Here is a 57671-nt window from a genome sequence, read left to right as displayed (position 1 = left end):
CACATCTTGTTTCGATACTAAAGCAATCGAAAAATAAATCGTGCCTATTAAGTGTAGAATGTTATCGCTATCAAAAAAGGAAACTAAATATCAACATTTAGGCAACTCATGGGAAGGTTCGGCCTCTCTATATTCTAGGTACTGAGAAGCAAAAAACTCCATCATCTGTATGTCCTGCTTTTCAAAAGGTACCGTTCTAGGTTCCAGTGATGAAAAGTTAAGCGTGCCGATGATTTTGTTTTTTACAACTAGCGGGATACCAATATAGCTTTCTAAGTGCATGGCCTGATAACAAGGGTGTAAACACATTTTGGTCATCGCTCCAACTTGTTCATAAGCGACGATTTTGCCAAGGTTTACTACATTTGCGCAATAGGTCATATCAACAGCAAACTCATCGCCCGCCTTTACTAAGTCTAAACTGGAATAAGCTTCTACAACCACATAACGATTATCATCAATATCGCTAATGATCGCTAACTGCATATTAAAGGCTTCTGCTGCTTGCTGTAACCACTGATGCAAATCCATTAGCACTCCGATTCAATTAGCCCTTGATAAAGCTTATTTTACTTAGCTCTACTTGTTGTTTCAATGCTAGCCAGTATACTCGAATGATGCACTCTCCCGATTTTTGGCGAATGATCATCTTCGTCGGCCTATTAGCAATTTTTATGCTGTTAGAGTTTTATAAACCTAAACACACACGCCGCATGGCGCGCAGCCAACGCTGGCCAGCTAATTTATCACTGATTGCCATAAATGCCGTAGTACTAAAACTAATATTTCCTGTTTCCGCAGTAACATTTGCGCTGTGGATCCAACAAATGCAATTTGGTGTATTAAATTTACTCGCGCTACCTTGGTTTATTGCGATTCCTTTAGCGGTGGTGCTGCTCGATCTTGCTATATATTGGCAACACCGACTGTTTCATCAATCTTCTTTGTTGTGGCGTGTACATAGAATGCATCACGTAGATCCTGACTATGACGTGACTTTGGGTTTACGCTTTCACCCCATAGAAATCGTTCTCTCGATGATAATAAAATTTACCGTTATTGCCCTATTAGGCGCACCAATGATGGCGGTGTTTGTGTTTGAGATAATCTTAAATGCAATGGCAATGTTTAATCACAGCAACATTCGCTTGCCAATAAAAGTAGATGCCAAGCTAAGATTACTGTTAGTAACACCAGATATGCACCGAGTTCATCACTCAACCTTAAGAGATGAACACAACGCTAATTATGGCTTCAATTTATCCTGTTGGGACCGCTGGTTTAATAGTTATGTTGCCCAGCCCAAACTTGGCCATCAAGATATCCAGTTCGGTTTGAGCTCTTGGCGCAAAGCCCAAGACAATCGCCAGCTAAAAGGTTTACTCAGCCTACCTTTTCGCTCTTCTAAGTAAGCACTTAATAACCCCTAAGCAAGCAACCATTCAGCAAGCGTCGACTTCGCTGGAGAGCGATTGTATTTACTGGTATATTTCAGCTCCGCTCAAGGAGGTGAATAGCGATGTATAGCAGTTTATTTATGATTTTAGGAGCATTAGTTATAGGTTATGCAATTCCTGTAACACATAGCACCACATTAAGCCTAGTTCGCCGACTAAGCAGCTGGATGCTTTACCTGATTTTGTTTTTGATGGGCTTTGGGCTAGCGTTTATCGACAACCTTGGTCAAAACATCGTTCAAATATTTAGCCAAGCCGTCACCCTAATTTCCTTATTACTGCTGTTCAACGTCACTGCGCTTTGGCTGATAGGCCGCCATTTGGCGATGCCCAAAGCCGAACCGATGCATAAGCAAAGTTCTAGCAAACTAGCGATGTTTAAAGAACCCTTATTACTGATCGCCCTGCTGGTAGTAGGTTTAATATCGGGCTTAACCTATCAGCAGCCACTACCTGCTCAGGAGGTGTTAGCCGAATACGCCCTGATTGTCTTAATATTTTGTATTGGTGTAGAGCTCCGCAGTGCAGGTATTAGTGTCAGGCAGCTGTTACTTAATCGACGTGGGCTGATTATTTCTCTGGTTGTAGTATTGAGCTCTCTGCCCGCTGGCGCACTGACGGCTTGGCTATTTAATTTACCGCTCAATATTGGCTTAGCCATGAGCAGTGGCTTTGGCTGGTACTCTTTGTCGGGTGCATTACTTAGTGAAGCCACTACGCCACTCATTGGTAGCACCGTTTTTTTTGCTGATTTAAGCCGAGAGCTGATCACCCTGTTATTGATACCTACACTTATGCAGCGTTCTTCGGCTGCAACCATTGGTTATGCAGGGGCCACCGCCATGGACTTTTCTCTACCAATGCTGCAACGTGCTGGCGGCAATCAATTGGTGCCAGCCGCAATTGCTAGCGGCTTTATATTAAGCCTACTCTGCCCAATCATGATTCTGGTACTAGTGAATTTATAACCAACTATATGACCTATTTTGTAGACTACATAGCCGCTTGAAGACCAGATACCTTATACATTTGAATAAACCACAGTTTAATTATGGTTATGTTGCTATGCTGATATAAGGCAATCTTCATGGAGTGCAGAGAGCGATGTATTGGTTAAAACTTTGCGCTTTACTGCTTTGGTCTATTGTTGTCAGTGAAGCGCAAGCAAAAACACAGAAAGTACTGGTTTTGCACTCTTATCATCAGGGCTTAGAGTGGACGGACAGTATTAGTGAAGGCATAAAGTCTGTCTTTTCATCCAAAAACCGTAACATAGAAGTCTATTTCGAATACCTTGATTCCAAGCGTAATACAGGGACGCTTTATACCAAAAAACAGATTGAATTGTTTAGAGCTAAAAGTGATCAAACCCCTTTTGATTTAATTATTACGTCCGATAACAACGCCCTTGAGTTTGTCCGTCAGCATAATGCTGAGTTATATCCGGATATTCCTATTGTTTTTTGTGGGGTGAATTTTTTTCAAACGGCACTCATTCAGGGCTTAGAACAAGTCACCGGCGTCGTTGAAGAAGCCGATGTCATCGGCACCATAGAATTGATGTTGAGCGTTCACCCTAAAACAAAAGAAATCATAATTGTCGTTGATAAAACCACTACAGGTTTAGCTATCAAGCAAAGCTTGTCTGGGCTGCAAGATCATTTTTCTCAACGTGTGGCTATAAGGTTTTATAGCGATTTTACCTGGCAGCAACTTCCTAAATATATCTCATCATTAAACACAAGAACGCTGATCTACTTATTGTCATTCAATCGTGATGATAACAATGAATTTGTTTCTTATCTTGATGGTATTGATATCGTTAATGGTGCGGCTAAAGTGCCCTTATATGGCTCGTGGGATTTTTTTCTAGGAAAAGGTATCTTGGGTGGCGTCATTACCTCCGGTAAAGAACAGGGTCAGAAAGCCGCTGAATTAGCGTTAGCGATCCTATCGGGTACCCCTGCAAATCAAATTGAGATTGTTCAGAACTTAGTTTATCAAACAGTGTTTGATTATAACTTAATGCAGCGATTTGCTGTGAGACCAGCAACGCTCCCCGACAACGTGCATATTATTAATCAGCCCGCAGGGCTACTGGAGCAAATAGCAAACATCCCACTATGGCTTAAGCTCAGTATGCTGATGACACTAGGTTTAATGCTACTGCTAATGGCGATGTTAAAGCTTAGGCAATCGCTGATCTTAAAGTCAAACCTACTACTAGATAAAAAAGTAAAAGTTAAAACCGCTGAGCTTGAACGGGCAAACAGTCAGCTCAAGGAAATAACGAATACCGATGAGCTAACCGGTATTTTTAATCGTAGGTTTGTATTTGAACAGCTATCCCAAGAGTTACATGTCAGTAATATCAGGAATTCGCCGTTGTCAGTTGTGATGGTTGATATCGATTATTTTAAGCGAATCAATGATCAATATGGGCACCTATTTGGTGATGAAGTTCTGCACTGCATCGCTAATTGCATAGCGGGCTCTCTTCGCCAATGCGATACGGTAGGCCGCTATGGCGGGGAGGAATTTTTGGTGATATTGCCTAGCACCCCTTACTCAGCGGCATTTGCTTTAGCAGAGCGAATCCGTTGCAACGTGGCAGATATACAATGGAAAAAGGGAGAACTAAAAGTCACCTTAAGTTGTGGGGTAGCCACCGCTGAAAAGCATAGCGAAACCGAGTTATTAAAACTGGCTGATGAGTGTTTATATCAAGCCAAAGCTGAGGGTAGAAACAGAGTCAGATGACAAGCGCTGGTTGACCCAAGACATCTCACGCCCCCTTATTCAGCAGTCTGACACTGACAGACACTTCCACAATAAAGCGGCTGTCAGCTCAGAGCCTCTATCCATAGTTAGTACTGTTCAATACTCAAGTCATCAATCATTTTGTCTAAAAGTTTTAAGTCTTCAGGGTAGTCATGGCTCAATTGATGGATCCAATCTTCAACATTATCCCACCACGCAGGTAACTCAGGAGACTGTATCTTGTTGGCTAAACGCTGAATTCTGGCTAAACCAATAGAGCCTGCGGCACCCTTGATTTTGTGAGCTTCAGAAGCGATTCCGTCTTGATCCTTAGCATACAGATTGGTTTCCAAAACCTGTAGGTAGTCAGGCATGACTTGCCTAAACAAGGCAATGCTGTCGGTGAGCACCTTCTCGCCGATTTGATGACAAAACTGCTCAATTAAATCTAAGTCTAAAATGGGTTGAGAACTTCGGCTCAAGGCCTGTTTAGGGCTGGAGTCTGGCTCGGTAGATAGCGTTTCACCAATAGCAAACACACCATTAAAACAATGTACAACGGCATTTCGATTGATCGGCTTATGAATAACATCAAGCATACCGGCATCGATAAATTCTTGACGGCTACTGACTGCGTTAGCGGTGAGTGCGACTAACGGCGGCAAGTCAGCCTTGTCGTATTGCTGCAGCAAATGCTTGGCAATATCAAACCCCGTCATGTCGGGCAACTGGATATCGAGTAACACCAAATCAAATTGGTCGGGGTCAAAGGCTTCGATAGCCTCAGCTCCGGTCATTGCCACCACCACGTAATGGCCTAGCTTTTCTAATAGAGCTTTAGCAATGGTGACATTTAATTCAACATCCTCGACCAATAGGATGTCTAAAGGAGGGTGGTCTATTTGCTCTGCTTCATCAGGAATTTCATCTAATTTCACAGCTAAACTTATGGTGAAACAAGCGCCCTTACCTTCTTCACTGGTGACCGTTATATCCCCGCCCATGGCGCGGATCAACTGCCTTGATACCGATAAACCAATACCCGTTCCGGTGGCCGACTTACTGCTTTCTACTTGATAATACATGGCAAATATTTGTTCAAACTGATCCTCAGGTATACCCGGTCCAGTATCCTTGATGCTAATGTCTAGCTGAACTTCTTGCTCAGACAGATTTTGCGCTTTGACAAGTAAATCTACCCCACCCACTTCGGTAAACTTCACCGCGTTATGGGTTAAATTCCAAAGCACTTGGCGCAAACGTGTAGGATCAGCCACAATACTACGCGGTATAGGCCCAATTTGTTCAAAATTGAATGCTAAGCCTTTATTTTGCAACTGCATTTCAGTCAAGGTTTCAATGTCTGTAAGCAAGGCGTTAAAATCCATGGGTTCCATTGCTACCGAAAAGCGACGGCGATCCAGTTTATCTAAATCGATAATATCATTGAAAATATTACCTAAGGTGGTAGCACTCAACAATATGGTATTTACCTGTTTGCGCTGCGCGTCATTTAGCGGTGTATCTAACAGCATTTGACTCAAGCCAACCACTCCATTTAGCGGAGTGCGTAGCTCATGACTAAGCGTAGAGATAAACTGAGTTTTATCACGATTAGCCTTTTCAATATTAGCTTGGTGGCGCATTCGCTCGGTAATATCGCGGCCAAAACCCAGCAGTCCGAGACGGTTGCCGTTGCGCCCATAAAACGGTACTTTTCGCAGTTCAAAAAAGGCTTTTCGTCCGTCTGGGTACTCCAACCATTGCTCGTAAGTTAACGGTTCGTCGTTATCAAATACTTGATGATCTGTTTCTACAATTTTATCGGCAATATCTTCTGGATAAACATCATAAGGGGTTAAGCCAATCAGCTTTTTTTCGGAACGGCCAACCAGCTGTTCCAAGGCCAAATTACATCCTGAAAACTGCCCTTGTTCATTTCGGTAATAGACTAAATCGGGCGAACTATCGATGAAGCTACGCAACAATGCCGAATGCTCTTCGAGTTCTTGTTGAGCTTGCTGCCGTTGCTTGACTTCTTGCTCGAGTTTGACGATGGCCTGACGGCGCGCAGTTTCGGCTTTTTCACGCTCATCCATCTCAGTATTCAATTGGTTTATGTTAGCTTTCAATTTGTTAGTTAACTGCAAATCACGCGAACGCATTTTCTCCAATTTTCGAATCATTTTACTTAGCCGTTGCCGAGAGTCTTCGATCTGCTCAACCACCACCGACATAAAATATACCGCCCAAGGTGTAATGATGAGGCCAAAAAACACCGAGCGAATTAAATCTACGGCTGACACCTGCCCGGTAAGCGCAAAGGTAACGCTCATTTGTATTGCTAAGGCCACAAAAATAATGGCGGCGGCTAAACTAATACTGAATTTAACCAAGCCTAATCGGGACAACAGGTGCACGTAATAGGTCGCTAAATTTTTTAATGGCGTCATTAAAGACATTCCTTCTATTTGCAATGTTGAAAGAGGAGCAGGCCCTCAGATCAATATCCATACAACAATGGTGGTTAATAATAATCAAGGTTTTGTGGTATAACTTGCCATCTTTTAAGCCCATTCAATGTTGCGTGTGTTATACCGCACATTACCGCCTGTGGAGTACTAAGTGCATGTCTACTGTAATGCCTGACATCGCAAATTCAAGCCAAGCCCAAACTGAAGGGAAACTAGATTGGGTAGGCATGAGCGAAATTGAAATGCCCATTTTGTTAGCTTTTGAAAATCAGGCCCCAGCTCGTGTTAGTGCTCGTATCGAAGCCTTTGTTAGCTTGGATGACCCCAAAGCTAAAGGCATTCATATGTCTCGCTTATATTTATTGCTAGACCAACTATCTAATGAAGATGTTTTAGATTATGCCGTATTAAACACTCTTCTGGATAAGTTTATTAAAAGCCATCAAGAATTAAGTGAACACGCGCAAGTTAGCTTCAGTTTTGATTACCATCTGCGCCGTCAATCTCTGGTTTCAGGGAAAACCGGTTGGAAGGCTTACCCTATGCAGATCAAAGCCAGCCGATTGCAGCAACGCACTCATATAGAGTTGAGTATCAAGGTACCTTATTCTTCTACCTGCCCTTGCTCAGCGGCACTAGCCCGCCAACTCATTCAAAAGGCATTCAGTAAGCAGTTTAATCGAGATCAGGTCGACAAAGCAGAAGTTGAACGCTGGTTAGGTAGCACTGAAGGTATTATTGCTACACCTCATAGCCAGCGAAGTATTGCTCAGATAAAAGTAAAGCTTGCCGATAATGCTAATGATTTCCCCTTTATAAGCTTGATAGACAGGGTAGAACAGAGTCTCCAAACGCCTGTGCAAGCGGCGGTAAAACGAGAAGACGAACAGGAGTTTGCGCGTTTAAATGGACAAAACTTAATGTTCTGCGAAGACGCAGCTAGGCGCTTACAACATAGCTTTAACCTAGCCGATCAGGTGAGTGACTTTTGGATACGGGTGAATCATTATGAAAGCTTACATGCCCACGATGCTGTGAGCATTGTGACCAAGGGCTTAGCTGATGGTTACACCGCTTATTAAGTGTTGAGGGCTCAAGCCGAGCCCTATTTGAGGGTATTATTCACTATCGCCTGCAGCACAATAACGCGCCTTGCCTTGGTGTTTAGCTCGATACAACTGTAAGTCAGCAATCCGCACCATTTCCCCATAATCCATCCCTTGCTCGGGAACAATGGTCGCCAAACCAATACTCACCGAAACATAGTCTTCTACATCTGAATATTGATGGGAGATCTGGGCTTCGGCAATATTATTAAGCACGTTTTCAGCGATTCGCTTAGCCCCTTCTTTACCAGTATTGGGCAACAAAATAGCAAACTCTTCGCCACCATAGCGGGCGACGAGATCTGAGCCGCGCTTAACCGAACGGCTAATCAGCTTGGCCACCTGACGCAGGGCGTCATCGCCTTTTTGATGGCCATAGTTATCGTTATATTGCTTAAAGCAGTCTATATCTAACAACAATAAGCTTAGCTCTACATTCTCTCTTCGATGAGTTAACCATAACTGCTGCAGCTTTTCATCAAAGCTACGACGGTTAGCAACTTGCGTTAAACTATCAATGAAGCTTAATTCTTGTAACTGCATAATTGCATCTGCCAGCTGTTGCTCGGTGGCTTTGCGCTCTGTTACATCACGAGTAATAAAAATAATGCCTCGTTCACCACTAGTATCATCTTGGTAAGGCCCTTTAATGACTTCATACCAAATCTGATGACCATCATCTAGATAAACCAGTTCTTCATAACGCAAAGGTTTACCCGTTGTGAGGATTTCATTATTTTGCTGCTGATGCTGCTCTAACTGTTCTTCACTAAGTACTTCAGTTAAATGCTTGCCTAATAAGTCATCACTGGTGTACCCAAACATCTTGGCAAAGGGCTCGTTGCCCCCGATGAAATGCCCTTTATCATCAATAAAGCCCAAGGGGTCGGGAGAAGAATGAAAAACCGTGCGAATAAGGTTATTTTGCCGACCGAGTTTCTTTTCTGAACTAATGCGGTTTTGGTTTTCTTGCTCAAGTTTACGGTTTAGCTCATGCCATTTGGTGACGTCATAGGACACATTTAGCACCCCCGTGACTTCATTTTTTTGGTTTTTGAGCGGATAAATATTGTTTTGTAGCAGAATTTGTCTGCTATCTGGCGCACTAAACCACTCGGTATGTTGGCAAGGTTCACCCGACAGAACTTGTTTATCGTAATGTTGGCTGCGCTCTAGTTCTTTGCGAGTTAAAAAATCGCTTAAGCGTTTACCGGCCAGCTCACCGGGCTTCAAACCATGAAACCCTGCCCAAGCCTGATTACATCCTAACAGGCGGTCGCTAGAGTCTTTAAAGTAAATAAACTCTGGTATCGAATTAAGCACGTTAGCGAACAGTTTTTGCTCTTGCTCTATACGATTAAGATAAGAAAAGCCTTGTGAGTTTTCGTAGGCATTGATAAACCATAACTCGCGGCCATTGTGTTCGGTTAAATTGGCATAAACCAGAAAGGCTTGAGACTTCTCTTCGAAAGAGACCTGCCAATGCAGGGCCTCAATATGGCCAACTTGTTGGTAGGGAGCTAATAGTTCAACCAGCTGACCTAAGTGTGCTTTATCTGAAAATAACCACCGCTTACCATTATTAGATAGCTGTAACAAATCACAAAAGCGAGGATTAGCAAACACCACTTGTTGATCATTGGCGTCTAGCATTAATTGTGCAGCAGGCGATTTTCGCATAGCAGCTCGCTGAGCTTTATAGCGCCTAAATGTTACTATCCACAGCGAAATTACTATCACTAACAGTGCACTAAGCACCGCAATGGTAAATTGCATCCACATTGCTGGGTAAAAACCTTGTTGCATCCATAGTCCAAATATTCAACACCCGCAACTACTTTACCTGATATAGCGATATATGAAAATAAGTGTTTAGTAAACAAGTAATTAACTTCGCACTGATCACTAAATATCAGTTTAATGCGGAGCCTTGACCACCACTAGCGGCCAATTTTTTAGCGATATCGGTTAATGATAACCATTTGTTTTCACACCAATTAGGAGCCAATAGTATTGGCGGACGAGAGTGAGCACTCACTCGATGATAAACAATGTTTTGCGGGGTATGTTGAATCAGTTTTACCGCCTGATTTACGTATTCATCTAGGTCCAAGGTGGGTAATCGTCCCGCTCGCCAAGCCTTGGCCATGGTACTTCCTTCAACCACATGCAACGGATGTAACTTAATACCCGCAATATTCAAAGCCAATACGGCTTGTAAAGACTGCATGTAATGGCTTGCATCCTCGCCAGGCAAACCTAGAATCAAGTGGGCACATACTTTAATATTGTGTCGGTGTGCTCGCTCTACCGCATCCCTAAAAGCCGCAAAATCATGGCCGCGGTTAATTCTCTTTAAGGTCATATCATGCGCGGTTTGCACCCCCAACTCCAACCATACTTCTTTGCCTTGCTGTTGATACTCAGCCAACATTTCAAGCACAGCGTCTGGTACACAATCAGGGCGAGTGCCAATGCATAAACCCACCACAGAATCATCATCTAACGCTTGCTGATACATACCCTGAAGATAGGTAATTTCAGCGTAAGTACTGGTATAAGCCTGAAAGTAGGCTAAATAACGAATATCTTTATGTTTAAGTTCAGCTTTGCGCTCTGTTAATTGCTCGGTGATTGATAAGCTCTGCTGTTGCGGCTTGACAAATGAATCCACATTACAAAAAGTACAACCACCTTTGCCAATACTGCCATCACGGTTTGGGCAAGTGAAATCACCATCAACGCTGAGTTTGCGTACCCGCCCACCAAAATGCTGTTTAAGGTGACGACCAAGGGTATTTACATATAAATCTAATTGCACAACAACTACTTAATCTAGAGGGCTAAACCTAGCCTAAAAAAACAGCCGCTAGTCTACCGCTAAGCATCCGCTGCTGCGTAGGCATAGATCAATAGAGCTGATGATTTCCCCCTATTCTGTTTGCCCTGAGCTGTTATACTACGCGCCGCCAATTAGTAGCTAGGATTGACCATGAGTAATGAATCACTGATAGAACAAAGCAACCGTCTTACCACCAAACAGCGCTACCAGCAGTTTATCGAGCAAGCCCGTAAAACTCAGCAGGTATGGACCTTAAGTGATGAGCAAGGCTGTTTAATCATCGAAACCGGTGAAGAAAAAGTATTGTTATTGTGGAGCGACCAAGCCCTCGCAGAACATTGGGCTAGCAAAGATCACGTAGGCTTCAAAGCCTTAGCCATCAATTTAACCGAGCTAATCGACAAATGGTTGCCCGGCATGACCAACGATGGTTTTGATTTAGCGGTAGCACCTAGTTTTTCTGGTGAAGGCACTATTGTTGCGCCTTTAGACTTAAGCGAAGAGCTAAGCAGTGGAAAAATCAAATAAGCCGAGCAATTAAAAGCGCTTAGTGCTACTAAGCAGTTTTTTTAGCTACTACTTAGGTGTAGAATCTTCGGCTGGAAATTTGTTCATCGCCCCTATTGGGTACAGAAATACATACAGGTTAAATTATGACGACAACGGTTAATCCATTAATAGAAGATCTTAAGGCGCGCGGCTTAGTAGCTCAATGCACTGCCGATGAAGAACTGGCCGAACACCTTTCTAGTGGAGCCCGCACCCTGTATTGTGGTTTCGACCCTACAGCCGATAGTTTGCACATTGGTAGCCTAGTGCCACTGCTGATGCTTAAACGCTTTCAACAAGCTGGCCACAAGCCATTAGCACTGGTAGGCGGCGCGACAGGCCTAATTGGCGATCCAAGCTTTAAAGCCGCCGAACGAAAACTTAACAGTGACGACATCGTGACGGGTTGGGTAGGCAAACTACAAAAACAAGTGAGCCAATTTATTGAGTTTGGCGAGCAAGCAAATGCCGCCAAAGTGATCAATAATCTGGATTGGATTGGCAAGGTTAACGTTATCGACTTTATGCGTAACGTGGGCAAACACTTCAGTGTTAACGCCATGATCAAAAAAGAATCGGTAAAACAGCGTATCGACCGCGATGAGTCGGGCATCTCGTTTACAGAGTTTAGCTACATGCTGCTGCAATCTTACGACTTTGCAGAACTTAGCGATAAAGAAGAAACGACCCTACAAATTGGTGGTTCTGACCAGTGGGGGAACATCACTGGTGGTATCGACCTAGCGCGCCGCATGTACGGCAACAAGGTGTACGGTTTAACCATGCCTTTGGTTACTAAATCAGATGGTACTAAGTTCGGTAAAACCGAAACCGGCACCATTTGGTTAGACCCAAAACGTACTTCGCCTTACGCCTTCTTCCAGTTTTGGATTAACACTGCCGATGCCGACGTATACTCGTTCCTACGTTACTTCACCTTCATTGACGTTGCTGACATTGCCACCATCGAAGAAAATGATAAAGCGGTTCAAGGTCGTCCTGCCGCACAAGGTATTTTAGCCAAAGAAGTCACCCGCTTAGTTCACGGTGAAGAAGGTTTAGCCTCTGCCGAACGCATTACCCAAGCACTGTTCTCTGGTGACTTAGCCTCGCTAAGCGAATCAGACTTAGAGCAATTAGCGCAAGATGGCTTGCCTACCACTCGCTTAGAGCAAAACGAGTTAAGCTTAGTTGAGTTACTTACTACCACCGAGCTAGCTAAATCTAACAAGATGGCTCGCGAGTTTATTGGTAATGGCGCTGTATCAGTAAACGGTGAAAAACTTACCGACCCACAACTTACTCTGCTAGCTAGTGACGCCCTTTACGGCAAGTACTCAGTAGTTAAGCGCGGTAAAAAACTGTTTAGCTTAGTGGTTTGGCCTAACTAAGCGAGTTAGCGATAACAAATATAAAGGCTACTAACGAATAGTTAGTGGCCTTTTTAATACCCACGCCTTACCAAACAGATCTTCACAGCCTTGCTGCAATAGCAACTAACTATAAACCTGATGAAACCAAACCACGCTTTAAATCATTAATTCGAGTGACAGTTCAAGCTTTCTCAATCATCAAACTCATCGCTTTGGCGTAGAATAAACCAGCAGTGCAGCGCAGTTCTTTTAAGACGCTGATTGTTTAGAGGCCGATGGTCTTTAACAGTAAGCTAGCTAACCGCCCACCGTTTGAAGGATTAAATAATGGCCCCCACACGTTTACTGCCGCTCATATCCATCGCTTTATTCATCACCGCTTGTGGCGGTGGTTCTTCAGGGTCAAACCCCAATAGTGAAATAGGTAAAATGCCCGCGACCCCTGAAGCAGAAAATTGGCTACTGGTGTGGTCTGATGAATTTGATAGCGACGGCCTACCCGATCCTACCAAGTGGGACTACGACGTAGGTGGTCACGGATGGGGCAACCAAGAAGAACAGTATTATACAGACAGCGAAACAAAAAACGCGCGCGTTGAAAATGGCCAGCTAATGATTACAGCGATTAAAGAAACTCAAGCTGGCAACGCCTATACCTCGGCGCGTTTAGTATCGCGCAACCAAGGCGACTGGTTATACGGCCGCTTGGAAATTCGTGCCAAGCTGCCTACTGGACGCGGTACTTGGCCAGCGATTTGGATGTTACCCACTGATTGGGTTTATGGCGATTGGCCCGCTAGCGGTGAAATAGACATTATGGAACATGTTGGTTATGACCAAGATAAAGTGCATAACTCTATTCACAGCTCTGACTTTAATCATACTAAAGGCACGCAGATCACCACCTCTTTCATGGTTGATGACGCATCTAACGAATTTCACGATTATGCTGTTGAATGGCGCGAAAACCGCTTAGATTTTTACCTTGACGATGTACACACCTTCACCACTGCCAATAGCCAATCCCACCCTGAAAATGGATCATCTGCTTGGCCATTTGATGCTCGCTTTCACTTACTGTTAAACATTGCAGTGGGTGGTACTTGGGGAGGAAACAATGGTATCGACTCGAATATTTGGCCGCAAACAATGATCGTGGATTACGTTAGGGTCTATCAAGCGAATTAACATTGCGCTTAATGTTAGGCTTCGAATTGCATATTTGTCTTGTCGTCGTAACGAATACTAGGTTGCCTTTTGTCTTAAAAAAGTCATAAATCTCACCTAAGCTGCTTGCAGTTCACTGCTTAAGTCGGTAACTATGGTATTACAAAACCAGCTCTTGGTTTACGAGAATAAAAGGAATGCTATGCAAATTCGCCCGATAAAAGAAGAAGACGCGCTAGATATCGCAATGTTAGCTAAACAACTAGGCTACCATCCAAGCGCGCAAAGCGTTTTACCCAATATCCACGCTATTTTAGAAAACCCCGCTCATCAGGCTTTTGTCTATGTGAATGAACACGATCAAATGGTGGGGTGGGTACATGTCTATATTGCTCTACGCTTAGGCTCACTACCTTTTGCTGAAATCAGTGGAATGGTGGTTGATCAGGCGTTTTCCAAGCAAGGCATTGGCCGGGCTTTAGTCAAGCAATGTCGCCACTGGGCGGCTAGCCGAGGTGTTGGTGAAATACGGGTTCGTTGCGATACTACCCGTGAAGAGGCCAACCAGTTTTATCAACATATAGGTTTTAAACAGCGTAAGTCACAACGCGTATTTGTGCGCGATCTGTAGCTGTTCCTCACATCGGCTTGTGGTAATATTCCGCTGATTTTTCTATTTATTAAAGAGACGGTTATGACTACTGCAATTATCGGTGCTATGGAACAAGAAGTGGTGGCACTTCGTGATTTAATCGACAACTGTGATACCTATAGTTTTGCTGGTTGCGAATTCTACAGTGGTGAAATAAACAATCACCCAGTGGTAGTAACACGTTCAGGCATTGGTAAAGTAGCGGCGGCGATTGCTACTACGGTGTTATTACAGCGCTACCAACCCACCCAAGTGATTAATACTGGCTCTGCTGGCGGCTTTGACCCTGCATTAAAAGTGGGGGATGTAGTTATTTCTAACGAGCTACGTTACCACGATGTTGACCTTACCGCTTTCAGCTACGAAATGGGCCAGCTTCCGGCTAATCCGGCAGCTTACAAAGCTGACACAACGTTAATTAATATTGCTGAACAAGCCGCCACGCAGTTTTCAGGTCATCAAACGGTTCGCGGGCTAATTTGTACTGGCGATATTTTTATGGCAGATCCCGAACGCGTGGCTAAAGCCCGTGCAGACTTTCCCACTATGGCAGCCGTAGAAATGGAAGGTGCAGCTATTGCCCAAGTCTGTCATTTAGCAGAGGTACCATTTGTAGTTATACGGTCGCTATCTGATATTGCCGGTAAAGAATCCCCATCATCATTTGATGAGTTTTTAGAAACCGCGGCCAAGCATTCAACGGCTTTGGTACTGGCAATGCTTGAGAAACTGACTAAATAATGGACGAAAGCTCCTGGCTATGGCTAAGCCTTAGTTTACCTTTGCTAGGTATTGCCATAGAGCGGCTATTACCGGGGCGGGGGTTAGGAAAAGTCATGCTGCTGATCCGCTGGTTTGCCGAGCAACTCGCCGCAAAGGTTAATCGGGGCAGTAACGGGCCTCGTCAGCAACGCCTGGCGGGGCGTATCGCGCTGCTGGCAATATTGTTGCCTCTAACCCTAGGCTTAGCACTATTTAACCAACTCATCCCCTTGAGTAGCTTGCTTGATGCACTATTGCTCGTCTGTTTATTACAATGGCAAGCACCAATGCATAGCTACCACCGCATCACCTTGTTATTAAACAAGCAGCAACACCAGCAAGCGCGCAGCATCCTGCGCCCTTGGGTATTGCGCGATTGTGACAACTTATCTGCTGTGGGTGTAGCCAAAGCTTCAGCGGAAATGTTATTGCTACGCTTGGCGGCCAATTGGTTTGGGGTTATTTTTTGGTTTATGCTCGGCGGTATAATACCGGCGTTAATCTACCGAGTAGTCAGCGAGCTACATTTCGCCTGGAACCCTAAACTGTCCCAATATCGCCAATTTGGTATCAGCGCGAGCCATTTCTATCAGCTAATTAGCTGGCTCCCCTTTCAATTGTTAGCTTTGATTTTTTGTTGTTACGGAAAAGTCGCGCGCAATAAAGCCGCCCTCAGCCAAGGTTTTCGCTGGCCTTATGCGGCGAGCGGCAAACTGATTAGCGTTAGCGCCAGTAGTTTACACAGTGAGCTAGGTGGACCTCGCCACTATCAACAACAAAAAGCAGAACAAGCGCGCTTTGGTCCAGCGAAGCAATATCCAGAAGCCGCCGAATTAGACCGATTAGCGCTTAAACTAAACATGAGTGCGCTGTTATATTTACTTTTACTTAGCCCTATCTACCTTGTTCGTGCCGTTTATTTATAAACCCTTCCAAGCTATTTATCTAAGGCTACTGCTTGGCCTATGCGCGCTATTGATTAGCTTTACGCTGTCAGCTAAGCCACAACGCATTATCTCACTTGCGCCGCATTTAACTGAGCAGGTTTATGCCCTTGGAGCGGGTGATAAGTTAATTGCCACAGTAGATTACGCCGACTATCCAGAAGCGGCAAAGGCTTTGCCCCGCATTGGTAATTATCAATATATTAGCTTAGAAAGTGTGATTGCTTTGAAACCCGATTTAGTACTCATTTGGCAGCAAGGTAATCAACAACACTTAGCAGACAAGTTAAGCGCTTTAAACATTGCCGTGTATGTCTCTAAACCAAAACAACTAGCCGCATTATCTGAGCAATTTGTACAACTCGGTAAGGTGCTCGGAGAACCAGAGCAGGGCTTAGCTCTTAGCCAATATACACAGCAACAACTCAACCACTTAGCCCAGCAATATCAGCAGCAGCGCAAGGTGAGTGTGTTTTATCAAATGTGGCATACTCCGCTGCGCAGCATTTCGGCTAAAAGTTGGATTAATGATGGCATCACTTTATGTGGTGGCGAGAATATAATGGCCGAGGCTTTAGCCCCCTACCCTTTGTTATCAGAAGAATGGGTATTAGCGGCTGACCCGCAAGCCATTATTGTGGCGCAATGGGAATTTAGCCACCATTGGGATAACTGGCCGCAACTGCAGGCGGTAAAATACAACAATATCTACCACATAGATCCAGACAAAGCCCACCGCTTAACTCTGCGCACTTTGGATAATCTAAAGCAGCTTTGTAGCATGCTCGATAAAAGCCGAAAAAAAACCCACTCAGAAAACTGAGTGGGACGAGAGCATATACGAGTGAAGAAAACTCTTCACTATTACTAATGGAATAGTTGTGCCAGTTTTTAGCGAACCACGCGTCTAATATAAACTTCAATACACTTCACCACCTCTAAAGAGGTATTTGGTTTTTTATATCGTTAACCTGCTCTTGGTTTTGCTAAATACCTAAATTATTCTTTATCTGGTTAAACTTATAAATTGCAGGGATTTATCTCGCACAGCACCCCTTGCACCATACTTAATCACTATGCGCTAATTTGGCTAGCATTTACTGTGTAAGCTGTTTAGCTCACGGCCAGACAAGCTGAATCTGGCATTCTAGCGCTCATCTGGCTACAATCGCGATAATCTCTGGTTTGTATGTTGGAAGTAGATTGCAAAGCTTATTACCGAAACGCCACCGCCGACTGTTAATTATTCTCGCCCTTGTGGTGGCTGCCGCTGTTCTTTTCCCTAGCGAACAAAACTCGCCCAATGCCAGTCAACGTCAAACGATCGATCTTTCGGCTAAAGCCAATAATAAGTTAACCCTTGACCCACTAACGGAGATGACCAGCGCAAAAACCGAACCTTCGTTAGCTAACATCCAACAGCGAGAAAAACAGCCTCAACTTAACACTACTACTGAGCCTAAGCCTGCAAACAGTGAGGTTAATGGGTCTCAGATAAAGCAGGCCACGCTTAAACCAGAGCTCGTTGACGCAACCTCAACGACATTACAGCCACTAAAAATTAGCGAAGCCGCTAAGCCCGCTGAATCAGCAGAGGCTGAACCTATCGCGACAAAAATCAGTGAACAACTTAGCGATAGTGATGCTCTTGGTACCCTCGAGTCACTAAAACAAGGTGGAGAACTGCATTTAGGTGTCCGTTATCCACTAGCGCTAAGTATCCCATTATCAGAGATGCCTTCCGAGCCAGAGCATTTTTATACCCTTAAACGGCAAACCGTTAAATCAGGCGATAGCATGGCGCTGATCTTTTCTCGAGTAGGCTTAAGTGCCAGAACCTTATATAACATCGACCAATTGGGCGGCGAAGCCAAAAAGCTGCGCACGGTTCACCCCGGCGATACCTTAGACTTTTATCTTGATGACCAAGATCGTTTAGTAAAACTTAATTACCCACAATCTAAGTTTGAAACCTTGGTTATCGAACGGGACCAACAACAAAAATTTACCGCCCGTATCGACACTCAAGAGCTGGAAGTAAGAACCAGCTTCGCCCAAGGCACCATTAGCTCAAGTTTTTGGAATGCGGGTATCAGCGCCGGCTTAGGCCAAGGACAAATTATGGCGCTAGCGGCTGTATTTGGCTGGGATATCGACTTTGCCTTAGACATCCGTAAAAACGATAGCTTTATGGTGTTATTTGAAGAGCACTATATCGATGGTCAATATGCTGGAAATGGCGATATTATTGCTGCCGAATTTATCAACCAGGGTGACATTTTCCGAGCAGTTCGCCACGATGATGGCAACTATTACACACCTGAAGGCCGGCCAATGCGCAAAGCTTTTTTGCGTGCACCAGTAAACTTTAAATATATTAGCTCTAGCTTTAACCCACGCCGCTTACACCCAGTAACAGGTAAAGTGCGCGCTCATAATGGCATAGACTACGCTGCTAAAGTCGGCACTCCGATATTAGCAGCGGGTGATGGCCGAGTCACCAAATCTGGCTATAGCAAATACAACGGTAACTATGTATTTATTCAGCACAGTAGCGCTTATATGACGAAATACCTACACCTACAAAAACGCTATGTAAAAACTGGGCAACGGGTAAAACAAGGTAAAACCATTGGTACATTAGGAGCGACTGGCCGAGTAACAGGCCCCCACCTACATTATGAATTTTTAGTGCACGGAGTTCATAAAAACCCACGTACTGTTAAGTTACCGACCTCTACGCCATTAAAAGGCGAGAAAAAGCAACGCTTTATGCCTATTGCTAAAGCCCGTATTGAACAGCTTGATAATACCAAACGGGTATTATTGGCAATGAACTAGGCCAAGCGATGAGCGACATGTATTTAGGCTTAATGTCTGGCACCAGCATGGATGGTGTCGATGCAGTAGTGGCTGATTTTTCCCAGCTACCACCGAGAATATTAGCCCACCACCAACAAGCTATTCCCAGCCCTTTGTTGGCTAAGTTACACCGCTTATGTAAGCCTGGAGAGGATGAATTGACGGTGATGGCAGAAGCCAGCGTAGAGGTAGCGGCACTGTTTGCTCAAACCGCCATACAAGCAATCAATCATGCTCAGTTGCAAGCCAGTGATATTGTAGCAATAGGTAGCCATGGCCAAACTGTTCGCCACTTTCCTGAGCTAGGTTTTAGCCTGCAAATTGGTAGCCCTAGCCATATAGCTGTCGCCACCAATACTGATGTGGTAGCCGATTTTAGAAATAAAGACATGGCCTTAGGTGGCCAAGGCGCCCCTTTGGTACCGGCCTTTCATCAAGCGGTATTTAGTCACCCCCAGCAAGCTCGCTTTATACTTAACATTGGTGGCATAGCCAACATTACCCGCTTAATCACCGGTCAGGACTTATTGGGCTACGACACGGGCCCGGGCAATACCCTGCTAGACCAACATTTCAAGCGCCATCATCCCAACGGGACTGATTACGATGATAACGGTCAATGGGGCCGCAGCGGCCAGCTGATCCCAGCGTTATTGGCACAACTACTGGCTGATAACTACTTTGCTTTAAGCGCACCTAAAAGCACGGGGCGTGAATACTTTCACTTAGCGTGGTTAGACAAGCACCTACAACAACCCGCATTTATCAAGGTTCAGCCAGCAGACATTCAATGCACTCTGCACCACCTCACCGTGCAAAGCATCGCCGAACAATTACAAGGCTTTGAGCAAGGCACGGTATATTTATGCGGCGGTGGTGATAACAACGGCTTGTTACTTGAGCTACTGGCTAAAGCCTTACCTAAGCTAAGCTTAAGCAGAACCTCAGAGCTGGGCATTCCTGAACAAGCCTTAGAAGCACTTGCTTTTGCTTGGCTAGCTAGGTGTTTTGTACAACAAAAAAATGGTAACGTCGGATCCGTTACTGGTGCTAACCGCGCAGCGATCTTAGGTGGGTTTTATCCATCTAAATAGCCCCAAGTGTACCTCGCCATCTTAGCAAGCGCTGCTGTTGCTAAAGTGAGCAGCAACCTCCTAAAAGCCCGTGTTTGTTAGTATTGATGCTTAAACCGGGTATTTAAACCAGTTGCAGCTTATAAAAACACCAACAACAATGTTCTACGAATATAGAGTCGATTAACGAGCCCTATCTTTTAACCTTCTCTACACAGCACCTAGCGGAGCAGGCTAGCGCCGAGAACGTTAACATCGGTTTGGAAGGTGGTGAGTTATTTCCGTGCGGAAAAAGATAATAGAGACTGCTTTTCAATGTGACCACCTTAAGCTTTGTCAGCGCAAAGCTTAAGGTGGTCGTGGTCAAGACGAAACGGCTACCTTCCGTAAGCATTAAGGCTTAAAGATTGGCGGCTAATGCTCGCGTTAAGCATTAAGCCCCTAATAACTCTTGTTCTTTCGCTTCAACCAATTCAGCTTGCTTATCCTTACGGCTAAACTTTGCCCCTAACATTAACAAACAAGGGGTTAGAATCAGCGTAAGTAAGGTAGCAAAGCTCAATCCGCCCGCTACAGCTGTCGCCAATTGCGACCACCACTGCGAAGACGGCGCGCCTATTTCTATGGTTCGCTCAAACATATCTATATTCAGCTGCAATACCATCGGCATTAAACCTAAAATAGTGGTGATGGTAGTGAGCATTACCGGCCGCAAACGCTGGGCACCAGTGCGCATAATCGCTTCTTGGGCGGCAATGCCCTGCTTCCGCAAGACGTTGTAGGTATCAATAAGTACAATATTATTGTTCACCACAATACCGGCTAAAGTTATCACCCCTAGTCCACTCATAATGATGCCGAAAGCTTGGCCCGCTAACAGCAAACCGAGTAATACCCCAATGGTAGAAAACAGCACCGCCGAGAGGATCAACAAGGCTTGATAAAAACTATTAAACTGGGTGACCAAGATCAAGCCCATGACAAACAGGGCCACCATAAAGGCCTTGCCTAAAAAGGCCATCGTTTCCTCTTGGTCTTCGTTTTGCCCACGTAGCTTAATATCAACCAGTGGATCTAACGCTAATTGCTTGATCTGCTCTTGTAATTTAGGCAGCTCTAAACTGAGATTTTGCCCTTCAGCCATGTCGGCACTCACCGTGAGTACTTGGCGGCCATCCACTTTGTTTATCACATCTTGCTTGGGCTTAGCTTCTAAACTTACAAAATTGGTAATCGGCACTAAGCCATGGGAAGTTTTAACCCGCAGTTCACTTAAGCGGCTAATACTGCGGCTTTCTTCCGGAAAGCGAACGCGAATCTCTAACTCGTCATCAACATCATCGGGACGATAGTCACCAATGTTAAGACCGTTGGTGACAAACTGAACGGTATTCCCCAACAACGTCACATCGGCGCCAAAGCGCGCCGCTTTGCTTCGATCAACCTTTAACTGCCACTCTATACCCGGTTTGGTCGTGGAATCTTCGGCATTCACGAGATGCTCATTATCATCAATCAACTGGCGGATTTTTTTGGCCATCGGCTGTAAGCGTTCAGGGAAACGCGAGCTTAACTCTAACTGAATATCTTTGCCCGCTGGCGGGCCGGCTTTATCTTGGCGAAACTCAATTTCTAAGCCCGCAATAGGCGCTAACCGAGAACGTAAGTCAGCAATCACTTCATCGGCTGGACGGCGCTGATTCCAGTCTTTAAGGTTAACCCGAACATTACCCAGTTGTTCGCCACCCACTTTATTGTATAGCGTGTCGTAGTCTTCAAGATCAATGATTCTACGCTCAACTTCTTGCATGATGGCTAACTTTTCATCAGTAGAATAATCGCCATGCGAACGTACAATGATGTTAAAGCCTACCGGTTCAACTTTCGGGAAAAACTCGACGCCTTTACCGGCACTGCTATAGGCCATAATTACCGCCACTGCGATAACAATACCGATACCCAATACCCTTAATGGCGCGTTTACGGCTTTATCTAATACGCGTAGATACACGCCAGTGAAGCCTTTTAGATCTTGCCATTCACCACGGTCAGCCTTGACTAAAGCGGTTTGCTGAGCAGCCGTTAATTTGCGTGGGCGACCAAAAATATTACCTAATGAGGGGACAAAAATAAGCGCCATCACCAACGATGCGCTTAAGGTGGCGATAAGCGTTAGCGGTAAGTAACCCATAAACTGACCAACCATGCCAGGCCAAGCCAGCAAAGGTGCAAAAGCGGCCAAGGTGGTCGCAGTAGAAGCAATAATCGGCCAAGCCATACGTTGCGAAGCTAGCGAATATGCTTGATGCCTTGGCACCCCTTCACTCATTTGCCGATCAGCAAACTCAGTGACAACAATGGCACCATCTACTAGCATGCCAACCGCCATGATTAACGAGAAAAGCACAATCATGTTGATGGTGAGGCCACCCAGTGATAACACCAAAATACCCGCCAGAAATGACCCCGGAATAGCAATACCGACTAATAAGGAAGAGCGCACTCCCATTACCGCAATAATCACGACTACCACTAACAAAACTGCAGAGAGGATGTTGTTTTGCAGCTCTGAGAGCATGGTACGAATGTCTTTTGATTTATCGCCCGCATAATCGATGATGACGGAGTCGGGCCAAAACTGACTTTCGCTATCGATCAAGTGTTTTACCTGTTCGATGGTTTCTATTAGATTTTCTCCAGGGCGCTTACTCACTTCTAAGGAAATAGTCGGTTTACCATTAACTCGAGCATAAGTACTGGCGTCTTTAAAGGCACGACGCGCGCTCGCCACATCACCAAAAGTAACAATTCGGTCGCCATCCACTTTGATAGGCAGGTCGATAACGTCTTTCACTGTCTCAAATACAGCGGGCACTTTTACCGCAAAACGGCCATTACCAGTATCTAAGGTTCCGGCGGTGACTAAGCGGTTGTTGCGACTGACCAGATTATAGATATCGGCTTGATCTAGACCGTAAGACTCCATTAATAAAGGGTTTACGATAATCTCTAGGTAATCTTCTCGGTCACCGCCGATGTTGACCTCGAGCACTTGTTTCATCGCTTCCATTTGATCTTGCAGGTCACGTGCAATAGTCAATAAGGCACGTTGCGGTAAGTTGCCTGATAACAACACCGTTATAGCTGGCTGCTCGGTCGCCAAGGTCACTTGGTTTACCTCTGGCTCGTCTCCCCCTGCAGGTAACTTAGGTTTAGCTTGATCTACCTTGGCGCGCACATCAGCCAAGGCTTGGTCGATATCGACACCGACAATAAATTCTAGCACTACCGAACCGTGACCTTCGCTGGCGGTGGCAGTCATCTCTTTGATGCCTTCAATGCCTTGAAGCTCTTGCTCCATAGGGCGCAGTAGCAAACGTTCGGCATCTTGTGGGGAAATACCATCATGCGGAATAGACACATAAATGACCGGGATCTCGACATCGGGATCCGATTCTTTAGGAATATTAATGTAGGTAATGATGCCAGCAATGAATAAGAACACTAACAATGATAAAACGGTTCTAGTTCGCGACAGTATCGCTTCAATAAAGCTATGCATTACTCAACCCTCTCCTGCATGAGTAACTCAGCTTTAGTGACCGCTTCAACGGTATCGCCGGCCCGTACAAATCCTTGACCCAAAATAATCACCTGATTATCACCAGTGAACCCCGACAACCATGCACCATCAGGGTCTGAACGGACCAAACTGGCAGGAATGAACTGTACGATGTTATCTACAACGGTTTTAACACCTAGATTTCCCTCATCATCTAAGGCTAACACTGCAGGGCTAACCTTAATAGCTTCCACCTCACTAAGCGGAAAACGAACACTTGCGCTAACGCCTGCACGAAGTTGATTTTGTTGGTTATCAATCAGTACTTCAACTTTAAAGGTGCGCGTATTAGGGTCAGAGATAGTCGCAATAAAACTCACAACGCCTTCGACTTCTTCGCCAGTCACCATCGTGACATAGGCTTTTTCATCCAACTTAAGCTGGGGAATATCTCGCTCAGAGACATCAGTACGAACGACCAACTGTTGGGTGTCTGCAAGCGTTAATATCGGGTCACCAATGGCGAGGTAGGCACCAGCTTCCACAATATTTTCTTCGAATATCCCATCATAAGGGGCAAGAATAAGGGTATTGTCGATCGCCAAGTTAAGATTTTTCACCATGGATTCAGCATCAACTAGCGAGGCCTTAGCCTCGGCTAAGCGGGCTTTACCTTGGAAGCCTTTTTTACTTAATGCATTTACCCCAGCATATTCAATTTTTCGTTGCTCTAACAGCGCTTCAGCGCGTAATAGCTGAGAGCGACGATCTTGAATATCTAAGCGAGCTAAAGCTTGGTCCTTGGTAATGGGTCGGCCTTCTTTAACTAAAAATTCAAGCAAACGCCCTGACACTTCAGCCGAAATAGTGCTTTGGCGGCGCGCTTCAGTTTGACCATATAGGTGTATGGCTCGCTCAATGCGCTCTGCAACGTAAGTTTTCACTTGTACTCGAGTAACATGAGTCTGTTTAGTGCTGAGCTGCACTGACTCATCAGGGCTATCAGCTTTCAGTTGCCCAGAGAGCATCCACAGCACCACAATGGCAACAATAATGATCGATAGAATATACGGGCGAGCGGCGAAAAATTGTTTTAATGCAGAAGGCACAATCAAACATTCCCTGTTGACAACTTGAATAGGTCAAACAGTATACAAGGTGTTTTAAAGGAACAACATTAAATATCAAAGACTACTGACAAATTTGATACAAAAGACTATCTCAGCATCCTGAAACAACAAAGCCACCTTAAGGTGGCTTATAAATCAACATAACTGGATCCAGCTATAAGATTTAGATACTAAAAGACGAGCCACAACCGCAGGTGGTACTGGCGTTAGGGTTACTCACCAGAAAGCGAGACCCCTCTAAACCAGAGGTAAAATCTACAATACCGCCAACCAAGTATTGTAAGCTCATCGAATCGACAATCATTGATACGCCCTGCTTCTCGACTAAGGTATCACCTTCATTTACTTTTTCATCGAAAGTGAATCCATACGAGAAGCCCGAGCAACCGCCACCGGTAACATACACGCGTAGCATCAAGTCCGGATTTTCTTCTTCGGCCACCAATTCTTTTACTCGTGATGCGGCGGCATCAGTGAATTGGATTGGAAATGCGGCTTGTTCAGTTACAGCTTGCTCTGACACGGTGTATTCCTTAAAAACGTTAACTAAAGCGGATTATGTAATACCTGAGTAATTAGTTCAAGTATTACCCGGATCTGGCCAACTTTGCTGATAAACGATCTCGGCTTTTTTATTCCATTTATTGCCATCTACCTTGGCTGTTAGCTCGATACGCTCAGCCAAAAAACCTTCAGGTAGTTTAAGGTCTGTGTTCACTTCTTGGAAATAACGAAACTTAAAGCTAAGAGGAGTGGCTTGTACTTGTAACTCATCTAAACGATATTGCATAGGCTGCTGGTCTTGACTACCAATTACGACTAACTCTAACTCTCCACTTAACCAACGCTTATTACGAGCCACTTGCATCAGCAATACTTGCACTCGAAAGTAGCCTGGGCTTAACATTGCTTCGATATGAAACTGCTCTATCTTCATACCACCAGCCTGTTGCTCTGGTGCCATGATTTTTCGGTAAATCAGTAACTCTTCGGTTAGTGCCACATTTTGCTCACTAAGCTGGTCAACCTTTTGATTGAACAGCGCGAGCTCTGCAAGGCTGGTATCTTGTTCGAGTTGAACCATAGATAAACGCTGTTGCAACACCGATTGACTGTCTAGCGAGTGAGAGAGTTGCCGTTGCAATTGACTAATCATTTGGTCTTTTTCTTCTACGACCACCGACAAGCCGTATACGCCGGTTAAAGCCAATGCCCCTATCAAACTTACCACTAACAACTTTGGCTTCGCCACTTTGTACCCGCTTACTCGGAAAAACCGATAGTTTACCGAGAATTAAGGCTAGCAACAAACCAGAGATTTAGCCCAAGTTGATAGTTTGTTATAGTGAGCCCAATTTAGTGCCTCAGCGGCCAGTAACTAAGATTTAATAGGATGCTTTATGTCTCGTTCAGAACAATTATTTAGCCAAGCCCAGCAAACCATTCCCGGCGGCGTAAACTCTCCGGTTCGCGCATTTAATGGCGTTGGCGGTACACCGGTATTTATTGAACGAGCCGATGGCGCCCGCATTTTTGATGCCGATGGTAAAAGCTATATAGATTATGTGGGTTCTTGGGGACCAATGATCTTGGGACATAACCACCCCGCGGTCTACCAAGCTGTAGTGGATGCCGCCGCTAAAGGCTTAAGTTTTGGTGCGCCTACTGCGGCTGAAATAGAAATGGCTAACTTAGTGTGCGAGTTAGTGCCGTCAATGGACCAAGTTCGTATGGTGAACTCAGGCACTGAAGCCACCATGAGTGCAATTCGTTTAGCCCGAGGCTACACCGGACGCGATAAAATTTTGAAGTTTGAAGGTTGTTACCATGGCCATGCAGATTCACTGTTAGTGAAGGCAGGCTCAGGTGCGCTCACTCTTGGCCAGCCCAGCTCGCCAGGTATTCCTGCTGATTTAGCCCAACATACACTGACTGCCACGTATAATGATTTAGCTTCGGTAGAAGCCTTGTTTGCTGAATACCCTGACGATATAGCCTGTATTATCGTTGAACCAGTGGCCGGCAACATGAATTGTATCCCCCCTGTAGAAGGCTTTTTACAAGGCCTTCGCGCAATCTGTGATAAGTACCAAGCCGTGTTTATTATCGATGAAGTTATGACCGGTTTTCGTGTCTCGCTCGGCGGTGCGCAAGCGCATTACCAAGTAGAACCAGATTTAACCTGCTTGGGCAAAGTGATTGGTGGAGGTATGCCAGTTGGCGCCTTTGGCGGCAGTAAAGAAATCATGGCTTACCTCGCCCCTGTTGGCCCGGTATATCAAGCAGGAACATTATCAGGCAACCCTATTGCTATGGCGGCAGGTTTAGCAGCCTTAACCGCACTGCGCGATCCTGCTGTACATCAACACTTAAATGCCATTACCGAACGTTTAGCAAGCGGTTTGAAAGCCGCGGCTAAACGCCAAGGCATTCCGCTAACAGTAAACCAAGCAGGCGCAATGCTAGGCTTTTTCTTTACCGAGGAAGACAGTGTTAGTAACTTTGCCCAAGCGTGCGCATGTGATGCTGAGCGCTTTAAGCAATTTTTTCATATGATGTTAGAAGAAGGCATCTACTTGGCACCGTCAGCTTTTGAAGCGTCGTTTACTTCTTACGCCCATAGTGAGGCTGATATTGACGCAACCATCGCCGCTGCTGAACGCTGTTTTGCTAAATTGAAATAAGTACTTAACAGCCCATTCTTAGTCTCATATGGCTAAGAATGGGCGGTAGTTAAAGCGATAATTGCTTAGTGTAACCACTCTATTTTTGTAACTCGGCCTGTTTTTAAATAGATAACATATCGCTTGCCATCAATCGTGTAGAGCAAGCCTTCTAACTTATTATTATTATCACCACTTACCACTTCCGAGTACTCAGCCTTCCCACACGCGCTGATCAACGTTAGCTTGTCAGTTTCTGAACGGATCCAAGTACCACTGCAGTTAATGTTAGACACTTCGCTGCCATTGCCAGCCAAGACACTAATGGCGATAACTAAGAGTAATAAGCCGAGTTGGATTGAGCGCATGCCGACTCCTTGAATCGCCACTATTGATAATATTAAAACTATAGACAAAGGAGAGGATATTATCGAATATTTTCTTTGTTTGAAGGCCGACTCCACAAAAAGCACATAACTAAAAATAAACAGCTACCCGCGATGATTCGAGCAAACAACGGCACATTCATCCACATCATAAGCCCAGCCGAAATCACTACCATTAGCGTGGCACTGCATTTGGCTTTTAGACTAACAACACCATAGCGTTGCCAATTATTAATTAGGGGGCCAAATACTTTATGTTGCAGCAGCCATAATTCAAAACGCGGCGAGCTTTTAGAAAACAGCACGACTGCTAGCAATATAAACGGAGTGGTAGGTAACAGCGGCAAAAAGATACCTAAGGTACCTAACAATACCGATATCCAAGCCACCAGCATGAAAAACAGCTTTAACATCATCGAGAGCTTTTAAGTTATCCACATCCTCGAATTCTACCGATAAACGCGACAATTAATAACTAATTGTTATTATATGTGCATAAATAAATTAGACATCTAGATGGCCAAAATGGTAATTTGGTTCTACCGCCGATTTATCGCTAACTTGCGGGCGGATTAAAAATGCAGCTAAAGCGCCCTATTAAGGCGCAAACATTAAACTAGGAGTTCGTTATGTTTGAAGCAATCCAAAAAGAAACGTTTTTGAGCCAAAAGCCAACGGTTAAATCATCTGTAAAAGTACTGTCAAGTAGCCCGCGGGATTACCCACTAGCTAAACAAATAATCGTTACCAATGAGACTCAAGCTTGGTTGGTTGATGACTTTGAATGTTCTGCATTTAACGACAGCTATCGCCCAAGGGCTTAGTTAAGAATGAGTGAATGGAGTTTGACGATAATCTAGCAAGCTAAAGATAAAAAGCGATGTAAACCTACATCGCTTTTAGTGTTATCGCACTGCCTAACAAAATGGTGATTGTACTTCGCCACGCATTTTCTCTCGCTGACAGGTATGGCGATCAACACCACTGGGCCCTATTTGCAAACTATCTTGAGCACCAACTGCGGGGCTAATCGACGCTTGAGTAGCAGTACTAAACAGTAATACTGTACCGAAAATCACACTGAGTAATGTTGTAGTAAAGGCTTTCATATTGTTTCTCCTGGTAATGAGCCAAGACTGCGCAGCCATAATCTAAAAGACCTACCAGAGCGTGGTAATATTTCAGATATTTTGAGCTAATTAGAAGAAATTCTGCAGAAAGAGTAAAAGGTGAAGTTTTTCCTTCACTTAAGAGTGAGGAAGAATGAAATATTTAATTTCTATCAGGCATAGCATAGAAACGCCCACGACAATGCAGACGCTCTAGGTAAGATTAAACACGCTGTAGTTAGCTAATCGGTTTAGCCGCTTTACGCGTTTGTTGGTCTGTTGATTTACTCGGACAAAAACTGGCACCAGAAGCACCTCTAAAACTTGAAACAGCCATAATATACACCCCTACTACTTAACATTATGTCGGTATTAAGCACTACGCTTAAACTCACAATAGTAAGATTGCAATAACAAGACCAAGATCAAGCAACAGCCAACAACAGCAAAAAAAACCAAAAGGTGAAAACCAGCCCGTCGCATTTAGATAAATAATTCATTAATTATCATTCAGCAACACTTTCATCTTTACCGGTAAATGCTCTATAAATGCAAGCTGCTGGCTAATTGTCGGCTTTGTACCAATTGGGCGCAACAACACACCAACTTGGTACAATTCACTACATATTCAGAATAATCATCTAAAGCTATTTGGATAAGCCATAACGTTGATGCAGGGCTTCATAGAGATTTTCTTGGAAGCTAGTTGAACCGATGTCTAGGCAGCCCATTAATTCGACTAAGTGTTCGTTATCTTCACGGCCATCCCATACCTTTCGGTAAGTGCCTTGTTTGTATCCATTGTCTTGACGGAAGAAATTCAATACATTTTTACTGACATACTGCACGTATAAATCTGGCCAGTTCATTTGGCAATCTTTCAACAAAGCAGAAAACAAACCGATGCTAGTGCGCTTGGCCGCCGCTAAGCCAATCATTAATTCTAGCTTTTCAAGCAAGTTAAGCTCTGCAAACTGCCATTGTTTACCGTCAAAATCTATAGTCGCTTGGTCGATATTAGCAAAGATATAGGCTTGAGCTGCGGAGTGACTCCCATCTGCTTGTAACAATAATTCTGACAATACAAAGTGCCAAATATCCACTAACTCCATTTGCAGTTGCTCTAGGTCGCAATCTTGCTTTTTCCACCACTTCCAGCCGTGATGCTCAATCGCTTCCGCCCCTTCAATCACCACCGCCCGCAAAAATGGAGAACCAGTGATTAACCAATCAGGATTTACTTTAGCGTTCATATTGTCTTGCAGTTGCAACATTACTTGCGCTTGATTTGCTTGTAACATGACGAGTCCTTATTCGATAAATGATTGCTTAATTAAATAAACTTTTCAGCCAGCTTGTTGCTTTTTTAGCGCTTTGTTGTACACATCCTTCAGCCAAGTCGGCTTGACGACGAGGCGCAGGCAGTAAGCTAGACTCTCCGCAACCTGCCGAGGTCGGCCGCCCGTTCGCTTGGGCGAAATGTACCCAACTAAGTTGCTCGGGCTGCATCGCTCTAAGAGATTGCGGGTAAGAGGTTTTTAAGTACGCCGCGTACACCGGCAAGGCTGCCGCTGATCCCGTCACTGCGGCAGGTTTATTATCATCTCTACCCACCCAAACAGTGACAATCTCTCGCTGATCGATCCCCACATACCAGCTATCACGTAATTCGTTAGTCGTGCCGGTTTTACCGGCTAAATCTACTTTGGGAATTCGCCACTTTAATGAACGAGCCGTGCCGCTGCGGGTCACCTCGGTCATTCCATACAGGGTCAAGTAGTTACTCATTTCTGACCAGCGGCGCTCGGCGCTGACATCTGCTTTATACAACACATTGCCCTGACCGTCATTGACTTGGTGCACTGCATATAAGGGGCGGTGCTCACCATCACCACCAAGAGTTTGGTAAAGTTGCGCAACTTGAAACGGCGATAAACTTAAACTCCCCAATAATAAGGCAGGATAGGGCTGTGTATCTTCTTCTAAACCGGCTTTTCTAAGGGTATCCACCACTGAATCAACCCCGACTTCGAGGCCTAAGCGAACTGTAGGTACGTTGAGAGACTCCGCCAAGGCCCGTACTAGCATCACTGGCTGGCTAAACGTTTTGTCGTAGTTGTTCGGTTGCCACTTAGTTCCATCATCTAAAGGCACTGATAGAGGACTGTTATCTAAGAGTTCTCCCAATTGATGACCTTGCTCTAAAGCTGTTAAATAGACAAAGGGTTTTACCAACGAACCGATTTGACGGCGGGCATCTAAGGCGCGATTAAAGCCTTGATTGTTCTTTTCTCGCCCACCTATCAGCGCTCTAATCGCGCCACTGTGACGTTCACTGATCACCATGGCGGTTTCTAATTGTTTTTTACCGCCCTTATCGAGCTGTTCTAGCACCGTATAAGCGGCAGTTTGCGCATGACGCTGCGATAATGGATCTAAAGTCGTAAATACTTTAACACCATTATAATTTCGCCAATTCCCGGCATGCTGTTGAAGTTCACGGCGCACTAAAGAAACAAAACCAGGGGTTCTTTGATAACCCATGCTGCCACGCAGGCTTAAACCTAAAGGCTGTTTCACCGCTAGCTGATATCGCTCGGCCGATATCTCACCTTCTTCAGCTAATATTCGCAATACTAAATCTCGTCGATTAAGCGCGCGTTGCTCGCGTCGCCAAGGGTCATAATAAGAAGGCCCTTTAATAATAGCCACCAGCAAAGCCACTTGCTCTATCGACAAATCGTTGACTGGTCGGCCAAAATAAAAATAACTGGCTAAGCCAATGCCATGTACCGCATTACTCCCATTTTGACCTAAGTAAACTTCGTTGAAATAGCTCTCGAGTATCTCGTCTTTACCGTAACGAAAATCAATCAGTAACGCCATGTATGCTTCTTGCAGTTTTCGCCATAAGGTACGATCACGGGTTAAGAAAAAGTTCTTCGCTAATTGCTGAGTAAGAGTGCTGCCGCCTTGCACCGTTCGACCAGCGCGCACATTCACCACTAAAGCCCGCGCTATTGCCATTGGCGATACTCCATCGTGCTGATAGAACTGGCGATCTTCAGTAAGAATCAATGCTTGCTTAAGCGACTCGGGTATATCACTTAAGGGGACAAACAAACGGTCTTCTTGCTCAGCCACATTTAGCCGTTCCAGTAGCACCGGATCTAAGCGAGTTTGGGCAATCTCTTCACCGCTATCACGATGTTGAATTTTAGACAGACGAGAAGGGCTAAAGGTCAACAACATAGCTAACTCAGGCTCCACCCCGTCTGCAAATTCAAACTGCCTCCGTACAACTTCAATTTTAGTTTTCGATACCGCGTATTCGCCACCCCGCTTGGCCCGTTTAACCTTACGGTAATTGAGTAATGCCAGTTCGTCCTGCAACTCTTTACGCGTTAATCGTAAGCCGGGGTATAGCTGTAGCTCACGGCCGTACACCGCCGCGGGCAACTGCCACTTTTCGCCATTAAAGCGTTGCTGAATTTTACTATCAAGAACGACTCCCCAAGCAACAATGAGTACCATACCAACCAATGCGAGCTTCCAGCTTATTCGCCAAATTCGTTTGCTCCATGAAGGTTTATTGGAAACCTTCTTTGATTTGCGCTTGCTAACCGCCTTTTTTGCCGGCGCTCGTTTGGTTTTAGCGGCGGGCTTTTTAGCAGTCGTTTTTTTTGGGATGGGCTTTTTGGCCGAAGAATGGGGCTGTTTTGGAGTCATCACTGCCTTACTGCTAAATAAACATGCGGTTTAAGGCTTACTGCAAGCTAATTAGCGTCAGTAAGTCAAAAGTGGCTTTAGGATACTCCCACTGGCGTGCTTTTTTAAGCACAAAATAAACGAAGGTATCGCGAAGCGACATACTTGATTATAAGCCCGGGTCATGTAAGTCATGTAGACTCGCTGGCCGATCACTAGATAGCAGACCTAATTGAGCATAACACGCCTTATCAAGGAGCTTAGCCCTTCCAAGAGGCCAAACCTAAAACTTGAATTCGCAAAGATAAATCTGCCAGTATTAATGAGCCAATTGTAAACTCGGGGGCACCGTTTCCCAGAGTTGCTTAGCTAGCATATTTTGGTATCCATAATAGTAAAGGCTTGTCATATACTCTTTGGTAAATGCTTCTTCACTTATCAAAGGGAAATCGTTATCAATATAAGCAAGGTGAAAGCTCATTTTGTGGCGCTGAGAAAAATGGTAAATATGTTCAACATCACCAATTCCCTGATTGCGGATCATAGTTGAAATAGAGCGCAAACCTATTTCGGTAAGGCTGTTCTCAATAATCTGATAATTGGGTTTTAGCACACCATTACGAATAACGTAAACGTGCTGAGGTAAGCCGGCTAGATATGGGCTATGGTAAGCCCATTGAGGGGCAAGAAATACTTGACGAGATACACCGCCATCTACGTGTAACTCTTCGTAACGTTGCTTGCCGTCATCAACAATAATCGTTTGTGCTGGAAACGCACCTGGAACCGAACTACTCGCAATAATGATGTTCTGAATCATCTCAACGGACTGCTGAGTACCTACCTGAGCAATCTTACCAATATCCCACATTGACATCTTTTCATTGTCTAAGTTAGTGGTGCCTATAATTAATAGCCGCCCTTTGCTGCGTTCATTGGCTAGCTTAGCGACGGTTTCAGTATTAACATAACTACGAACTTTCTCTTCAAAACCTTTAGTATTTAATGCTGGCTTCCCACCGAGCATACTAAGAACACTATTTAGCTCAAATAGACTGCTCATACTGGTATTGGTGTAATAGTTTTTTAAGGTTTGGTCGTAATCACTCCCCAAATAAGCAAAGATTGACACGATTGCACCCGTTGATACTCCGGTAACCAAATCAAATTCAGGTCGATTTCCATTTACCGTCCAGGCATTAAGTACCCCTGCAGAAAACGCTCCGTTAATCCCACCTCCAGATAAAGCCAAATGATAAACATCATCAGGCAGCCCACGTTTACGGCTTTGTCGGCTACTTATAATTTGTTGGTATTCACTAGCCAAATCATGACCCGTAATTTCTTTGCTTTCGCCGTCCCAATAACGGATCCCCGAAGTAGCGAGTGGAGACATCAGTTCGGAGTGTTGTGAAGCATGCCTAGCCGAATGACCACTGCAGGCAACTAACACAAGCACTATAATGAACATCACTAACTTACGCAGTGCATTGAAGATATAAACGCTAAACGTTTGTTTAGTCAATGGTCGTTCCTCCAGCTTGAAGGGCTTTACGGCTAAGTGGATTTAAGAGGGAAAAATCTGAAAGTTACATGAAGGCTAGGCTGACGTCCTTGCTCAGCCAATAGCAATGTGCGTTGTTAGAAATGATAATCAACAGACAATACTATTTGTTGGGTATCATTTAGCTTGAAGCCAGCTTCTTCATAATCTTGCTCTAAGTAGCGATAAGCTAGTTCAGTACTCCAATGACGGTTAATTTTATACATCGCGCCTACCTGCCCACCCCATACAAACTCAGTAGAACTTTGTTCATTAATCTCACTATCTGCAGCGCCTGCTGACACGCCAGCAAATAGGCTAAACTGGTCATTCAACGAATATAGGTAATCATAAGATGCAAGGAAGCTGTTTTGGCTTAACTCGTCCATGTAGGCATAAGTACCCATTACTCGGTGGTTTTCATCAATAATAACGCCACCACGCAGTTGGAAGGTAGCATCGTCATCCCCGCCAGTGTACTGACCTTTAATATTATCAGCTTGGTAACCCACGCCAGCACCAGCGAACCAATCTAAGTCAGCTGCAAACGTAGCGCTAGAAACTGAAGCGATGATTAACGCGCCTAAAAAAGTCTTCTTATTCATAATGGTAATCTCATAATTTATAAAGGGTGATCGCTAACTGCCTTAACTAGAGCAGCACTTAGCGGCATTAAAGTCTTTGTTGTGACGAGGCCAAGCTCGCCACTGCCAAGAATAATATCGATATAAATTGTTCGGATATACCGTTGCCAGCATCACATACTGTCACGATATTTATGACAATAAATGGAGCCAAACGGTTAGACTGTATTAGGCGCTGCAGGTGAAAAAACGTCGTTCACTGCTTGGAGTAATTAAGCTGTCGCTTAGTTTTGTGAGTGGCTTGAGCACTAATCGGGTCGTCTGGCCATGGGTGCCTTGGGTAACGCCCTTTCATTTCTTTTTTCACCTCAACATAGGCAGATTGCCAAAAGCTTGCCAAGTCTTGCGTAAGCTGAAGGGGTTTACCTCCCGGAGATAATAGCTCTAAGGTAATAGCAATTTTGTTGCCTAATTGTGGTGATTGCGGCTGACCAAACATTTCTTGTAATTTTATCGACACTACCGGCGCTTTCCCCAATTGATAACGAATAGCCGCTCGATTGCCCGACGGAGCCAAATAGTGACTTGGCACTAACACTTCAACTTGCTGCTGTTGTTGCCAGTCTAATCGCGATTTTAATGCCGCTAGCCAGCCAATATTTTTTAGCTGCTGCCAGTTACGGCAAGTGTGTAAGTGTATGCTTAGCCATTGGTCTGCATCACTAAGTAGCCCTTGCTCGCTAAAGTCGGCTAATGCTAACTGTTCAAACCAGCGTTCAGCACAACGAACTCGCTCTAACCAAGCGGCAGCCTTATCACCTAATGGAAGCCAAGCAAAACCTTTTTTCCTAATTTGTTCTAGCCATGCTTGCGCCACTAACTCAGGAGCCACTTGCTCGGCTGGCTGAGCGCTCAGCACTATGGCACCAAGTCGTTGCTGTTGCTCGGCAACTATTCGTTTTGCCGACTCAGACCACAGACAATGTAGTTGCGAGGTAAACCGCTGTGGTTGCCATTTTTCTAGTAGGCTCAAATCCACATCACAGGCTAAGGCGATACGACCTTGATTGCGCCCTTCTGGCCAATATAGATCAACCACTACCAAGGCTTTATGTTTAGCGAGAGACTGCTGTTCTTGAGCTAACTCCAAACCAAAACCCGCACTCGCCGTATAATTATTAGATTGGCGCTTTACAGCGATGCGATCGGGAAAAGCTTGCGCTAATAGGAGACCGTCCCAACTTGCATCAAGTGATTGTTGCGGATTCAACGTAAAGCGCTGGCTCAAATTAGCTAACTGCTGCTTATATTGCTGTTTAGCAGCACCTTGCAACTGTAAAATAGCCAGATTAGGCTCACTAGCATTTAATGGTGCATTAATGTCTAGCAAGGCAGCTAGCTCGCAAGCTCGCCACAACAAGCCAGGCAAAGGTAGTTGTTGCTGCCACTGCTGCGCTTGCTCTAACATCGCCAAACAGCGTGGACCTAAACCGCTACCACTCACCGCTTTAGCACGATCGGTTAAATGGTTCTGCTTTATTAAATCCAAATCTTCTAATAATTGCTTAGCTTGCGCTAAGTGTGCTTGAGGTGGTTGATCTAACCACTGTAATTCATCTGCTGTTGCCCCCCATTGTAATAGCTCAATGACTAAGCGGCTTAACTCACTACGACAAATTTCTGGGCTATTGGCAAAAGGGCGGTGGTTCAGTTGCTCTTCGCTAAATAAACGATAACAGTGACCGGCTTGTAAGCGGCCAGCTCGCCCCGCCCGCTGAATCGCAGACGCCCGGCAAATCATTTTTGTTTGCAGGCGTGTAGTTCCGCTGGTGGCATGATATGAAGCTTGCCGCTCTAAACCGCTATCAACCACACAGCTAATACCGTCAATGGTGAGACTCGTTTCGGCAATATTGGTTGCTAATACCACTTTACGTTTACCGCTTGCTGGCGCTTGAATTGCCGCTTGTTGCTCGGCCAAACTGAGCTTACCGTACAAGCTATGCAGTTCAATATCTGTGCTTAAGTTGGGAGCAAGTTGCTGCGCCACTTGGCGAATTTCAGCATTACCCGGTAAAAATACCAACACGTTACCGATTTGCTCAGCCAAGGCTTTGGCGGTGATTTGGGCAACGCGTTCACTCCACTGCCAATCACGATTAAGTGGATGGTAGCTGTAGCTAATTGGAAAACTACGCCCTTCACTTTCTAACAATACCGCCTCTGGCAACAATTGCTGCAGTGCCTCGCTTTCCAAGGTCGCTGACATCAGCATTATTTTAAGCTCAGGATTAAAAGCTTGCTGAACCTCCAAGCTAAGCGCCAAGCCCAAATCGGCATGAATGCTACGTTCATGGTATTCGTCAAAGATAATTAAGGCCACGCCGGCCAATTCAGGATCGGCTTGAATTAAGCGAGTTAACACACCTTCAGTGACCACCAGCAGTTGGGTTTTAGCCGATTGCCGGTTTTCACCGCGCATTTGATAACCTACCCGTTCGCCCACCTTTTCACCAAGCTGATTCGCTAAGTATTGCGCAATATTACGTGCCGCAAGACGACGCGGCTCAAGCATAATGATTTTACCATTTAACATTGCCTGCTTAAGCAGCATCAAGGGTAAGGCGGTCGATTTCCCCGCCCCGGGAGGCGCGCAAACAATAAAATGTTGCTGAGCAGGCAAATGCTCTAATAAAGCGGGAAAAATTTGTGCTACCGGTAGCGCGCTCAAAGCAGCTCCTCAACCTAAGGGGATAAACCCGCTTAGTTTACCCAAACAGCTTCAACTACCCAAGTAAGTGTTTTACGGCCGTTTAGCTGTTGCTATGGCATATTAACAACAACCAAAACAGATTAGGGCTAAACTAGGTGGAGATGGTCTTGTTTATACCCTAATAATTTTCACCGAATCTAGAGAGGCTAAATTTAAATGATTATATTTTCAAAGAAGTTTATTTTTTTGAAAATTACCCTAATCGGCATCTTCCTATCGGCGACATCAAATGCCCAAGAATCTAGCCATGGTATGACTATAGATTCTTGGCCTCCCTATATGTTTTTTGAAGACGGTCAGCTAAGCGGTATCGCAACCGATATTGTTGAGGCCACGTTCAAAAAGGCGGGTTTAGAACTTGATATTGATGTCTACCCTTGGGCGCGAGCTTACCAAATAGCCTTAAATCAAGAAGGTACGCTAATTTATATGTTATATCGAACTGCCGAAAGAGAATCATTATTCAAATGGGTTGGGCCTATCGTAGCTGCGCAACCGATGTATTTTTATAAATTGAAGAATCGCCCTGAAATAGACATAAACGCCTTGGAAGATGCAAAAAGATACACTGTAGGAGTAGTGAGAGATGTGGCTAACCACAAGTTCTTACTTAAGCAAGGCTTTGAAGATGGCAAAAACATTGCGGCTGTCACCAGCCCACAACAAAACTTAAAAAAGCTGCTCGCAGGCAGAATAGACTTGCTAATTAGCAGCGAGTTAACACTCATTATGCAAATGAAAGAACTCGGCCTTTCAATGAATCAGCTCGAGTCATCCTTCACTCCTATTGAAACACAAGCTGGGTACATAGGTTTAAATTTACAGACCTCAGACCAAAAAGTTCAACAACTGCAACATGCGCTGGAAGCCTTGCAAGAAGATGGCACAGTGGCAAACATCAATAATAAATACATCAACAAATACCGACAATAAATCTTCGCTTTATCGCCGAACAGCGGCGTTTACCGTGGATGAACCGCTCACACCTAAGCAAGCCTTGCAGCCTCTACTTAACAAAAGGCCCTGCTTAGGTGTTAGCATGGCTTCATTACTTACTCATTCTAAAAAACAGCATGTCATTTGAATCGCCACTACAGCCAGCCACCCTAGTTAAACGTTATAAACGTTTTTTGGCCGATGTTATTCTAGCCGATGGCAGCGAAACCACTATTTATTGCGCTAATACAGGCGCGATGACCGGTTGCGCTGAACCCGGAAGTACAATTTGGTACAGCCAATCAGAGAACCCAAAACGTAAATACCCGCTGAGCTGGGAGTTAAGCCAAACGCCCGATGGCCATACAATCTGTGTCAATACCGCCAAGGCTAATCAATGGGTAGAGCAAGCCATCACTCAAAATGTAATTGGCGAGCTAGCAGGCTATGCGAGTCTGCGTCGCGAAGTTAAATATGGCAGCGAAAACAGCCGCATCGATTTTTTGTTAGAAGATCCTCAGCGAACCGCTTGCTACATTGAAGTTAAATCTTGCACATTACTCCATGAGGGGAATGGCTATTTCCCTGATGCGGTAAGTACGCGTGGACAAAAGCACCTGCGTGAATTGATAGACATGAAACAACAAGGGCACCGCGCGGTACTGTTGTTTGCGGTATTACATAGTGGTATCAACAGCGTAAGAGCTGCGGCTCATGTTGATCCTAGCTATGCGCAATTGCTCGATCTAGCGAAACAACAAGGAGTTGAAGTGTTGGCTTATAAAGCCAAGCTTAATCCTAAATCATGCCGTTTAGTTAAAGCCTTACCCACCTATTAAAACCCAGCTTAAAAAATGCATTTATAGACTATAATTTAGCTATGGTTACACAGGGTTTAAACAAGCCACCATAGAGAATAGTTAATAAGGCCTCACTAGGCCGTAAGTCGTCGGGCGACCCTCTTACTGCGCTCACAGCAGTATATTTACCACTTTGGAGGAATGGTCAAAAAACCAGCAAACAGTCTAAGATATTTTGTTTAGCTTAGGTGAAAACAGCAAATTCACGGCAATTCATTTGCGGTACGTTAGCCTTTCTGCTATAGATACCCGCCTAATTTACATCCTCGACTATTACACTCATAAAGTCGTACGGAATTTGGGAGAGAAGTATGCCAGAAGGCAAAAAGAAAATACTAGGTGTGCTCTCTATCGCAGGGGTTGAACCTTATCAAGCTCAGCCTGGCGAAGAGTACATGAACGATGCTCAGATTGACCACTTCCGAATTATTCTAGAGGCGTGGCGCAATCAACTTCGTGAAGAAGTAGATCGCACAGTAACGCACATGAAAGACGAAGCGGCTAATTTCCCTGACCCAGTTGATCGCGCAGCACAAGAAGAAGAGTTCAGCCTTGAACTTCGTACTCGAGATCGCGAACGCAAGTTGATCAAAAAAATCGAGAAAACTTTAGTGAAAATTGAAGATGACTTCGGCTTTTGTGATGCCTGTGGCGTGGAAATCGGCATTCGTCGTTTAGAAGCAAGGCCCACAGCTGATTTGTGTATCGATTGCAAAACCTTAGCTGAGATCAAAGAGAAACAACTGGTCGGCTAGTTTTGTTAAAGTTTAGGCAGATATGCAACTGCATCCATCTGCCTAGCTTTATATTTTAAGACTATAACTATGAGCGCTAAGCCCTACGTAGGCCGTTTTGCCCCCTCTCCTTCAGGCCCACTTCACCTAGGTTCTTTGGTTGCTGCCCTTGGTAGCTTTTTGCAAGCGCGAAGCCAAAACGGACAATGGTTAGTCAGAATAGAAGATATTGACCCTCCACGAGAGCAAGCGGGCGCCAGTAGCTTGATTCTTCAACAACTAGAGCAATTTGGCTTATATTGGGATGGCTCTGTCCTCTACCAAAGCCATCATCTTGCCCGCTATCAACAATACATCGACCATTGGTTACACCTACAACAAGCCTATCATTGCCAATGCACCCGTAAAATGATTAAGGCTAGTGGTGGCGTTTATAGCGGTACTTGTCTAGATAAAGGCTTATTAGGTGACCACTATGCGACGCGACTGCACTCCCATGCAGCGATATATCAATTTGATGACCTATGCTACGGCCAAGTAGATATTCCTGCCGCTATAGCGGAAGAAGACTTCATTGTTAAACGGCGTGATGGCTTGTATGCCTATAATCTCGCGGTCAGCCTAGACGATGCAGAGCAAGGCATTACCGAAGTTGTTCGTGGAGCAGACTTAATCCTTACCACTGGCCGTCAATTAGCTATTTTCAAATTGTTGGGTAAAGCAGCGCCTCAGTATTTACACCTTCCGCTAGTACTTGATGAGCATGGCAATAAACTCAGTAAACAAAACCACGCCCCCTCGATTTCAAGTAAACAAAATCAGCGATTATTACTGCAAGCGTTAACTTATTTAGGGCAAACAAGCGAAGCTGGCTGGCTTGAGCTAAGCTGTGAACAAATATTAAACAAAGCGATAGCCAATTGGCGATTAACAGAGATACCGAAAAACTCAATGTCTAACTAGCGAATTGGTTGTATTTCTGTGTAAAAAAGCTATATTAGCGCCTTATTTTTCACCATGTTGATAATGCGCGCTCAAGGGGGCACCCATTTTACGCAAGCTAGCCAAAGTATATAAACGGATCATGCAGCCAAATTCTACTGAACCAGTAGCAATGCAGCAGCAAGTGATCCCGCGTGCCGAACACAATATATCCCGTCAGGACATCAGTGAAAACGCACTCAAAGTTTTATATCGTTTACACAAATCAGGCTACAACGCCTACTTGGTTGGTGGTGGAGTAAGGGATTTACTATTAGGTAAACAACCTAAAGACTTCGATATTGCAACCAACGCCACGCCAGAACAAATAAAGGGGCTATTTCGTAACTGCCGCTTAGTGGGTCGCCGTTTTCGATTAGCCCATATTTTATTTGGCCGTGAAATCATTGAAGTAGCAACGTTCCGTGGTCACCATGACAGCGATGCGGCCAATACCGAGTCTAAGCGCAGTGAAGAAGGTATGCTGCTTCGCGATAATGTGTACGGTAATGTTGAAGAAGATGCCGAACGAAGAGACTTTACCGTTAATGCGCTTTATTACAACATTGCCGATTTTTCAGTCGTCGATTTCGCCGGTGGAATCAGCGATATTGCCGATCGCCGCTTACAATTGATAGGTGATCCCGAAACCCGTTACCGCGAAGATCCGGTAAGAATGCTTCGCGCAGTGCGTTTCGCAGTAAAACTCGATTTCAGTATTGCCAAAGAAAGTCGTGACCCTATCGCACAATATGGCCATTTACTTAAAGATATTCCGGCAGCACGCTTATTTGAAGAATGCCTCAAGTTATTCTTAGGCGGTGACGGTAAAGCCACCTTTAAAATGATGGCAGACACACAGCTACTTTACCCGCTATTCCCGCTTCTCAAGCCCTTATTGCAACAATGGGACGAAGACTCGCCAGAGCTACGCTTCATGTTGATGGCATTAGCGAGTACCGACAAACGAGTACGCGGTGATCAGAAAGTGACCCCAGCTTTTGTTTTTGCAGCGCTGTTGTGGCCCCTATTAGAAATTAAAAAGGACGAGCTGCTTATCGAGCTGTCGTTGGGTGAACACGACGCATCAGCCATGGCGATGAATTGGCTACTGGAGCAACAATGTAAGAATGTCGCCATTCCAAAACGTTTTACTACCGGTATTCGTGAAATCTGGCAGCTGCAAGCACGCCTTGACCGCCGCTTTGGTAAGCGGGCCTTCCAAACTTTTGGCCACCCACGTTTCAGAGCTGCTTTTGATTTCTTGGAACTACGAGCTAAAGCCACGCAAGACAGCAAACTCCTTGAGCTAGCAGACTGGTGGCAACAATGGCAGCGCAGTAATGAGCAAGGCCGAAATACTATGGTTAGAGAGCTGAACAAAGCATCCGGCCGTAATAAGAGCCGCCGTAGAACACGCAAACCTAAAAAAACAGACAGTTAATAATGGTACGTTGTTTTATTGCCTTAGGCAGTAACCTTGTGGATCCCCTGAATCAAGCTATTGCTGCCAGACGCGCGCTGGCAGCTGAGCCCAACTTAGCCCTAGCGAGTTGTTCATCGCTGTATCAAAGCCGGCCTATGGGCCCGCAAGACCAACCAGACTATCTCAATGCGGTGTTGGAACTATACACCGACTTACCTCCTCTCGACTTGCTCGACCTAACACAAAAAATTGAACAGCAGCAAGGTCGTCAGCGAAAGAAAGAACGTTGGGGCCCGCGTACTTTAGACTTGGATTTATTGCTCTATGCCAACCAAACAATCAATAACCCTCGTCTAACTGTCCCTCACTATGGAATGAAGCAGCGAGAGTTTGTATTATTACCGCTTGCTGAAATAGCCGTAGATTTATGCTTGCCCGACGGATGTACAGTGCAAAATTTAGCAGAATCTATCGATAGTAATGGATTACAAATATTCAAACGCCCTGTTGAATGGGCTTAATTAGAAATATTAACTCAATAAATTTACACCCCAAACGGTGTAAACGGTAACCAACTATGAGCAGAATAACGGTTTCTCAATTACTAAAATTTAAGCAAAGCAACGAGAAATTCTCCTGTATCACCGCTTATGATGCGAGCTTTGCGTCTTTATTTGATGAGCTAGGCATGCACCTTCTACTAATTGGTGATTCATTAGGAATGGTGCTGCAAGGCCACAAAGATACCCTTGCTGTTAGCATTGAAGACATCGCCTACCATACTCGCTGTGTGGCTCGTGGTACCGAAAACACCATGATTGTGGCAGATATGCCATTTATGTCTTATGCCACACCAGAGCAAACTTATCATAACGCAGCCAAGCTAATGCAAGCTGGTGCACAAATGGTTAAAGTGGAAGGTGGTGAATGGTTAAGCGCAACGATTAGAGGCTTAGTTGAGCGAGGCGTACCTGTATGCGGTCACCTTGGGCTAACACCACAATCAGTGCATCTTTTTGGTGGATATAAAGTTCAAGGCCGCACTGAACAGCAAGCGCAACAAATGTTAGACCATGCCAAGCAGCTTGAAGCTGCAGGCGTTCAATTGTTGGTACTTGAATGTATTCCAACTGCACTCGCTAAAACCATCACCGAAGCGCTAAGTATTCCGGTTATTGGGATTGGTGCTGGCAACGTCACTGATGGTCAAATTCTGGTCATGCATGATGCCTTTGGCATTAGCAAAGGCCATATACCTAAGTTTTCAAAAAACTTCTTGGCAGACAGTGGGGATATTCGTGGCGCAATTAGTAGCTACTTAGCCCAAGTAGCATCAGGCGAATTTCCAGGTGAAGCACAGAGTTTTAACTAAATGACCCACTTAGTAAGTAAACCGAATGAGTTACGCGCGGTTTTAAATAGCGTTCGCCAGCAGCAAGTTAGCATTGGGTTTGTCCCGACTATGGGCAATCTGCACCCGGGTCATATCGCCTTAGTGAAAGAAGCACAGGCGCATTGTGATTATGTGGTCGTATCGATTTTTGTGAATCCTATGCAATTTAACAATTCTGTAGATTTAGAAAACTACCCTCGCACCTTAGAGCAAGATTTGGCGGCTCTGTCGGCGGCGGGTGCCAATTTAGCGTTTGTACCAGAAGCTAGCGCCTTATACCCCAATGGCTTAGAACAAGAAACTAGAGTTCAAGTACCGGGATTATCTACCATGCTTGAAGGCGCGCTGCGTCCCGGTCATTTCGATGGCGTGTCTACCATTGTCTGTAAGCTATTTAATTTGGTTCAACCTAATGTTGCGGTCTTTGGTGAGAAAGATTTTCAACAATTAGCCTTGATCCGTAAAATGACCGAAGATTTACTTTTGCCGATTAGCATTATTGGCCTACCCACAGTGCGTGAGAGCAATGGCCTAGCAATGAGCTCTCGTAACAATCGGCTAAGCGCTGAACAGCGACACCTTGCCCCACAACTTGCCCAACACATGCAGTTAATGGCCACCGAGTTGCGCCATGATAATAGACAGGCCTTGCAAACTCGTACTAAAGCGCAACTTGAGCAACAAGGTTTTGTCTGTGACGGTATCGATATTGTTGATGCCGATACCCTTAAGCCATTAACTCAGCAATCACGCCGCGCCGTTATCCTTGTCGCAGCCTTCTTAGGCGAGGTAAGGCTAATAGATAATTGCGTGATTGAATTAAACCCAATTGTCGATCAATAGAGAGAAACTGATGCAAACCACTATGCTTAAAGGCAAGCTACACCAAGCCCGTGTTACCCATGCAGAATTGAACTACGAAGGTTCCTGTGCAATCGACCAAGATATTCTAGACCTAGCCGGTATTATCGAATACGAGAAAATCGATATCTATAACATTGAAAATGGTGAACGTTTCTCTACCTATGCTATTTCAGGAGAGCGAGGCTCAAAAATCATTTCAGTCAATGGCGCAGCAGCACGCCGTGCAGCAGTAGGAGATAGAGTCATTATTTGTGCTTATGTAGGCCTCAATAGTGAGCAAGCAGCAGCACACAAACCGTCGCTGGTTTACTTAAATCAACACAATGATGTAGTGAGAACCAGCAAAGATATCCCTGTTCAATTGGCTTAAGCCCAAAATAGTGCAGGAGATCCCAGGGCGCACCAATTTGGCGCGCTCATTTTATTTTCACTCATCTTTATCCCTCTCAACACCTGTGTTTTTAACAGTCGACACATAAATTTAACACGCTTGCTTAACAAGTGTGTATTAAGCCCCCCCTAAATGACCTTAATTACTGCTTTAGCAAGGTAGTGGTTTGTTTTTTGCTTTGTTCAAAGGTGTATTTAACTTCTCGCACAGGAGTGTAGTCGTGCTGAGCTTATACCTGATTTTTTTCGGTCTACTGTTATTAGCGCTAATGCCTATTCCGGCTATAGTGAAAGCACATCGCCGTGTTGATAATCAACAATACTTAGAGCAAAACCAATTACTAAAGTCACTTAGCCAGATATTACGCAGACATTGGCGATTGCAGGCCCAGAAACTTGGCGACCCTTTATTCTCGCCCGCCGAACTCGAAAGTACCAAGGAGCAAATTGACGAAATATTGGTTTTGTTGAATGCTCAAATCAACTACCAGCCAAACCAACAGCTAGATGATCTAATGCTGCACTGGCAAGCCCTAAAAGGGTGTTTTCAGCTGTCTATGCTGCGTTATCACCACCAGCATATGTTAATGCTCTGCCAACATGCCCCTTGCTCACCTTTTAAACAAAAATATCAAAAGGGAACGGTCCTTGCTTTAGCTATAGGAAAACATGATAGCCATTAAGACCACAAGGAGCGGATATGCGCAAAGCCTCCGCAATATTTAGTACATTAGTGATGAGTTACCTAGCACTGATTTGTTTAAGCTTGCTAAACACTCACAAGCATGACTACATCAATGCAGTTGCCCTAACTTGCTTAAGTATAAGTCTGACCATTGTTAGCCTGTACATTATCAATTTACTACTCAAACAAGTGCAACAGCCCGAACGAGTGCACACTAAGGGCCTCGCCGCTTATTTTTTTCAAGATACCCGTCACCAACAATTAGACATACTCAAGCTGCAACAACGAAAGGTATTACAACAACAAGATGCATTAGACGAAATTAACCATTGTTCAAAAGAATTATCTCTACAAGCACAATCGGTTGCTAGCGGAGCTATTCAGCAAGCCGATGCAAGCCAAGCATCGGCAAGTGCCGTAGTTGAAATGAGCGAAAGTATCAAAGACGTTGCAGAACAAGTAAAAAATGTTGCGCAAGCTAGCTCTGAAGCCAAGCAATTTTCAGAACAAGGGCAGCAAGCAACAGCAGCGGCCCTAGAAGTCACCACCGAGATGTTGGTTAAAGGGCAAGCCAGCCTCGAGCAGGTCACCTTGCTACATCAAAAATCTCATTCTGTCAGTGGCATTTCGAAAACCATTGAAGAGATAGCCGAGCAAACCAACCTGCTGGCCCTAAATGCCTCCATAGAAGCAGCAAGAGCTGGCGAGCACGGGCGAGGCTTCGCCATTGTGGCTAACGAAGTAAGAGACCTTGCCAATCGAAGCCGACAATCAGCCAATGAAATCAGCAATAGTATGAAAGACGTACAAACCAGCATTAATCAAGTCGTAGAACAAATCACCCAACTCACCAATCAAGCTCAGCAAATTCAAGCTACGGTTGATCACTCTCATCAACAACTGGGGGCGATTTATAATAAAAACCATGAGTTACAAGCACAAACAGAAATCATTGCCTGCAATAGCGAACAACAACATGCAGCCACAATCGAACTATCGGCTCATATCAACCAAGTAGCAGATTCTGCTCGTAGCAACACCGAGAGCGCAGAGCAAAGCGCCCATATTGCCAAGCACCTCAGTGTGTTAAGCCAGCAAGGAGCTTGATATGAATACCAGTGCCATAATCGCCGCCTGTATTGTAAGCTTGATCATTATTGGAGCCTGCATTTCACTGCTCATAACAAAGCGCCAAAACGCCCAGCAATACGCAGGCTTAGCGGCCTTAAAATTGTTAAAAGATCTGGTGGTAGCACTACAAAAACACCGAGGGCTCAGTTCAGCCATACTCAATGGTGATAAACAATCCAACGCCGAATTAGAGCGCCAGCAACAGCATATACATCGTTGTCAGCATAGCCTCACCGAAAATCGATTTATTTGCCAGCAAGCTCGCTGGGACAGTTTTCATCAACATTGGCCACGTTTACAACAAAACTGGCGCAGTAATAACCTTGAAAACAACATCGCCCAACACAGCTTGATGATTAAAAACCTTCTGTTCTTGGCCCAAGATTTAGCCACTTTTTACAGCTTGTCGAGCTTAAGTAAACAACACAAAAATATCGACTTCCTGTGGCATGAGCTGCTAGAGACTGCGGAGTCTATAGGCCAGGTTAGAGCCTTGGGCTCAGGCTTAGCTGCGGCTAAAAAGAGTACCAGTGTTGAGAGGATACGGCTGGCTTTCTTGCATAATAAAATAGGTCAAATTGACGCCAAATCACTTAATCATTTTGCCCATGTATTTGTGCCACAAGACTCTGCATATCAGTCATTATTAGAGCAACTACTGACTACCATTGAAGTCGAGTTGATCAATAAGCCGCAGCCTTCTATTTCAGTGAGTGACTACTTTCAACAGGCCAGTAATGTATTAGAGGGCTTATATCAGCTATTTGATGCAGGGATCGCTCACCTAGAGCAACAAAACACCAAACACTAGCCAACGAATTGCCTTAAGTAGCTACGCAGCTGCCAAAGCTGCTGGCCGCTGTTGAGATATTTACGCTCAAAGGCGGTAATCGGATTATCACTGTGGTACTGATTTAGCTGGCTAGTATGGCCAGCTAAGCGCAATGCAATTTGAAACTCTTCTAGGTAAGTTGACCAATTACTGCGTAACTCTAACTGCCCACCTAGTTTTATCATATAAGGGAATACCGCACTACCATGCCAACGTCGCTGTAAATGACGAGACTTAGGCCATGGATTTGGGTACAACACATAGTGATGACTAGGTTGCCAGCCAGCGTCACAAGCTAAACGCCAAAAATCATTCAGGTCCACCTGTAATAATTGGTAGTTTTGCCCTTCCTGATCAAAATGAGCATGATGCTTGGTTAAGCGGTGAGCTGATTTATCTAAACCAATCACGACCGCTTCTGGGTGAAGGAGAGCCAAGGCCGCAGTACTTAGCCCGGTACCGCAGCAGGAATCTAAAACAATTGGCCGTCCCAGCACTGAAACTTGTTTCTCAAGCTGCCTAAATGCATCTAAAGTATGCTGCTGATAAGGCTTTTGAAAAGGCTCGTTTAGGTGACGCAATACCACCTTTTCAAGTTTTTCATGAACACCTTGTTGATTAGAACTAACGCTGCGTGAGTTACCTTCCATTATGATCTCAACCCATAACCACGCTTAATTAAAATAAATGCCCAACTATATAGCAGCACAATAAAACCCAAAATCATGCTAAAGGAAAACCATAAAGACACATCACTGATGCCTAAAAAACCAAAACGAAATGCATTAACCATATAAACAATGGGATTAATCTGCGATACCCCCTGCCAAAAATCGGGTAGTAAGCTGATAGAGTAAAACACCCCTCCCAAGTAAGTTAAAGGGGTCAAAATAAAGGTCGGTATAATGCTAATATCATCGAAGGTATTGGCATAAATGGCATTAATTAAACCGCCTAGTGCAAATAATACGGAAGTGAGAAACACCGTTAAAACAATCACAGCAATGCTATGCAGCTGTAAGGGAACAAAAAATAGCGATACCATGGTAACAATAAAGCCCACCGACAAACCGCGCGCTACCCCTCCACCCACAAAGCCCAGAATAATAATGTAGTTAGGGACCGGGGCGACTAGTAGCTCTTCAATATTTCGCTGAAACTTACAGCTAAAAAATGATGATGCAACATTGGAATAGGAGTTAGTAATCACCGACATCATAATTAATCCCGGGACGATAAATTGCATATAACTATAGCCACCCATTTCACCGATACGAGAACCAATTAAGTTACCGAAAATAACAAAATATAAACTCATAGTGATAACCGGCGGCACCAATGTTTGCACCCAAATTCTGCCAAACCGAATAATTTCTTTAGTTAGAATGCTGCTAAGCGCGGTAGTGTATAAGGCTAGTTTCATGCTTTTCTTCCCTTGGCGACTAAAGTGACAAACAACTCTTCCAAACGATTAGCCTTATTACGCATACTACGAACTGATACCCCAGCTTCATCTAGCAGACGAAACACCTTATTTAAGCTCTGACTTTTCTCTACATCGACTTCTAAGGTATGGTCATCTACCAAGCGAGAAACGAAACCATCTAAAATTAGGGCCTGATGCCGACTCTCTATATCAAAAATAAAAGTCTCCAAATTAAGGGTTGATAATAGCCGCTTCATAGACGTGTTTTCGACCAGCTCACCCTTATCAATGATACCAATATTACGACATAGCATTTCTGCTTCTTCAAGGTAGTGAGTGGTGAGAATGATAGTAATTCCCTGGGTATTTAGCTGCTTCAGAAATGCCCACATTGAACGACGCAACTCGATATCGACACCAGCGGTAGGTTCATCCAGTATCAGCAACTTAGGTTCATGCATGAGTGCGCGGGCGATCATCAAACGCCGTTTCATGCCTCCTGATAACTCGCGAGCACGGGCATTGCGCTTTTCCCATAAATCTAACTGAGATAAGTACTTTTCAGCTCGCTGCATAGCTAAAGCGCGAGGAACACCGTAATAGCCGGCTTGATTGACTACGATCTGCAACACTGTTTCAAATTGGTTAAAGTTAAATTCTTGAGGAACCAAACCCACAAAAGACTTGGCGGCTTCTAATTCTTGGTCAATATCATGACCAAAGATTTTAACACTGCCCGCAGACTTGTTGACCAAGGAAGTAATTATCCCAATAGTGGTTGATTTGCCAGCCCCGTTTGGCCCTAGCAATGCAAAGAAGTCTCCTTGCTCGACCACTAAATCGAACCCTTTTACAGCTTGCACACCGCCAGCATAGGTTTTTTGTAAACCTTGTATTAATAACGCCTGCATAATCACAACTTTAATTGAAAGAAAAAAAATGGGCCCTTAGGCCCAGTTATATCCGCTTAATCCAGCGGTATCACTTTGCCTACATAAGGTAGATTGCGGTAGTACTGGTCAAAATCAAGTCCATAACCAATAACGAACTCATCAGGAATACTAAAACCGACCCAATCTACTGGCACTTCGACTTCTCGACGTGAGGGTTTATCTAATAACGTACAGATAGCCACGCTATTAGGCTCTCTTAAACTTAGCATCTCTCTCACTTTGCATAAGGTGTTACCCGTGTCGATGATATCTTCAACGATGATGACATCACAGCCTTTGATATCATCATCTAGATCCTTAAGTACTCGGACATCACGCGTACTGACCATACTGCTGCCATAGCTAGAGACAGTCATAAAGTCGAGCGTCAGTTTACAGTCGATTCTACGCGCTAAATCAGAGAGGAAAATACATGAACCGCGCAGCAAACCCACTAACACTAATTTGCGTTCAGTAGGATAGGCAGCATTTATTTCTTTGCCTATTTCTGCAACTCGTTCAGCAATTTTTTGTTCGCTGATCATTTCTTCTACGCGATGTTTCATAATTTGGACCTATTGATAGCTGCTTTATCAGCAATTTGTTACCGAGTATGAATGTCAATTGACACTTAAATATACAGAATATCAATGCATTAACAAAAAAATCATTAGTTACTTATATCAGTAACTATTAATTGGCTTGTAAATACACTATTATTCAATTGAAGGTATCTGCATGTTCGCATTTAAGCGAACGCCATATTTTAGATGATTTTCACCTAAAATGGTAAGCAACAAATGCCTCTTAAAAATAATAATTTTAATATCAATTAAAATAACAAACGCGAGAATAACTTATGCAAACTAGCACACTAAGACGCCGTACCCGGCTGTCGCCGGAAGTCCGTCGTAAACAACTTATGCAATGCGCTGTTGAAATCTTTGCCCGTCGCGGTATTGGTCGTGCCGGTCACGCCGAAATTGCTGAATTGGCCAATGTATCGGTAGCCACTGCCTTTAACTACTTTAATACCCGCGAAGACTTGGTTGACGCGGTACTGTCTGAAGTAGAGCAAACCATGTTGGGTCTAGTTGAACAAACTTACCCTTCTGATGAGAACGCAATCACTGCCGTTCAACATCACTTATCTGCACTGGTCGAATTAGCCTACACAAACTCAGATATCATTCATATTTGGTTAGAGTGGAGCTCGTCGGTTCGTGAAGATGTTTGGCCTCGTTTTAGCGCAGTAATGGCCAAAATCAATCAACAGATTGGTGAAAGCATTCAAGCAGGTTTCGATAATAAAGAAATTAGCAGTGCATTGAATGCCCTTCAAGCGGCGCAAGCAATTAACGCAGGATTATACTTAGCGGTTCAAATGATGAATCGTCCAGATAGTCCTGAGCGTCAAGAAGTGGTTGACTTCCTTAACGACTTTGTACTTTCATTATTACGCCCACCGGGCCAGTAGTACAGTACAAATAAGGGCCTCACGGCCCTTTTTTATTGTTTCAGCACGGCGCCAAGCTTAGCGTGGATCCCCTCAAAGCCACCATTACTCATCACGAGTATTTGATCTCCAAACTCAAGCATTTGCTGCACTTCTGCAACAATTTGCTCTACCGTTTGACAGACTTTGGCTTGTTTAAGTTCAGCGGCAACATCAGCTATATATTGATTTTTTTCATCGGGTTGAAACAAAAACACCCTGTCAGCTGCTTGTAAACTCTCTGCTAATCTGTCTTGGTGAACGCCCATTTTCATGGTGTTAGAACGCGCTTCGAGTATGGCGATAATACGTTGTTGGCCGACTTGTGCCCGAAGGCCAGCTAAAGTACTACTAATAGCGCTTGGATGGTGAGCAAAATCATCAAATAGCCGCACACCATTAACCTCAGCTAATAATTCTAAACGACGCTTAGGCGGAAGAAATTTTTGCAAGCTCTCTATAGCTAAATGTGGCAATACGCCAACGTGTCGAGCCGCAGCTATCGCCATTAATGCATTTTCAGCATTATGCTGACCGATTAACCCCCAGCTTAGTTGCCCTTGTTCCTCTCCATTTAACGTAACATTTAGCTCACTGCAATCGCTCTTCAAGGCATGCCATTGCCACGCCTCTCCAGCGCCAGTTTGCTCCAAATCTGACCAACAACCTTGCGTCAAGACCTGCTGAATAGCCGAGCTACCTTTGGGCGCAATCACTCTTCCTGAAGAGGGAACAATGCGCAGTAAGTGGTGAAACTGCTTCTGAATCGCAGCAAGATCGTCGAAAATGTCTGCATGATCGAACTCTAAGTTATTTAGCACCAAGGTTCTTGGTTGATAATGAACAAACTTAGAACGTTTATCAAAAAAGGCACTGTCGTATTCATCGGCTTCCACAACGAAAAACGGCGTTTCACCTAAGCGGGCCGAACCAGAAAAGTTACGCGGCACCCCTCCTATTAGGTAACCAGGAGACATTCCGTTATCTTCTAATATCCAAGCTAACATACTGGCGGTGGTGGTTTTACCGTGAGTGCCTGCGACAGCCAATACCCAGCGCTGCGGCAAAATAAATTGCTTCAACCACTCAGGTCCCGAACAATACTTAAGTCCTTTATCAAGAACATACTCAACACAAGGGTTGCCTCTACTCATTGCATTACCCACCACCACTAAGTCGGGCGCGGGGTTTAACTGGGACGGATCGTAGCCTTGGATCAGCTCGATACCCAGCGACTCAAGTTGAGTGCTCATTGGAGGGTAAACATTGAGATCACTACCAGTAACTCGCATGCCAGACTCTCTAGCCAGCATGGCTAAACCACCCATAAAGGTGCCACAAATACCTAAAATATGAATATGCATAAAATACTAATTTTTCGAGACTAAAAATCAGCGCTTAGGATAGCACTTAATACGGTAAAAATTAGCGGCTATTGCTCAATTCGAGGACTTGTTTTTGGCTCAGAGAGCTCAATATACAACTGCTGCTGTTGGTAACGATAGGGGCGATACCAATTTAAACCACATTGATAATCGCCATTTCTAGCGACAATACACCCTACTGGTAATTGCCGGATCCATTGCAAATGGGCGTCTGCCCGCAATTGCTCTTGCCACTGTATTTGTTGCAACAATTCTTTTTTTAGCTCAAAAATGTCTACCTTATTTGGGTCAGAGCTTTTTTGTACAATAACTGGCCCAGCATCAACGTGGCTGACGATAGCCACCCACAAAACCAAACCGTAAACTAGTCGACTAGCCATCATTTTATCATCTACAATGAGAACCCCCTTAAACTTTAGGTGATAGCTGATGATTAAGCACCTTGTTATTTTGTTTTTTACATTTCTTATAATGGCTTGCAGCCAAGAACCAGCCGTAACTTTAGGTGCAGATGGCATCTGTGAAGAACCTCGCCCAGCAATGTGTACCATGCAATACGACCCCGTTTGCGCTGAAACATCTGGTGAACTCAAAGAATATGGGAATGCTTGTTCAGCTTGTGGTGATCCAGAGGTAAAAAGCTACCAGCTTGGCACATGCCCAGAGTAACAATTAATTAACAAAATTTAGTAATTTCGCCAAATACTGCTATTTACTTAAGTACACGCTAAAAGTTTTGAGAGGCGTTTATGTATCGTTTAATAGCTATTTGGCTTTATTGCTTGAGTATTGTTTTTGCGACGACTCATGCCTTAGCAATATCTAATACCAGCAACCTTGAAGAGCCGTCCTTCTCTGGCGAGTGGCATTGGCCTGATACTCAAGGCAACTATCAGCAGCTAAATGTGCAGTTTTCAGAAAAACTACTGGCTGAATCAGAAACCGAAACCTTTAAAATAAACTACAGCCTGACCTACCCTTCTCAGGCTATTAGTGCTTATTTGAGCCCTAGGCTTGAGCACGCCATAACCATGATTAATCAATATGTGGCCGACCCTGATACGCGTATTGATGACATGCTAAGTGCTCTGAAAAATGGCGATGATAGCCCCTCATCCAGAATGCTTTGGGACGCATATAAGCAATATACTCAAGACGCATTTCGTCATTTAGGCTTACTTCCATGTGCCCACCCACAAGGTGCTGAGTACCCGTGTGTACGGCCTAACTACTCGCAATTGTTCTACCAAAACCGAACCAGAATACTTCCCGTGGTAGAATCGTTTAGTAAACAAACCGACCTTAACCGTTCTTTAGCAGAAGCGCAGGCATGGTTGGTCACCATTCCCATTAAACAAGAAAATACCTTTAGTTTTTCACCGCCGATCAGTGTACTTAAAGATAACCTTGCCGATAGCGATGAACGAGCACTGCTGCTAGCGGTGGTGTTGAGCGAGTTGGCACCCAATTACCCTATCTATATGGTGTACCCTGCCAGCAGCGTAGGCAGTGCATCTCCAGCTTGGCTTACCATTGACTCGAGAAGTGGTATTGAAGGGCCTACGATAATGATTGATCAGCAAGCCCACACCTTGGTTTCAGGCTCACCAAGCTTAATAAAAGAGATGTTGCTCGCAGATGTGGCAATGATTAGTGACGCCCTCTATTAGTAGATGTTGATTTTTTGTTATAAAGATTAGACAGGTCTGACCTGAATAGTCTTGCTAATACGAAAGGATACTACTGTGAAACATCTATTATTGTTGCTCGGCCTACTACCCGCTTGGGCGATGGCATTAAACATAAACCCAGGAACAAGCCTACCCGCTATCACCATCGAGAATACCGGTGAATTACTGTTAGATAAAGACGACATCAGCTATCAAAAATGGAGCAGCGAACAACTCACCGGTAAAGTTCGCTTGCTGCAAGTGATGGCTGGGCGTAGCAGTGCAAAAGAACTGAATGCGCCAATGATTGAAGCAGTGAAACAGGCTAAATTTGCAGAGACAGCTTATCAAACCGTCACCATTGTTAACCTAGATGATGCCATTTTTGGCACCTCTAGCTTCGTTAAAAACAAGTTAAAGAAAAATAAGAAAGACTTCCCACAAGCTAGTTTTGTATTAGACAAAAAAGGCAAGTTATTTGATTTGTGGAAGGTACAGCCGAAATCATCGGCGATCATTTTACTTGATGTTAATGGGCAAGTATTGTTTGCAAAAGATGGAGCCCTGAACGAGCAAGACATCAACCAAGTGATCCACTTGATTGAAACGAACATTTAAATTATATAGGCGTAACTAGCGTTACGCCTATTCAAACATCGTCATTAGTACCAATAAACTAAGTAAATACACACTCATCAGTAAGGTTAATACCTTATGTCGCTTGGTCCATACGGTAAGGTTTTTTAACACAACTACCTCCCTTCTTTACTGTTAACCTAAATTTAACACTTTTAACAATGAATGCAAACTTGCTTTATCGTCGAATCCTCAGTAAAAAGAACTAGCGAGGGAGTATCATATGTCTGACAAACCAATTATCGAGAACAAAAGTAGCCCAGTTGAAAACACCTCTGTGCAACTTGCTAAATTAGCAAAGCAACGCGGCTTAGACGCATTACTGCAGCAAAGTAAGCCCAGTTCAACCTGGTCTCAACGGGCTCAAGCTCGTGCGATTGTCGAACATGCGACCCAGCAAAAAAATCTGGAAAAAATCATTTATTTTGCAATGCAAAAAACCAGTGAGGAAGAAGTCGGCAATGAGCCTGATGCTGATTGGATGACTGAATTCTTAACGCTGGCGAGCAATACCCAAGTGAAATCTATGCAGATATTATGGGCTGATATTCTTAGCCAAGAGTTAATGACCCCAGGGAGTTACTCTGTAAAAGCCTTACGTACACTAAAATTAATGACGCAAAGAGAAGCCCAATGGTTTCAATCCGCTTGTGAACTGAGCTCTATAATTGGTGGAGAAGCCAATAATAAAATCATTACTGGTGTTGTCAGGCCCACCAGCAGCCTTGGCTTAGTAAGAGCAAAACTCGACAAAGTGAGTCTTGGCCAACATAGAATGCCATATCATCACATATTACAGCTCACTGAATTAGGCTTATTGTTTGATCGAGAGTTAGAGATCCGCCCCTCAGGGCACCATGAAACGCCGCTTGTACACGGTTCTACCCATTACCAGCTGCGACCACGGTATAAAGGATGTAAATTGATTTATCATCGTTTTACGCCAATCGGAGATGAGCTGGCAAAGCTTATTACTAAACAGCCCATAACAGCATACCAAGAAAGTTTAGAACGACTACTGCAGACTTACTTTGAAGGGTAATAGAATGATTTATCGCTCTACCTTTGCATTGTAACCAAAAAAAACGCGGCCTGAGCCGCGCTTGATAGAAACAGTAAGCGATTAAATACCACTTCCCGCCACTTCTTCATGAATACCACACTCACGTTTCAGACCAAAGAAGCGAGTATCCTCTTCGTTCATACCAGCCTGCAGCGGTTGTGAAGTTTGCACATCACCCACCGATACATAACCTTGATCCCAAAGAGGGTGGTAAGGCAAGTTATGCTCTTTCAAATAGTAATGCACATCCTTATTGGTCCAATCAATAATTGGTAATATTTTGAAAGCACCGTTTTGAATCTGTAATACTGATAAGTCAGCACGGGTTGACGATTGACTACGGCGCAAGCCCGAGAACCAGCTTTTCACACCTAAATCTTTAAACGCGCGCTGCATAGGCTCAACCTTGTTTAGGCTATTATATTGCTTTAAGCCTTCAACTCCCTGCTCCCAAAGCTTACCAAAACGCGCTTCTTGCCAGGCGTTGGATTGCTTCGCCTGATAAACTTTTAAGTTTAAGTTTAACCGCGTAGTAAGCTCATCGATAAAGCGGTATGTTTCCGGAAACAAATAGCCGGTGTCGGTTAATATCACCGGTATATCGGGTTTGATCTGCGTCAGCATGTGCAAACTCACCGCCGCTTGAATACCAAAGCTAGAGGTAAGAACCACTTGTGGAGGCAAGTTATCGAAAGCCCAAATAATACGTTGCTGGGCAGTCATCTCTTCAAGCGAACTATTTATCGATGACAACTCGGCATTTCTTAACTCAACAGGGAGCAGCAGTAACTGCTCCAAATCTAAGCTAGTCATGAAAATCCCTAGCGCTTACTTTGACTTCAGCGACGATACCAACGCGAATTACAAAGTCACCAAATGCTTCATCTTGCTCACGTTCCTTCGACCAGCGGGCAATCAAACCGTCAAATTCTGACAAAATTTGTTGCTCACCAATGCCCTCTAAATAGAGCTTAGGAATACGCGTTCCGCTTTGGTTACCACCTAGATACAGATTGTACTTACCCGGGCCTTTACCCACTAATCCCGCTTCAGCCAACATAGACCTGCCACAGCCGTTAGGGCAACCCGTTACCCGTAAAATGATGTGTTCGTTGCTCATATCATGCTTAGCCAGTAGCTGTTCTACGTCATCGACCAAACCTGGTAAATAACGTTCTGCTTCTGCCATTGCCAACGGACAAGTGGGAAATGCCACACAGGCCATTGAATTAAAGCGTTGTGGGCTGTGCCCATCGTCAATGAGTCCATGCTCACGGGCAATTTTTTCAATCTTGACTTTGTCTTTTGCCGCTACGCCAGCCACGACTAAGTTTTGGTTAGCGGTCATGCGGA

General features: G+C 44.5%; 57 protein-coding genes (1 of these 57 only partly in view). 33 read left to right on the top strand and 24 right to left on the bottom strand.

The features are described 5' to 3' along the window. Positions 1–90: 90 nt before the first annotated feature. A complete protein-coding gene (locus M0C34_RS03080) occupies positions 91–531 on the bottom strand; it encodes a GAF domain-containing protein (protein WP_248714190.1) in 441 nt (146 codons plus the stop codon). A gap of 83 nt (positions 532–614) precedes the next feature. On the opposite strand from M0C34_RS03080, the gene M0C34_RS03075 reads away from it, so the two are divergent. From M0C34_RS03075 to M0C34_RS03065, 3 genes are all read left to right on the top strand, one after another. Beyond that, positions 615–1412: a sterol desaturase family protein gene (locus M0C34_RS03075; protein ID WP_248714189.1), complete on the top strand. Its 798-nt coding sequence runs from the start codon at positions 615–617 to the stop codon at positions 1410–1412. A 107-nt stretch (positions 1413–1519) separates the two neighbouring features. Next, positions 1520–2425, top strand: a complete 906-nt coding sequence (locus M0C34_RS03070; protein WP_248714188.1) for a LysO family transporter — start codon at positions 1520–1522, stop codon at positions 2423–2425. 136 nt (positions 2426–2561) lie between these two features. Beyond that, complete coding sequence (locus M0C34_RS03065; protein ID WP_248714187.1) at positions 2562–4217, top strand: diguanylate cyclase; 1656 nt, start codon at positions 2562–2564, stop codon at positions 4215–4217. 107 nt (positions 4218–4324) lie between these two features. Here M0C34_RS03065 and arcB read toward each other — a convergent pair whose 3' ends face one another. Continuing rightward, the gene (gene arcB, locus M0C34_RS03060; protein WP_248714186.1) at positions 4325–6670 is read right to left on the bottom strand and encodes an aerobic respiration two-component sensor histidine kinase ArcB; all 2346 of its coding nucleotides are present in this window, start codon (positions 6668–6670) and stop codon (positions 4325–4327) included. Between the two features lie 176 nt (positions 6671–6846). Here arcB and folE2 point away from each other — a divergent pair, with 176 nt between their 5' ends. Further along, positions 6847–7773 carry a GTP cyclohydrolase FolE2 gene (gene folE2 / locus M0C34_RS03055; RefSeq protein ID WP_248714185.1) on the top strand — a complete coding sequence of 309 codons (927 nt, stop codon included), beginning with the start codon at positions 6847–6849 and terminating at the stop codon, positions 7771–7773. Positions 7774–7809: 36 nt separating this feature from the next. On the opposite strand, the gene M0C34_RS03050 is transcribed toward folE2, so the two are convergent. Both M0C34_RS03050 and mnmL read right to left on the bottom strand, forming a co-directional pair. Beyond that, on the bottom strand, positions 7810–9603 hold the full coding sequence (locus M0C34_RS03050) for a sensor domain-containing diguanylate cyclase (RefSeq protein WP_248714184.1): 1794 nt from the start codon (positions 9601–9603) through the stop codon (positions 7810–7812). A gap of 106 nt (positions 9604–9709) precedes the next feature. Beyond that, a complete protein-coding gene (gene mnmL, locus M0C34_RS03045) occupies positions 9710–10618 on the bottom strand; it encodes a tRNA modification radical SAM protein MnmL/YtqA (RefSeq protein ID WP_248714183.1) in 909 nt (302 codons plus the stop codon). 171 nt (positions 10619–10789) lie between these two features. Here mnmL and M0C34_RS03040 point away from each other — a divergent pair, with 171 nt between their 5' ends. The 9 genes from M0C34_RS03040 (at position 10790) to M0C34_RS03000 (ending at position 20042) form a co-directional block, all read left to right on the top strand. Next, complete coding sequence (locus tag M0C34_RS03040) at positions 10790–11167, top strand: DUF2750 domain-containing protein (RefSeq protein ID WP_248714182.1); 378 nt, start codon at positions 10790–10792, stop codon at positions 11165–11167. A 125-nt stretch (positions 11168–11292) separates the two neighbouring features. Next, positions 11293–12579, top strand: a complete 1287-nt coding sequence (gene tyrS, locus M0C34_RS03035; protein WP_248714181.1) for a tyrosine--tRNA ligase — start codon at positions 11293–11295, stop codon at positions 12577–12579. Positions 12580–12888: 309 nt separating this feature from the next. Further along, complete coding sequence (locus tag M0C34_RS03030; RefSeq protein ID WP_248714180.1) at positions 12889–13749, top strand: glycoside hydrolase family 16 protein; 861 nt, start codon at positions 12889–12891, stop codon at positions 13747–13749. Between the two features lie 181 nt (positions 13750–13930). Continuing rightward, positions 13931–14359, top strand: coding sequence for a GNAT family N-acetyltransferase (locus M0C34_RS03025; protein ID WP_248714179.1), 429 nt, complete (start codon positions 13931–13933; stop codon positions 14357–14359). Positions 14360–14422: 63 nt separating this feature from the next. Further along, a complete protein-coding gene (gene mtnN, locus M0C34_RS03020) occupies positions 14423–15121 on the top strand; it encodes a 5'-methylthioadenosine/S-adenosylhomocysteine nucleosidase (RefSeq protein ID WP_248714178.1) in 699 nt (232 codons plus the stop codon). Then, a complete protein-coding gene (locus M0C34_RS03015; RefSeq protein ID WP_248714177.1) occupies positions 15121–16068 on the top strand; it encodes a cobalamin biosynthesis protein CobD/CbiB in 948 nt (315 codons plus the stop codon). The genes mtnN and M0C34_RS03015 overlap by 1 nt, the downstream gene beginning before the upstream one ends. A gap of 49 nt (positions 16069–16117) precedes the next feature. Then, positions 16118–16909, top strand: coding sequence for a cobalamin-binding protein (locus M0C34_RS03010; protein ID WP_248714176.1), 792 nt, complete (start codon positions 16118–16120; stop codon positions 16907–16909). 380 nt (positions 16910–17289) lie between these two features. After that, positions 17290–18927 (top strand): peptidoglycan DD-metalloendopeptidase family protein, encoded by a 1638-nt coding sequence (locus M0C34_RS03005; protein WP_248714175.1) that lies wholly within the window; start codon positions 17290–17292, stop codon positions 18925–18927. 8 nt (positions 18928–18935) lie between these two features. Beyond that, entirely contained in the window at positions 18936–20042 is a 1107-nt protein-coding gene (locus M0C34_RS03000) for an anhydro-N-acetylmuramic acid kinase (protein ID WP_248714174.1), read from the top strand. A 412-nt stretch (positions 20043–20454) separates the two neighbouring features. Here M0C34_RS03000 and M0C34_RS02995 read toward each other — a convergent pair whose 3' ends face one another. The 4 genes from M0C34_RS02995 to M0C34_RS02980 form a co-directional block, all read right to left on the bottom strand. Beyond that, positions 20455–23583, bottom strand: coding sequence for an efflux RND transporter permease subunit (locus tag M0C34_RS02995; RefSeq protein WP_248714173.1), 3129 nt, complete (start codon positions 23581–23583; stop codon positions 20455–20457). Beyond that, positions 23583–24692, bottom strand: a complete 1110-nt coding sequence (locus M0C34_RS02990; RefSeq protein WP_248714172.1) for an efflux RND transporter periplasmic adaptor subunit — start codon at positions 24690–24692, stop codon at positions 23583–23585. The genes M0C34_RS02995 and M0C34_RS02990 overlap by 1 nt, the downstream gene beginning before the upstream one ends. Positions 24693–24876: 184 nt before the next feature. Next, complete coding sequence (gene erpA / locus M0C34_RS02985; protein ID WP_248714171.1) at positions 24877–25236, bottom strand: iron-sulfur cluster insertion protein ErpA; 360 nt, start codon at positions 25234–25236, stop codon at positions 24877–24879. A 57-nt stretch (positions 25237–25293) separates the two neighbouring features. Then, positions 25294–25965 carry a DUF6776 family protein gene (locus M0C34_RS02980; RefSeq protein WP_248714170.1) on the bottom strand — a complete coding sequence of 224 codons (672 nt, stop codon included), beginning with the start codon at positions 25963–25965 and terminating at the stop codon, positions 25294–25296. 148 nt (positions 25966–26113) lie between these two features. Between M0C34_RS02980 and hemL the strand changes: the two genes are divergently transcribed. Then, entirely contained in the window at positions 26114–27397 is a 1284-nt protein-coding gene (gene hemL / locus M0C34_RS02975) for a glutamate-1-semialdehyde 2,1-aminomutase (RefSeq protein WP_248714169.1), read from the top strand. Positions 27398–27462: 65 nt separating this feature from the next. Here the strand turns inward: hemL and M0C34_RS02970 are convergent, their stop codons facing one another. Continuing rightward, entirely contained in the window at positions 27463–27744 is a 282-nt protein-coding gene (locus tag M0C34_RS02970) for a hypothetical protein (RefSeq protein ID WP_248714168.1), read from the bottom strand. Between the two features lie 59 nt (positions 27745–27803). Next, a complete protein-coding gene (locus M0C34_RS02965) occupies positions 27804–28178 on the bottom strand; it encodes a YbaN family protein (protein ID WP_248714167.1) in 375 nt (124 codons plus the stop codon). A gap of 213 nt (positions 28179–28391) precedes the next feature. Here M0C34_RS02965 and M0C34_RS02960 point away from each other — a divergent pair, with 213 nt between their 5' ends. Beyond that, the gene (locus M0C34_RS02960) at positions 28392–28586 is read left to right on the top strand and encodes a hypothetical protein (protein WP_248714166.1); all 195 of its coding nucleotides are present in this window, start codon (positions 28392–28394) and stop codon (positions 28584–28586) included. A gap of 93 nt (positions 28587–28679) precedes the next feature. On the opposite strand, the gene M0C34_RS02955 is transcribed toward M0C34_RS02960, so the two are convergent. The 3 genes from M0C34_RS02955 to mrcB form a co-directional block, all read right to left on the bottom strand. Next, a complete protein-coding gene (locus M0C34_RS02955; RefSeq protein ID WP_248714165.1) occupies positions 28680–28871 on the bottom strand; it encodes a hypothetical protein in 192 nt (63 codons plus the stop codon). Between the two features lie 647 nt (positions 28872–29518). Next, on the bottom strand, positions 29519–30172 hold the full coding sequence (locus tag M0C34_RS02950) for a dUTP diphosphatase (RefSeq protein WP_248714164.1): 654 nt from the start codon (positions 30170–30172) through the stop codon (positions 29519–29521). A 28-nt stretch (positions 30173–30200) separates the two neighbouring features. Then, on the bottom strand, positions 30201–32405 hold the full coding sequence (gene mrcB, locus M0C34_RS02945) for a penicillin-binding protein 1B (RefSeq protein ID WP_248714163.1): 2205 nt from the start codon (positions 32403–32405) through the stop codon (positions 30201–30203). On the opposite strand from mrcB, the gene M0C34_RS02940 reads away from it, so the two are divergent. Then, positions 32395–32634, top strand: a complete 240-nt coding sequence (locus M0C34_RS02940) for a hypothetical protein (RefSeq protein ID WP_248714162.1) — start codon at positions 32395–32397, stop codon at positions 32632–32634. The genes mrcB and M0C34_RS02940 overlap by 11 nt on opposite strands. A gap of 264 nt (positions 32635–32898) precedes the next feature. On the opposite strand, the gene M0C34_RS02935 is transcribed toward M0C34_RS02940, so the two are convergent. The 3 genes from M0C34_RS02935 to hrpB all read right to left on the bottom strand — a co-directional run bounded on the left by M0C34_RS02935 (position 32899) and on the right by hrpB (position 37437). Beyond that, positions 32899–34104, bottom strand: a complete 1206-nt coding sequence (locus M0C34_RS02935) for a patatin-like phospholipase family protein (protein ID WP_248714161.1) — start codon at positions 34102–34104, stop codon at positions 32899–32901. Between the two features lie 116 nt (positions 34105–34220). Beyond that, positions 34221–34727, bottom strand: a complete 507-nt coding sequence (locus tag M0C34_RS02930; protein ID WP_248714160.1) for a porin family protein — start codon at positions 34725–34727, stop codon at positions 34221–34223. 235 nt (positions 34728–34962) lie between these two features. After that, positions 34963–37437, bottom strand: a complete 2475-nt coding sequence (hrpB, locus tag M0C34_RS02925) for an ATP-dependent helicase HrpB (RefSeq protein WP_248714159.1) — start codon at positions 37435–37437, stop codon at positions 34963–34965. A gap of 198 nt (positions 37438–37635) precedes the next feature. Here hrpB and M0C34_RS02920 point away from each other — a divergent pair, with 198 nt between their 5' ends. The 12 genes from M0C34_RS02920 to M0C34_RS02865 all read left to right on the top strand — a co-directional run bounded on the left by M0C34_RS02920 (position 37636) and on the right by M0C34_RS02865 (position 47690). Beyond that, complete coding sequence (locus M0C34_RS02920; RefSeq protein WP_248714158.1) at positions 37636–38412, top strand: substrate-binding periplasmic protein; 777 nt, start codon at positions 37636–37638, stop codon at positions 38410–38412. A 140-nt stretch (positions 38413–38552) separates the two neighbouring features. After that, positions 38553–39254: a DNA/RNA nuclease SfsA gene (gene sfsA / locus M0C34_RS02915; RefSeq protein WP_248715587.1), complete on the top strand. Its 702-nt coding sequence runs from the start codon at positions 38553–38555 to the stop codon at positions 39252–39254. 332 nt (positions 39255–39586) lie between these two features. After that, a complete protein-coding gene (dksA, locus tag M0C34_RS02910; protein ID WP_248714157.1) occupies positions 39587–40030 on the top strand; it encodes an RNA polymerase-binding protein DksA in 444 nt (147 codons plus the stop codon). Between the two features lie 69 nt (positions 40031–40099). Beyond that, the gene (gene gluQRS / locus M0C34_RS02905) at positions 40100–40972 is read left to right on the top strand and encodes a tRNA glutamyl-Q(34) synthetase GluQRS (RefSeq protein WP_248714156.1); all 873 of its coding nucleotides are present in this window, start codon (positions 40100–40102) and stop codon (positions 40970–40972) included. A gap of 121 nt (positions 40973–41093) precedes the next feature. Continuing rightward, positions 41094–42434 carry a polynucleotide adenylyltransferase PcnB gene (gene pcnB, locus M0C34_RS02900; RefSeq protein WP_248714155.1) on the top strand — a complete coding sequence of 447 codons (1341 nt, stop codon included), beginning with the start codon at positions 41094–41096 and terminating at the stop codon, positions 42432–42434. Between the two features lie 2 nt (positions 42435–42436). After that, positions 42437–42937, top strand: a complete 501-nt coding sequence (gene folK, locus M0C34_RS02895) for a 2-amino-4-hydroxy-6-hydroxymethyldihydropteridine diphosphokinase (RefSeq protein ID WP_248714154.1) — start codon at positions 42437–42439, stop codon at positions 42935–42937. Between the two features lie 56 nt (positions 42938–42993). Next, complete coding sequence (gene panB / locus M0C34_RS02890) at positions 42994–43788, top strand: 3-methyl-2-oxobutanoate hydroxymethyltransferase (protein WP_248714153.1); 795 nt, start codon at positions 42994–42996, stop codon at positions 43786–43788. Then, entirely contained in the window at positions 43789–44652 is an 864-nt protein-coding gene (panC, locus tag M0C34_RS02885) for a pantoate--beta-alanine ligase (RefSeq protein WP_248714152.1), read from the top strand. Between the two features lie 10 nt (positions 44653–44662). Beyond that, positions 44663–45043: an aspartate 1-decarboxylase gene (gene panD / locus M0C34_RS02880; RefSeq protein WP_248714151.1), complete on the top strand. Its 381-nt coding sequence runs from the start codon at positions 44663–44665 to the stop codon at positions 45041–45043. A gap of 241 nt (positions 45044–45284) precedes the next feature. Then, entirely contained in the window at positions 45285–45746 is a 462-nt protein-coding gene (locus M0C34_RS02875) for a hypothetical protein (RefSeq protein ID WP_248714150.1), read from the top strand. Between the two features lie 17 nt (positions 45747–45763). Beyond that, positions 45764–46855 carry a methyl-accepting chemotaxis protein gene (locus tag M0C34_RS21240; protein ID WP_305883150.1) on the top strand — a complete coding sequence of 364 codons (1092 nt, stop codon included), beginning with the start codon at positions 45764–45766 and terminating at the stop codon, positions 46853–46855. A gap of 1 nt (position 46856) precedes the next feature. Then, positions 46857–47690, top strand: a complete 834-nt coding sequence (locus M0C34_RS02865; protein WP_248714149.1) for a nitrate- and nitrite sensing domain-containing protein — start codon at positions 46857–46859, stop codon at positions 47688–47690. Here M0C34_RS02865 and trmB read toward each other — a convergent pair. From trmB to hpt, 4 genes are read right to left on the bottom strand one after another with little or no spacing between them, the layout of a single operon-like run. Next, complete coding sequence (trmB, locus tag M0C34_RS02860) at positions 47687–48364, bottom strand: tRNA (guanine(46)-N(7))-methyltransferase TrmB (RefSeq protein ID WP_248715585.1); 678 nt, start codon at positions 48362–48364, stop codon at positions 47687–47689. The genes M0C34_RS02865 and trmB overlap by 4 nt on opposite strands. Further along, a complete protein-coding gene (locus M0C34_RS02855; RefSeq protein WP_248714148.1) occupies positions 48361–49134 on the bottom strand; it encodes an ABC transporter permease in 774 nt (257 codons plus the stop codon). Before M0C34_RS02855 ends, trmB begins: the two co-directional genes overlap by 4 nt. After that, a complete protein-coding gene (locus tag M0C34_RS02850; RefSeq protein ID WP_248714147.1) occupies positions 49131–50048 on the bottom strand; it encodes an ABC transporter ATP-binding protein in 918 nt (305 codons plus the stop codon). The genes M0C34_RS02855 and M0C34_RS02850 overlap by 4 nt, the downstream gene beginning before the upstream one ends. A gap of 56 nt (positions 50049–50104) precedes the next feature. Next, positions 50105–50635: a hypoxanthine phosphoribosyltransferase gene (gene hpt / locus M0C34_RS02845; protein ID WP_248714146.1), complete on the bottom strand. Its 531-nt coding sequence runs from the start codon at positions 50633–50635 to the stop codon at positions 50105–50107. Positions 50636–50928: 293 nt separating this feature from the next. On the opposite strand from hpt, the gene M0C34_RS02840 reads away from it, so the two are divergent. Then, positions 50929–51546 carry a TetR/AcrR family transcriptional regulator gene (locus M0C34_RS02840; RefSeq protein ID WP_248714145.1) on the top strand — a complete coding sequence of 206 codons (618 nt, stop codon included), beginning with the start codon at positions 50929–50931 and terminating at the stop codon, positions 51544–51546. A gap of 32 nt (positions 51547–51578) precedes the next feature. On the opposite strand, the gene mpl is transcribed toward M0C34_RS02840, so the two are convergent. Together mpl and M0C34_RS02830 are read right to left on the bottom strand one after the other, a co-directional pair. Then, the gene (gene mpl, locus M0C34_RS02835; protein WP_248714144.1) at positions 51579–52928 is read right to left on the bottom strand and encodes a UDP-N-acetylmuramate:L-alanyl-gamma-D-glutamyl-meso-diaminopimelate ligase; all 1350 of its coding nucleotides are present in this window, start codon (positions 52926–52928) and stop codon (positions 51579–51581) included. Positions 52929–52996: 68 nt separating this feature from the next. Next, the gene (locus M0C34_RS02830; protein ID WP_248714143.1) at positions 52997–53332 is read right to left on the bottom strand and encodes a hypothetical protein; all 336 of its coding nucleotides are present in this window, start codon (positions 53330–53332) and stop codon (positions 52997–52999) included. 46 nt (positions 53333–53378) lie between these two features. Here M0C34_RS02830 and M0C34_RS02825 point away from each other — a divergent pair, with 46 nt between their 5' ends. From M0C34_RS02825 to M0C34_RS02810, 4 genes are all read left to right on the top strand, one after another. After that, on the top strand, positions 53379–53618 hold the full coding sequence (locus tag M0C34_RS02825; RefSeq protein WP_248714142.1) for a hypothetical protein: 240 nt from the start codon (positions 53379–53381) through the stop codon (positions 53616–53618). A gap of 80 nt (positions 53619–53698) precedes the next feature. Next, the gene (locus tag M0C34_RS02820; RefSeq protein ID WP_248714141.1) at positions 53699–54619 is read left to right on the top strand and encodes a hypothetical protein; all 921 of its coding nucleotides are present in this window, start codon (positions 53699–53701) and stop codon (positions 54617–54619) included. A gap of 75 nt (positions 54620–54694) precedes the next feature. After that, positions 54695–55237: a YtfJ family protein gene (locus tag M0C34_RS02815; protein ID WP_248714140.1), complete on the top strand. Its 543-nt coding sequence runs from the start codon at positions 54695–54697 to the stop codon at positions 55235–55237. Between the two features lie 241 nt (positions 55238–55478). Beyond that, the gene (locus M0C34_RS02810; protein ID WP_248714139.1) at positions 55479–56297 is read left to right on the top strand and encodes a TIGR03899 family protein; all 819 of its coding nucleotides are present in this window, start codon (positions 55479–55481) and stop codon (positions 56295–56297) included. A gap of 81 nt (positions 56298–56378) precedes the next feature. On the opposite strand, the gene M0C34_RS02805 is transcribed toward M0C34_RS02810, so the two are convergent. After that, positions 56379–57131 (bottom strand): phosphoadenylyl-sulfate reductase, encoded by a 753-nt coding sequence (locus M0C34_RS02805; RefSeq protein ID WP_248714138.1) that lies wholly within the window; start codon positions 57129–57131, stop codon positions 56379–56381. Then, on the bottom strand, positions 57124–57671 hold the end of the coding sequence (cysI, locus tag M0C34_RS02800) for an assimilatory sulfite reductase (NADPH) hemoprotein subunit (protein ID WP_248714137.1). It continues 1156 nt past the right edge of the window; 548 of the gene's 1704 nt are visible here — the last part of the coding sequence; the start codon falls outside the window, past its right edge; it ends in the stop codon at positions 57124–57126. The genes M0C34_RS02805 and cysI overlap by 8 nt, the downstream gene beginning before the upstream one ends.

It is taken from the genome of Agarivorans sp. TSD2052, assembly GCF_023238625.1.
In the GTDB taxonomy this organism is placed as follows: Bacteria; Pseudomonadota; Gammaproteobacteria; order Enterobacterales; family Celerinatantimonadaceae; genus Agarivorans.
The sequence above is the reverse complement of the archived record's forward strand: the minus strand, read 5'-3'. Positions and strand labels throughout refer to the sequence as shown.

What these genes read in the sequence shown, in the direction of transcription:
- mpl (WP_248714144.1), bottom strand. Translation starts at nt 52,928, where the DNA reads ATGCATATTCATATTTTAGGTATTTGTGGCACCTTTATGGGTGGTTTA.
- folK (WP_248714154.1), top strand. Translation starts at nt 42,437, where the DNA reads ATGGTACGTTGTTTTATTGCCTTAGGCAGTAACCTTGTGGATCCCCTG.
- M0C34_RS03070 (WP_248714188.1), top strand. Translation starts at nt 1,520, where the DNA reads ATGTATAGCAGTTTATTTATGATTTTAGGAGCATTAGTTATAGGTTAT.
- M0C34_RS02850 (WP_248714147.1), bottom strand. Translation starts at nt 50,048, where the DNA reads ATGCAGGCGTTATTAATACAAGGTTTACAAAAAACCTATGCTGGCGGT.
- M0C34_RS03040 (WP_248714182.1), top strand. Translation starts at nt 10,790, where the DNA reads ATGAGTAATGAATCACTGATAGAACAAAGCAACCGTCTTACCACCAAA.
- hpt (WP_248714146.1), bottom strand. Translation starts at nt 50,635, where the DNA reads ATGAAACATCGCGTAGAAGAAATGATCAGCGAACAAAAAATTGCTGAA.
- arcB (WP_248714186.1), bottom strand. Translation starts at nt 6,670, where the DNA reads ATGACGCCATTAAAAAATTTAGCGACCTATTACGTGCACCTGTTGTCC.
- panC (WP_248714152.1), top strand. Translation starts at nt 43,789, where the DNA reads ATGACCCACTTAGTAAGTAAACCGAATGAGTTACGCGCGGTTTTAAAT.
- M0C34_RS02965 (WP_248714167.1), bottom strand. Translation starts at nt 28,178, where the DNA reads ATGATGTTAAAGCTGTTTTTCATGCTGGTGGCTTGGATATCGGTATTG.
- M0C34_RS02840 (WP_248714145.1), top strand. Translation starts at nt 50,929, where the DNA reads ATGCAAACTAGCACACTAAGACGCCGTACCCGGCTGTCGCCGGAAGTC.
- hemL (WP_248714169.1), top strand. Translation starts at nt 26,114, where the DNA reads ATGTCTCGTTCAGAACAATTATTTAGCCAAGCCCAGCAAACCATTCCC.
- M0C34_RS03015 (WP_248714177.1), top strand. Translation starts at nt 15,121, where the DNA reads ATGGACGAAAGCTCCTGGCTATGGCTAAGCCTTAGTTTACCTTTGCTA.
- M0C34_RS02805 (WP_248714138.1), bottom strand. Translation starts at nt 57,131, where the DNA reads ATGACTAGCTTAGATTTGGAGCAGTTACTGCTGCTCCCTGTTGAGTTA.
- gluQRS (WP_248714156.1), top strand. Translation starts at nt 40,100, where the DNA reads ATGAGCGCTAAGCCCTACGTAGGCCGTTTTGCCCCCTCTCCTTCAGGC.
- M0C34_RS02970 (WP_248714168.1), bottom strand. Translation starts at nt 27,744, where the DNA reads ATGCGCTCAATCCAACTCGGCTTATTACTCTTAGTTATCGCCATTAGT.
- M0C34_RS02855 (WP_248714148.1), bottom strand. Translation starts at nt 49,134, where the DNA reads ATGAAACTAGCCTTATACACTACCGCGCTTAGCAGCATTCTAACTAAA.
- M0C34_RS02955 (WP_248714165.1), bottom strand. Translation starts at nt 28,871, where the DNA reads ATGAAAGCCTTTACTACAACATTACTCAGTGTGATTTTCGGTACAGTA.
- M0C34_RS03080 (WP_248714190.1), bottom strand. Translation starts at nt 531, where the DNA reads ATGGATTTGCATCAGTGGTTACAGCAAGCAGCAGAAGCCTTTAATATG.
- panD (WP_248714151.1), top strand. Translation starts at nt 44,663, where the DNA reads ATGCAAACCACTATGCTTAAAGGCAAGCTACACCAAGCCCGTGTTACC.
- M0C34_RS21240 (WP_305883150.1), top strand. Translation starts at nt 45,764, where the DNA reads ATGCGCAAAGCCTCCGCAATATTTAGTACATTAGTGATGAGTTACCTA.
- dksA (WP_248714157.1), top strand. Translation starts at nt 39,587, where the DNA reads ATGCCAGAAGGCAAAAAGAAAATACTAGGTGTGCTCTCTATCGCAGGG.
- M0C34_RS02940 (WP_248714162.1), top strand. Translation starts at nt 32,395, where the DNA reads ATGAGTACCATACCAACCAATGCGAGCTTCCAGCTTATTCGCCAAATT.
- mtnN (WP_248714178.1), top strand. Translation starts at nt 14,423, where the DNA reads ATGACTACTGCAATTATCGGTGCTATGGAACAAGAAGTGGTGGCACTT.
- M0C34_RS03065 (WP_248714187.1), top strand. Translation starts at nt 2,562, where the DNA reads ATGTATTGGTTAAAACTTTGCGCTTTACTGCTTTGGTCTATTGTTGTC.
- M0C34_RS03030 (WP_248714180.1), top strand. Translation starts at nt 12,889, where the DNA reads ATGGCCCCCACACGTTTACTGCCGCTCATATCCATCGCTTTATTCATC.
- sfsA (WP_248715587.1), top strand. Translation starts at nt 38,553, where the DNA reads ATGTCATTTGAATCGCCACTACAGCCAGCCACCCTAGTTAAACGTTAT.
- M0C34_RS02995 (WP_248714173.1), bottom strand. Translation starts at nt 23,583, where the DNA reads ATGCATAGCTTTATTGAAGCGATACTGTCGCGAACTAGAACCGTTTTA.
- M0C34_RS02820 (WP_248714141.1), top strand. Translation starts at nt 53,699, where the DNA reads ATGTATCGTTTAATAGCTATTTGGCTTTATTGCTTGAGTATTGTTTTT.
- mrcB (WP_248714163.1), bottom strand. Translation starts at nt 32,405, where the DNA reads ATGGTACTCATTGTTGCTTGGGGAGTCGTTCTTGATAGTAAAATTCAG.
- M0C34_RS02950 (WP_248714164.1), bottom strand. Translation starts at nt 30,172, where the DNA reads ATGTTACAAGCAAATCAAGCGCAAGTAATGTTGCAACTGCAAGACAAT.
- M0C34_RS02810 (WP_248714139.1), top strand. Translation starts at nt 55,479, where the DNA reads ATGTCTGACAAACCAATTATCGAGAACAAAAGTAGCCCAGTTGAAAAC.
- M0C34_RS02865 (WP_248714149.1), top strand. Translation starts at nt 46,857, where the DNA reads ATGAATACCAGTGCCATAATCGCCGCCTGTATTGTAAGCTTGATCATT.
- tyrS (WP_248714181.1), top strand. Translation starts at nt 11,293, where the DNA reads ATGACGACAACGGTTAATCCATTAATAGAAGATCTTAAGGCGCGCGGC.
- M0C34_RS02920 (WP_248714158.1), top strand. Translation starts at nt 37,636, where the DNA reads ATGATTATATTTTCAAAGAAGTTTATTTTTTTGAAAATTACCCTAATC.
- M0C34_RS02960 (WP_248714166.1), top strand. Translation starts at nt 28,392, where the DNA reads ATGTTTGAAGCAATCCAAAAAGAAACGTTTTTGAGCCAAAAGCCAACG.
- M0C34_RS03075 (WP_248714189.1), top strand. Translation starts at nt 615, where the DNA reads ATGATGCACTCTCCCGATTTTTGGCGAATGATCATCTTCGTCGGCCTA.
- M0C34_RS02830 (WP_248714143.1), bottom strand. Translation starts at nt 53,332, where the DNA reads ATGATGGCTAGTCGACTAGTTTACGGTTTGGTTTTGTGGGTGGCTATC.
- folE2 (WP_248714185.1), top strand. Translation starts at nt 6,847, where the DNA reads ATGTCTACTGTAATGCCTGACATCGCAAATTCAAGCCAAGCCCAAACT.
- M0C34_RS03000 (WP_248714174.1), top strand. Translation starts at nt 18,936, where the DNA reads ATGAGCGACATGTATTTAGGCTTAATGTCTGGCACCAGCATGGATGGT.
- pcnB (WP_248714155.1), top strand. Translation starts at nt 41,094, where the DNA reads ATGCAGCCAAATTCTACTGAACCAGTAGCAATGCAGCAGCAAGTGATC.
- M0C34_RS02825 (WP_248714142.1), top strand. Translation starts at nt 53,379, where the DNA reads ATGATTAAGCACCTTGTTATTTTGTTTTTTACATTTCTTATAATGGCT.
- M0C34_RS03050 (WP_248714184.1), bottom strand. Translation starts at nt 9,603, where the DNA reads ATGCAACAAGGTTTTTACCCAGCAATGTGGATGCAATTTACCATTGCG.
- M0C34_RS02930 (WP_248714160.1), bottom strand. Translation starts at nt 34,727, where the DNA reads ATGAATAAGAAGACTTTTTTAGGCGCGTTAATCATCGCTTCAGTTTCT.
- panB (WP_248714153.1), top strand. Translation starts at nt 42,994, where the DNA reads ATGAGCAGAATAACGGTTTCTCAATTACTAAAATTTAAGCAAAGCAAC.
- M0C34_RS03025 (WP_248714179.1), top strand. Translation starts at nt 13,931, where the DNA reads ATGCAAATTCGCCCGATAAAAGAAGAAGACGCGCTAGATATCGCAATG.